The sequence below is a fragment of the Actinomadura barringtoniae genome, assembly GCF_017573505.1.
GTDB classification, from domain to species: Bacteria; Actinomycetota; Actinomycetes; order Streptosporangiales; family Streptosporangiaceae; genus Spirillospora; species Spirillospora barringtoniae.
In genome coordinates this window covers 1-56,413 of sequence record NZ_JAGEOJ010000015.1, presented here as the reverse complement: position 1 = coordinate 56,413, position 56,413 = coordinate 1, and the positions used below count along the sequence as shown (strand labels likewise).

Here is a 56,413-nt window from a genome sequence, read left to right as displayed (position 1 = left end):
CTGCACATCGGCACGTTCACCCCTGAGGGCACCTTCGACTCCGCGATAGAACGCCTCGACCACCTGGTCTCTCTGGGCATCGACATGGTCGAGGTCATGCCGGTGGCGAGTTTCCCCGGCCGGCAGGGCTGGGGTTATGACGGCGTACACCTGTGGGCACCGCACGAACCGTACGGCGGGCCGGACGGCCTGAAGCGCTTCGTGGACGCCGCGCACGCACGAGGGCTGGCGGTCGTCCTGGACGTCGTCTACAACCACCTCGGGCCGAGCGGCAACCGCCTCAAGAGCTTCGGCCCGTACTTCACCTCCACCTACGCCACCCCCTGGGGCGAGGCGGTCAACTACGACCAGGAAGGCGCGGACGAGGTCCGCGCCTTCGTCGTGGACAACGCGCTGATGTGGATGCGCGACTTCCACATCGACGGGCTGCGGCTGGACGCCGTTCACGCGATCAACGACGGCCAGGCCGTGCACATCCTGGAGCACATGGAAGTGGCCGTCGACGGGCTCCAGACGCGGCTCGGCCGGACGCTCTTCCTGATCGCCGAGTCGGGCCTGAACGACCCCCGGCTGGTCACCGCGCGCGAGGCGGGCGGGTACGGCCTGGACGCGCAGTGGAACGACGACTTCCACCACGCCCTGCACTCGGCCCTCACCGGGGAGCGGCAGGGCTATTACTGCGACTTCGGGTCGCTGGAGACGCTCGCCAAGTCGCTGACCAGGGTCTTCGTTCACGACGGGACGTGGTCGGCCTATCGGGAGCGGCGCCACGGCCGCCCGGTCGACCTGCTCACAACGCCCGGCTACCGCTTCCTGGGCTTCCTCCAGAACCACGACCAGGTCGGGAACCGGGCCGCAGGGGACCGCCTGTCGGGGACCTTGGGGACGGGGATGCTCAAGGTCGGCGCGGCGCTGGTGATGACGGCGCCGTTCACGCCAATGCTGTTCATGGGCGAGGAGTGGGGCGCCACGACGCCGTTCTGCTACTTCACCGACCACGCCGAGCCCGAGCTGGCCCAGGCCATCCGCGAGGGGCGGCGGCGGGAGTTCTCGAGCCACGAGTGGCCGGGCGAGGTTCCCGATCCACAGGCTGTGGATACTTTCCGGCGTTCGGTCCTGGACTGGGCCGAGCCGGACAAGGTCCAGAACCGTGAGCTGCTGGAATGGCATCGCGCCCTGATCTCGCTCCGCCGCGCCTGGCCCGAGCTGACCGACCCGCGCCTGACCGAGGTGAGCGCCGACTACGACGAGCAGGGGCGATGGCTCGTACTGCGGCGCGGCCGGCTGAGCGTCGCGGCCAACCTCGGGCCGACCTCGGTGCGGCTGCCGATCCCCGGACGGCTCGTGCTGGCCTCCAACCCGGGCGTGCGGGCCGGAACGACCGCGCCGCCCGCCGTCACTCTGCCGGGTGCTTCGCTCGCGGTGGTGGCGCGAGACGACGCTGGAACGCCGAAGTGATCGGGAAATAGCGGTTCCGGCGCCGAAGGCGGCGCGAGATCAGAATCCACCCGGCCAGCGCCGCGAGCAGGAATCCGAAGAACGCCAGAGCCATTCCGGTGGCGCGGAACCAGCCCCCGGAGACACCTTGCCCCGAAGTGAGCGGAAGGCCCTGAACCCGGGACAGAACGTAACCGAATCCGTTGAGAAGACCCTCGGCGAGCGCGTACCACCAGACCCGATCACGGTCCTCGACGAGCAGGGCTCCTGCACCGAAGAGGGCCATCATCAGCGCGATGATGAGCGACACGCCGATATAGGGCTCGATGTGAAATCCGTCCGGGAGCGTCAGGAAGTGAACCATGGCGATTCCCAGGAAGAACATGGCCCCAACTGGGCGCGCGACGTGTGGCTCGGGCGTCGCCACGTGCGGTTACCTCCGGGTCGGCAGGGAAATGTCCGTATTCGAGGATGTACTACGAGTGGCAAACCGCAGGTCAAGAGCGCGGCGGTAGCCAGGAAACGTTCATGAATGGCCATACGATCGGTTCATGACCTCAGTACTGCTCGCCGAGGACGACACGTCCATCTCTGAGCCACTCGCCCGCGCACTGCGGCGCGAGGGCTACACCGTCGAAGTGAGCCCGGACGGGCCGCAGGCCCTTGAGCGGGCGCTCGGCGGTGGTGTGGACCTGATCGTCCTCGACCTTGGACTGCCCGAGCTTGACGGGCTCGAGGTGGCGCGCCGGGTCCGCTCCGAGGGGCACGGGGTGCCGATCCTGATCCTGACCGCCCGTGCCGACGAGGTGGACACGGTGGTCGGGCTCGACGCGGGCGCCGACGACTACGTCACCAAGCCGTTCCGGCTGGCCGAACTGCTGGCCCGCGTCCGCGCCCTGCTGCGCCGGGGCAGCACCGAGACCCCGATCGTGCAGGGCGTGCGGATCGACGCCGAGTCGCGCCGCGCCTGGATGGGCGACCAGGAGCTCCAGCTGACCACCAAGGAGTTCGACCTGCTGCGCGTCCTCGTGCGCGACGCGGGAAAGGTGGTGACTCGCGAACAGATCATGCGGGAGGTCTGGGACACCAACTGGTGGGGCTCGACCAAGACCCTCGACATGCACATTTCCTGGCTGCGCCGCAAGCTCGGCGACGACGCCGGAAGTCCCCGCTACATCACCACGGTGCGGGGCGTCGGTTTCCGGTTCGAGCGCGGCGACTGACTCGGCTTTCGCGGCCTCGGCCCAGAGCCTGGCGGCTCGGGGCCGAACCGCGAAAGCGTGCGAGCGTGACATCGCTTCGCGATCTGAGCCTGGGGGCTCGCCTCCGGCTTCGCCCCCAGGCTCAGGTAGCGCGCTCGCGTGCGCGGGCCGAGCATGATCATGGCTTCATTACCTAAGGAGCGCTGATGAGGCGCCGACTGCTGCTGTCGACGCTCGCGGTGGCGATCGTCGCGATCCTGCTGCTCGGCATCCCCCTGGCCTACGCCACGCACAAGCTGATCTACGAAGAGGCGCAGCAGTCGCTGGAGCGGGAGACCTCGGCGGTGCTGGGCGGCGTGCTGTTCAGCCTCGAGTCCGACCAGTCGATCAACGGCCAGAAGATCGCGCAGGAGTACCCGCACCGGTACATCGTGATCACCCTGCCCGACAACAAGGTCGTGACCGCGGGGAGCAAGCCGCCCGGCGGGGCCGCGCTGATCACCGACTCGCGCACCCAGTCAGGCGTGCACGTGCAGGTCTCGCAGGAGGCCTCGGAGGTCCAGGACGAGGCGTTGCGCCAGATGCTGCTGATCGGCAGCCTGGCCGCGCTGGGCGTGGCCGTCACGGTGGGCCTGGCGATGTTCCAGGCGCGCAAGCTCACGCTGCCGCTGGTGGACCTCGCCGAGACCGCCGACCGGCTGGGCAGCGGCAACGCCCGCCCGCGCCGGCGCCGGTACGGGATCCCCGAGGTGGACCGGGTGGCCGAGGTGCTGGACCGCAGCGCCGTACGGATCGCCGACCTGCTGGCCGCCAGCCGCGAGTTCGCCTCCGACGCCAGCCACCAGCTGCGCACGCCGCTGACCGCGCTGTCGATGCGGCTGGAGGAGATGATCGAGGCCGCCGAGTATCCCGACGTCGTACGGGAGGAGGGCGCGGCCGCGGTGGCCCAGACCGAACGCCTGGTCGCGGTCGTCGAACAGCTGCTGGCCAGGGCCCGGCACGACCGTACGGGCGCCGCGGTGGCCGCGCGCATCGACGAGATCATCGCCCAGCAGGTCGAGGAGTGGCAGCCGATCTTCCGCCGGGACGGCCGGGACATCAAGATCTCGGGCGAACGCGGCCTGATCGGCATGACCAGCCCCGAGGGGCTCTCCCAGATCCTCGCCACGCTGCTGGACAACTCGCTCGTGCACGGCCGCGGCACCGTCACCATCACCACCAAGCCGGGCGTCGGCTCGGTCGTGGTGGAGGTCGGCGACCAGGGCGCCGGGATCCCGCCGGACCTGGAGCCGCGGATCTTCGAACGCAGCGTGAGCAGCGGCAAGGGCACGGGCCTCGGGCTCTACCTGGCCCGTTCGCTGGCGGTGGTGGACGGCGGGCGGCTCGAGCTGATCTCGGCCCGCCCCGCGGTCTTCGGCGTGTTCCTGCGCCAGGCCTCCGACGCCAAGCTCGCCGAGGAACGCGTCGTCATCGGCCCCACGTAGGCGTCATCGGCCTCACATGGGAGCTCGGCCACCGCGCGAGCGCGTCCGAAGGTCTGGCCGAGGAACGAGGCCAGATCGCGAAGCGATGCAGCCCTCGCCGAAGCACGGGTAGGGCCGAGCCGCCAGGCGAGGGCCGTAGGCCGGGCTTCAAAACTATGGCGTCTGCGTGTACTCGGCGAGGCCCTCGGCCTGGGGGCGCGAGTCGATCGGGCGGCTGAGCTTGTGGGACGGGAGCGGGTGGCCGCCGGTGTCGCGGGCGGGCGCCTCGTCGGCCGGAGCGTGCTCGGGCTCCGGGGCCGCCTCGGGAAGGCCGGAGGCGGGGTCGACCTGCGGCGCCTCGGCCGGCAGGAACACCCACTTCTTGTACGACCAGAAGCGGAAGAGCGTGGCGACGCCGGTACCGACGATCAGCGCGGCGTTGTAGGCGAGCGCGCCGTGCAGGCCGAGCACGTAGTGGGTGAAGCCGATGAAGATCTCGGTGATCACCAGGCCCACGCCGTTCAGCGCGAAGAACAGCACGTACTCGCGGCCGAGGCCGGTCCGGTCGCGATGCCGGAACGTCCAGTAGCGGTTGGCCACATAGGCGAACGTGGTCGCCACGACGGTCGCGATGCCGTTGGAGGACAGCGGGCCCATGCCGAGGCCGGTGTGCAGCCCGTTCCCGAGTCCGAAGGTGATCACGAACGCGATCGCGCCGACGCTGCCGAACTTCGCGAGCTCGTGCACGAGGTGCGCGAAACGGCGGTAGAGGTTGGCGACCAGGCTCACAAAGAGGTCCTTCCGGACTGCGACGACGACGCGACTATTTGGGAAGCGGCGCCCGTTGATACCGCTGTGGAGGGCACAAAGAGAATAGACGCACGGTGCCCCCGCGGCGCCAGAACATGAACGTTTCACATTACCTGCGTTGTTCCCTGCCCCACGATCGAGAACGCCACACCCATTCCGACGTCCGGGAGCGCGCGTTCGTTCACACGTCCGCTGCCGATAACCTTTCGCACGTGAAGGATCCAGCTCAGGGGCCCCGAGATCCGCAGCGGAGCGAGGAATCTTGGGGAGACGGGGGTCTGGGGGGCGTCCCCCAGCGGACACAGCCCGTCGTCGGGATGGTCGGCGGCGGTCAGCTGGCCCGCATGACCCAGCAGGCGGCGATCGCGCTCGGTGTGCCGCTGCGGGTCCTGGCGGGCTCCCCGCAGGACTCGGCGGCCAAGGTCGTCGCGGACGTCCAGGTCGGCGACGACCGTTCGCTGGACGATCTGCGGGCGTTCGCCAAGGGATGCGACGTGATCACCTTCGATCACGAGCATGTTCCCGGCGACCACATCCGGGCCGTCGAGGAGGCCCGGATCCCGTGCAGGCCGGGGTCTGAGGCCCTGCTGCACGCCCAGGACAAGATGGTGATGCGCGAGCGGCTGAGCGCCCTCGGGGCGCCGTGCCCGCGCTTCGCCAAGATCGACGCGGACGACGCGGTGGCGGCCGTCGAGGCGTTCGGCGCCGAGGCAGGCTGGCCGGTCGTGCTGAAGGCCACCCGCGGCGGCTACGACGGCAAGGGCGTGTGGGTCCTGGACCGCCTCGACGAGGCCGGGACGGACCTGGTGCGCCGACTGGTGGCCGAGGGCGTGGACCTGATGGCCGAGGAGCACGTCTCGTTCCGCCGCGAGCTGGCCGCCCTGGTGGCGCGTTCGCCGTACGGGCAGGGCGCCGCCTACCCGATCGTGGAGACCGTCCAGGAGAGCGGCATCTGCGTCGAGGTGATCGCGCCCGCGCCCGGCCTGGACGAGGAGACCGCCGAGGAGGCCCAGCGGCTCGCGCTCGACATCGCCGACAAGCTCGGCGTCACCGGGCTGCTGGCGGTGGAGCTGTTCGAGACCGGCCGCGGGCTGATGGTGAACGAGCTGGCCATGCGCCCGCACAACTCCGGGCACTGGACGATCGAGGGCTCCCGTACCTCCCAGTTCGAGCAGCACCTGCGCGCCGTGCTGGACCTGCCGCTCGGCGACACCCGCCCGACCGCGCCGTACGTGGTGATGGCGAACGTGCTGGGCGGCGACGACCCCGACCTGTACGCCCGCTACATCCACGTGATGGCGCACGACCCGGCGGTCAAGATCAACATGTACGGCAAGGACGTCCGGCCCGGCCGCAAGATCGGCCACGTGACGGCCCTCGGCGACGACCTCGACGAGGTCCGCGAGCGCGCCCGGCACGCCGCCGACTACCTGCGCTACGGCCCTCAGACGAAGGAAACGCGATGACGACGCCGCAGGTCGGCCTGGTGATGGGCAGCGACTCGGACTGGCCGGTGATGAAGGCCGCCGCCGAGGCGCTCGAGGAGTTCGAGGTGCCGTTCGAGGCCGACGTGGTCTCCGCGCACCGCATGCCGCACGACATGATCGCCTACGGCGAGAACGCCGCCGGCCGCGGCCTCCGCGTGATCATCGCGGGCGCGGGCGGCGCCGCCCACCTGCCCGGCATGCTCGCCTCGGTGACCCCGCTCCCGGTGATCGGCGTCCCGGTGCCCCTGAAGTACCTGGACGGCATGGACTCGCTGCTGTCGATCGTCCAGATGCCCGCCGGCGTCCCGGTCGCCACCGTCGCCGTGGGCGCCGCCCGCAACGCCGGCCTGCTGGCCGTACGGATCCTGGCCGCGTCCGACACAGAGCTCCAGACCCGAATGAAGGACTTCCAGCAAGACCTCTACGAGCAGGCCAAAGCCAAGGGCGCCCGCCTCCGCAAGACTCTCTAGCCTGACGGCAGGCCCCCTTCCTGCGGGGCTTAGTCCTGCGCGGGGGCCTACTTCCTGCGCAGGGCCCATTCGACGGCGGGGCAGCGGTCCATGACCACGTCCAGGCCGGCGTCCTGGGCCCGCTTGGCGGCGGCCTCGTCGATCACCTCGAGCGGCAGCCAGACGGCCTTGGCGCCCGCGGCGATCGCCTCGTCCACCACGGACCCGGCGTGCTCGGCCCGCCGGTAGACGCCGACGACGTCGATGGTGCCCGCCTCGGCGGGGATGTCGGCCAGCGACGCGTAGCCCGGCTCGTCCAGCACGCGCTGGGCCTTCGGATGCACCGGAATGATCCGCTTGCCACGCTCCTGCAGCAGCCGCGCCTGGTTGTAGACCTCGCGGTCGGGATTGTCGCCCAGCCCGACGAAGGCCCAGGTCGTGGAGTCGTTCAGGAGGTGCCGGATCACGCCCAGCTCTGCGTACGCGTCAGCCATGCTCACAACAACAGCAGGCCCCGCTCGATCGTTCCCCCGTTCAACGACCTCAGCACGCACGCGAGCGCGCTACCCGTCGCCGGGCCCGAAGCCGAAGGCCAGGGCCCGGCGACGGATCGCGAAGCGATGTCGCGCTCGCCGCTTTCGCGGTTCGGCGGCCGAGCCGCCAGGCGAGGGCGCCGAGGCCGCCAAAGCAATGAATTCAGCGGGGGCCGGGGCGGCCCAGGGCGCGGTAGTGCCAGCCCGCGGCGCGCCAGTGGTCGGGGTCCAGGGCGTTGCGGCCGTCGACGATGTTGCGTTCGGCGACGACGTCGCCCAGCTCGCCCGGGTCCATCTCGCGGAACTCGTTCCACTCGGTCAGCAGCAGCACGACGTGGGCGCCGGTGGCGGCCTCCAGGGCCGATCCGGCGAATTCCAGGTCCGGCTGGGCGCGGCGGGCGTTGCCCATCGCCTGCGGGTCGTACACCGTGACGCGGGCGCCCTGGGCGCGGATGGTCGCGGCCACGTCGAGGGCGGGCGAGTCGCGGATGTCGTCGGAGTTGGGCTTGAACGCGGCGCCGAGCACGCCGACCGTACGGCCGATGAACGAGCCGCCCAGCAGGTGCCGGGCCAGGTCCACCATGCGGGTCCGGCGGCGGATGTTGATCTCGTCCACCTCGCGCAGGAAGGTCAGCGCCTGGTCGGCGCCGAGCTCGCCCGCGCGGGCCATGAACGCCCGGATGTCCTTGGGCAGGCAGCCGCCGCCGAAGCCGAGGCCCGGGCCGAGGAACTTGCCGCCGATCCGGTCGTCGTAGGACAGCGCCTCCGAGAGCTTGGTCACGTCGGCGTGGGCCGCCTCGCACACCTCGGCCATCGCGTTGATGAACGAGATCTTGGTGGCGAGGAAGGCGTTCGCGGAGACCTTGACCAGCTCGGCGGTCGGGTAGTCGGCCACGATGAACGGCGTGCCCTCCGACAGCATCGGCGCGTAGATCTCCCGCAGCGTCTTCTCGGCCCGTTCGGCGGCGGCCTGGTCGCCCGGCACGCCCACCACGATCCGGTCGGGGTGCAGGGTGTCCTGGACCGCGAAGCCCTCCCGCAGGAACTCCGGATTCCAGGCCAGCACGGCGTCACCGTCGGCGGGGGACAGACGCGCGATCGCCTGCTCCAGGCGCGCCGCGGTGCCCACCGGTACGGTCGACTTGCCGACGATCACGCAGGGCCGCCGCAGCCGCGAGGCCAGCGCCGAGACCGCCTCGTCCACATAGGTCATGTCGGCCGCGTACTCGCCGGACTTCTGCGGGGTGCCGACGCAGACGAAGTGCACGTCGCCGAACTCGGCGGCCTCGTCGTAGGAGGTGGTGAACCGCAGCCGCCCGTTCTCCAGGTTCCGCCGCAGCACGGGCTCCAGGCCCGGCTCGTAGAACGGGACCTCGCCGCCGGCCAGCCGGTCGATCTTGTTCTTGTCCACGTCGAGGCCGAGCACCTCGTAACCGAGGTCGGCCATGCACGCGGCATGGGTGGCACCCAGGTAACCGGTGCCGATCACCGTCAGGCGGTGAGTCAAGGCGAGTCCTCCCGACTTCATCGTCGCGACCAGGCATGACTGGCGCAGTGTACCGGCCGGTAGCATGCGGGTATGAGTCCCGAATTTCCCGCGTACGCCCCGTCTGAGGAGCACGATCTCCTCCGTCAGACGGTCCGCGAGCTAGCCGACGCCAAGATCGCCCCGTTCGCCGCGGAGGTCGACGAGGAGTCCCGCTTCCCTCAGGAGGCCCTGGACGCGCTGGTGCAGAACGAGCTGCAGGCCGTCCACGTTCCGGAGTCGTACGGGGGAGCAGGGGCCGACGCCCTCGCCACCGTGATCGTGATCGAGGAGGTCGCCCGCGCGTGCGCCTCGTCGTCCCTGATCCCGGCGGTGAACAAGCTCGGCTCCGTACCGGTACTGCTCTCCGGTTCTGAAGAGCTGAAGAAAAAGTATCTGACTCCGATGGCCCGGGGCGAGGCCATGTTCTCCTACGCCCTCTCCGAGGCCGAGGCGGGCTCGGACGCGGCGGGCATGAAGACCCGCGCGGTACGCGATGGCGACCACTACGTGCTGAACGGCGCCAAGATGTGGATCACCAACGCGGGCGTGTCGGACTACTACACGGTGATGGCCGTCACCGATCCCGAGGCTGGGGCTCGCGGGATCTCGGCCTTCGTCGTGGAGAAGGCCGACGAGGGCGTCTCCTTCGGCCCGAAGGAGAAGAAGCTGGGCATCAAGGGCTCGCCCACCCGCCAGGTCATCCTGGAGAACGTCCGCATCCCCGCGGACCGCATCATCGGCGCCGAGGGGACGGGCTTCAAGACCGCCCTCGCCACCCTCGACCACACCCGCATCACCATCGCCGCGCAGGCCCTCGGCATCGCCCAGGGCGCCCTCGACTACGCCGTCGGCTACGTCAAGGAGCGCAAGCAGTTCGGCACCGCGATCGGCGACTTCCAGGGCGTCCAGTTCATGCTGGCCGACATGGCGATGCGCCTGGAGGGCGCTCGCCAGCTGACCTACCACGCCGCCATCAAGTCCGAGCGCGCCATGCTCGGCGAGAAGATCCCCGACCTGACCTTCGTCTCCTCGGCCTGCAAGTGCCTGGCCTCCGACGTGGCGATGGACGTCACCACCGACGCCGTCCAGCTCCTCGGCGGCTACGGCTACACCCGCGAGTTCCCCGTCGAGCGCATGATGCGCGACGCCAAGATCACCCAGATCTACGAGGGCACCAACCAGATCCAGCGCATGGTCATGGCTCGCCAGCTCCTCAAGTAGGCCGTTCACCTGCGAAAACGCGGCCTCCCCTGCACCCGGGCGAGGCCGCGTTCGCGTTCTGGTGATGGGTCAGGCCATGGTCTTCGGCGGCCGGCTGCGCGCTCAGTTGTTCTCGTTGAAGGCGCTGGACTTCTTGCAGATGGGCGGGTTGACCGAGAGGTTCCAGCAGATCTTCATGAAGTACAGCCCGGTCTTGCCGACGTCGTAGGGATGGTTGTCGCAGCCGCTGTCGCCGCCGTCCTGCTCGGCCCAGAGCTGGTGGTAGCTCGTGCCCGAGTTCGGCGTGTACCAGAGGCTCGCGGTGACCCCCTCACCGTCGGCGCGGGTGTCGCAGACGGTGAACACGTCCACGCTGTCGTCGTAGAAGACCGAGCCGTAGCCGAAGGAGAGCTTGATGTCGTCGGCGTGGGCCGCGGTGGCGGTCCCGGCGAAGACGGTGCCGACCACGGTGCATGCCGCGGCCGTACGGGTGAGCCAGTTCATGGGGGGACGCTCCTTGAGAGTGATCATGAAATTAAGGCAGCCCCCGGGCGCCCCGTCAACCCTTGATCAACAATCTTTTCGCTGGTCAGCCGGTGCGGTCGGTCGGGGTGTCGAAGGAGATGCCTACCTGGCCCAAGTAGGTGCCGTCGTGGTCGAAGAGGGGAGAGGCGTGGGTCTCGAAGCGCTGGTACTGGCCGTCGTGGCGGCGGAACCTGGCGTGGCTGTGCCAGGCGTGGCGTTCGGCGGTGCCGGTGCGGAGGGCGGCCATGCAGGCGTCGGCGTCGTCGGGGTGGAGGACGTTCTGCCAGGCGGCCTCAAGTGGCAGGCCGGTGTAGTCGAGGTAGCGCCGGTTGGCGTAGCTGATGGAGTCGTGGGCGTCGATGTGCCAGATGAGCGCGGGGGCGGCGTCGGCCAGGGCGCGGAAGCGTTCCTGGGACTCCCGTAGCTCCTGCTCGGCCCTCGCGCGGTGCACGAAGGCCCAGGTGCGGGCGGCCGTCTCCTCCACCAGGGCGATCTCGTCGGGGGTCCACGTGCGGGGGTGGCTCTGCAGAACGGCGAGGTGCCCCACCCGGCGGCCGTCGCTGATCAGCGGCGCCTCGACGACGGCGTGGGCGCCCGCCGACAGCCAGCGGGCCCGGGCCTCGTCGTCCAGGTCGGCCGCCATGACGTCATGGATGATCAGCGTCTCGCCGTTGCCGAGCGTCTCCTGGAGGAGGTCGCCGCCCCAGCCGGCCAGGGGGTAGGTGCCGTGCAGCGGGGGAGTGCCGGGGCTGTAGTCGCCGCACACGTGGATGAGCCCGGTGGCGGGGTCGACCTCGGCGTAGTGGGCGTTCTGCACCCCGAGCCGGCGGCCGAGGATCTCCACGGCGCGCTGCTGGATCACGTTGGGGTCCTCCAGGGAACGCAGCGCGTCGGTGAGCGTGAGCCGGTAGGCGTCGGTGGCCGCGACACGGCGGCGCATCCCGGCGAGCTGCAGCTGGGCCTCGACCCTCGCCGTGAGCTCGCGGGCGGAGAACGGCTTGACGATGTAGTCGTCGGCCCCGGCCAGCAGCCCCTCGATCGCGGTCTCCTCGCCGGCGCGCGCGGTCACCAGGACGACCGGGACGGTGGCCAGCTTCTCGTCGCCGCGAATCCGCCGCAGCAGGGTGAAACCGTCCATGCGCGGCATCATCACGTCGGCCAGGACCAGGTCGGGAGGGTCGCCGCCGGCCAGCCGGAGCGCCTCCTCGCCGTCGCCCGCCACGGTGACGGTCCAGGTGGCGGCCAGCAGCCGTTCGAGGTAGTCGCGCATGTCGGCGTTGTCGTCGACGACCAGGACGTGCCCCAGGTCCGCCGACGGCCGGCCGCCGGCCGGGATCTCGCCGTCCAGGCCGGACGCGGCGAGGGTCTGCTCGCGGCCGGCGTCCCAGTGCCTGGCCTCCTCGGCCATCGCGGCGGCGACCGACCCCGTGCGCGGCGGGGCGGCCCGTTCGGCGCCGGCCTCGAGTCGCCGGCTGAGCGGCAGCCACACGGTGACGGTGGTGCCCCGGCCCGGTTCGCTGGTCACCCGTACGCGGCCGTAGTGCCGCTGGACCAGCTCGTTCACCAGCGCCAGGCCGATCCCGGCGCCCTCGTGGGTGCGGCCGCGGGTCTCCATGGCCCGGTGGAACCGCTTGAAGACGTGCGGCAGCTCGTCGGCGGGGATGCCGACGCCGGTGTCGCGCACCACCAGCTCGGCGTGCCGGGGCAGGGCGTTCAGCATGACCTGCACCGAGCCGGACCAGGTGAACTTCAGCGCGTTCGAGACCAGGTTGGAGACGATCTTCTCCCACATCTCCGGATCGACCCAGACCGGCTCGGGCAGCGGCGCGGCCCGTACGGTCAGCTCCAGCCCGGCGATCTCGGCGGCGCTGCGGAACATCGAGGCGATCTCCTCGGTCAACGCCGCCAGATCGGTCGGCTCGAACCGGGCCCGCAGCCGTCCGGCCCCGATGGCGGAGAAGTCCAGCAGCGTGCCGACCAGCCGCAGCAGCCGCCGGGTGTTGCGGTGCACGAGCTCGATCTCGGTCGCCATCCCCTCGGGCAGCAGGTCGGCCCGGCCGAGCATGTCCTCCAGCGGCGCCAGCATCAGCGTCAGCGGCGTACGGAACTCGTGGGAGACGTTGGAGAAGAACTCGGTCTTGACCCGGTCCAGCTCGGCCAGCCGCTCCAGCCGCTGCTGCTCGCGCCGGCGGGCGCGCGCCTGCGCGACGGCGGCGGTGATCTGCCCGGTGAGCAGGTCGAGGAAGCCCCGGTAGCCGTCGTCGAACGGCCGGTGCGGGTTCATCCCGACGACCAGGACGCCCGGGACGTCGCCCTCGGCGTCACCGTGCATGGGCAGCAGGAACGCCGAGTGCGGCGGCACCGCCCCTGGGGGCGTGAGGGGCGGCGGGAGCAGCCCCTTGAACCGTTCGTCCAGGTCGTCGATCATCATTCCGCCGCGGTCGCCGGGCGCGGTGACGGCGGGCTCGGCGAGCAGGCGCGGCAGCGGCCAGACGGCGCCGCCGAGGGACAGGTCGATCAGGCGCGGCGCGGGGAACGAGCCGGGTTCGAGGCCCGCCGTGCCCGCGAGCTGCGCCTGCTTGCGCACGTGGTCAAGCAGGTAGATCAGCGCGAACGGCACGTCGGCGGGCTCGGCCGCCAGCGCCGCCGCCGCCAGCGCGCAGGCGCGCTCGGGCGTCTCGGCCCCGGTCGTCTCCGTCGCCACCGCCCGCAGGGTCCGCATCCGCCGCTCGCTCACCATCGTGGCGGTGGTGTCCAGCGCGGTGTTGTGGATGCCGACGACCGCGCCGCGGTCATCGGTGATCGGCGAGTAGGTGAAGGTGGCGTACACCTCCTCCAGCAACCCGTCGCGGTCCATCAGCATCGGCATGTTCTCGCCGCCGGTGGCCCGCCCCTCCGACATGACGTACTCGGTCATGGGGCCGACGAACCACCACAGCTCCGGCCACGTCTCCTCGGCTCGGCCCACCAGCGCCCGCGGGTGCTTGACGGTGCCGAGGAACTGCCGCCACAGCTCGTTGTAGATCTGGATGAGCCGCGGACCCCACCAGACCGCCATCGGATAACCCGAGTCCAGCGTCGTGCGCACCATCGCCCGCAGCACCGGCGGCCACGCGGTCACCGGCCCCAGCGGAGAGGCGAACCAGTCCTTGGCCCGCAGCAGCCGCTCGATCTCCCCGTCCCCGGGGAACAGCCGTTCGGCGGCCTCGACCTCCGAACGCGGCCGCGGCAGCGGCCGGCCGGTCACCGCGTCGGCGATCACCGGGCCGATCTCACCCAGCGGCAGCACCAGATGCGCGCTCGCCGCCGCGGCGGCGGGCATCGACTGGTGCTCGGCCGTCTCGGAGCTCTGCGCGATGACGAACCCGCCCGCCTCCCGTACCGCCGCGGCGCCGATCGCGCCGTCGCGGCCCATCCCGGTCAGCACGACCGCCATCGCCCGGGTGCTGAACGATTCGGCCAGCGATCGCAGCAACGAGTCGTGCGGGGAGTCCCGTATACCGCCGTGCCTGTCGATCAGCGTGCACGTGCCGTCGGGGAGCACCTCCATCCGCGTGTTCGGCGGGCTCACCATCACCCGTCCCGCGATCAGCGGCTCCCCGTCGACGGCCCACGCCACGCTGCGGCCGGTGCGCTGTCGCAGGACCTGCGCCAGGGCGCTGCCCTGGCCGCTCAGATGCTGCTGGATCACCACCGCCACCGGCAGCTCCCCGGGCAGGTCCCGCAGGACGCTGAGCAGCGCCCCGAGCCCGCCGGCCGACGCGACCATCGCCACGACGTCGACGGCACCCTGACCCATCCGGACCCGGGCGTCGTCGTGTCCGTCCGGTGCCATCGCCAAGCACCTCCCACCGAGGTGAGGTCGCCCTCGGACCGCGGTCCCGCCTCACGCGAAACCGCCGACCCGCTTGCGCCGGGCGGCACCCGACCCAAGCACCCCGGCACGACCAGTCTCCCCCTTCCACAGCCAATGGAGCCTCCCCACCGCCGACCAATCCCCCGCAACGCAGACCAACATCCACGGGCGCAGGGCACTTGCCGCCGGTGATCAGGTGGGGGCGCGCGTGCCTTCGCCCGCCTGGATTCCGTACGGGACCCGGGCGCCCTCGCGCAGCCGGATTCGGCGCGGGCGCTGATGCCTCCCTCGCCCGGACTCGGCCCGAGGCGTGGTGCTTTCCCCTGCCCGGATTCGGTACGGGCGCAAGACGCTTGTCGGCGATGGTCAGCTGTGGGCGCGGGTGGTCAGACTCCGGTTCGGAGGGCTTGGACGGCTGCGGTGATGCCCTTCTTGTCGTAGCCGGCGGTGGGCATGGTGGCGCCGTGGGCGTGGCGGACGATGCCCTGGGCGTCGATCAGGATGCTGCCCGACTGCTGCATCGAGCCGAAGACCTTCCTGGCCAGGCCGACCTCGTCGTGCGGGCGGCCCACGAGGACGGTGAACGGGACCCGCCGCTTGGCCTTCCACCGCGCCGCCTCTTGGCGGTCGGCGGGGACCGCGATGAGGACGCGAACGCCGTCGAGCTCGGATCGGACGAGGTCCTGGACGTGCCTGTTGCAGACCGGGCAGGTGGCCGACCGCATGAAGTAGATCAGCACGGGTCCTTGGCCCTGGTAGCCGGACAGGCGGACGGTCTTGCCTTCGGTGTCCTCGAGCGTGATGTCGGGCGCGGACGAGCCGATTTCGAGCATGACGAACTTCCCCTTTCACTCGGGTGATGGTTCGGGCCTGGTGGTCAGGCTTTGGGGGGCTGGGCGTTCAGGTTGGTGCGGAGGGTGTTGCGGGCGCGGTGCAGGTTGGACTTCATGGCGGCGGTGCTCAGGCCGAGCGCCTCCGCCGTCGTACGGCCCGGGTAGCCCAGGACGTCCCGCATGATCAGCACCCGGCGCTGCACCTCCGGGAGGTCCTGGATGGCGTGCGCGACCAGGTCGGCCTCCAGGCGGCGGATCGCCTCGTCCTCGGCGGAGGACGCCAGGGGCTCGGTCTCGTGGCGTTCGACCAGCACTCGGGCGCGGCGCAGGCACTCGTTCCGGACGATGCGGAACATCCACGAGGCCAGCGCCCCGGTCGCGCGCAGCGTGCCGATCTTCCGGTAGAGGATGATCAGCGCCTCCTGCGCGGCGTCCTCGGCGTCCTGCGGGGACGCGCACAGATGCTCGGCGAAGCGCCGTACATGCACGTGAGCACCGTCGAGCACGGCGGCGATCGAATCGCGATCACCGGCCTGCGCGGACCTGATGAGCTGCGCGCTGGCCCATGAACGGTCAGCCACGTCCCACCTCCTTCCCTCACCTCATAAGAGGGCCTGGAGTGGCCAAAGGATTCACACGAATTGTGAGGGACTGAGTGGATCTTGACTGACCATTGATGCCAGTATCTGGTGGCACGATCATCTCTGTCGAGGGAGAACGTGTCATGCACCCTTCCAGACGCCAGGTACTGGCGGTCGGCCTCGGAGCCGGAGCCGCCGCGATCATCGGAGGCGGCACCGCACGGGCCGCCTCGCCCTCGGGGACGTGGCAGGACGTGCCCGTTCCCGACGGCACCCCGCCTCATCTGTGGGCGGTCGCCGCGCCGACGCCGCGGACCGCGTTCGTGTTCGGCCAGTACTCCTGGAACCAGAAGGACGTCACGTCGGTGCTCCACTGGAACGGTGCGAGATGGCGGCAGGAGCCCGCGCCGGCGATGCAGTGGAACTGGTTCAGCAAGATGGCCGCCGCGTCGCCCGCCGCGGCCTGGGTCACCGGCATGGCGCTGACCACGGGAGCGCCGCAGTCGCTGTACTGGAACGGCCGGTCGTGGAGATCGGTGGCCTTCCCGTCCAGCGATCAGGGCGGCATCCCCGCCCTGGGCGCCGTGCCCGGCGGCACGGCCTGGTCGTCGGTCTTCCAGAACGACGCGGCGGTCGTGATGCGGTTCGAGCGAGGGGCCTGGGTGCCCAAGAACGTGCCGGTCCCCGCCACATCAGCCGTGAACGCCATCGCCGCGCGGTCGGCCGCCGACATCTGGATCGCAGGGAAGGACCGTTCGGCGGGCGACTACGGCCCGGTGTTCACGCTGCGGTGGAACGGGCGCACCTGGCAGCGGTACGACATGCCCTCCGACCTCGTCCCCAGCTACATCGAGGGGTTCGACATCCTTCCGCTGTCGTCCACGGACGTCTGGGCCTACGTCGGCGCGGGCGGCGGCTCCCAGTACCTCTGGCACTGGGACGGCACGGCCTGGACGCGCGTCGCCCAGGTGCCGCGCACCGGCTTCCTGCCCAACGCGTACTACGGCTCGCTGGCGCCGGACGGGCACGGCGGCGTGTGGATCCCGCAGCTCGGCGACACCACGGGCAATACGCCCAAGGGCCGTGCCTCCTACCTCAACTGGGACGGCTCGGCGTGGTCCACGGTGAGCGGCCGGCCGCGGGCCGGCGCCGACTCGTGGGTCGAGGCGTACGACCTCGCCCCGCTCGGCCGCACCGGGCAGGTCCTGGCCGTCGGCACCGCCGACCAGGGCACCATCCCCTTCATCGAACGCTTCGCCTGACCCATCACTAGAGCCGCAGCGCCTGACCGCCGGGGATCGTGATGCGAGGTGGTCAGGCGTCGCGGTCCGGCGGTCAGGCGTCGCGGTGGCGTAGGAGGTACGTGGCGAGGGCGGCTGCGGCGGTCGCCCAGCCGACCATGATCAGGAGGCCGATCGTGGGCGGGTAGGGGGTCGCGTCGCCGGACATGAAGTGGCGTCCTGCGGTGGACGGGAGGGCGTCCGCGATGTGCTTGAGGAGGCCCATCTTGCTGTTGGCCAGCAGCATCGGGAGGGCCATCAGGAACAGGAACGCGGTGGTGAGGGTCCCGGCCGTACTGCGGAGCATGGCGCCGACGCTCAGGATGAAGACGCTGATCAGGGCCAGGTAGACGCCGATCGCGGCGACGTCGGCGGTGGCCTGGGCGGGGGAGAAGCGGCCCCAGTGGGCGAGGAGGGGGTCGGACACGGCGGTGCCGATCGTTCCGAGGATCAGTCCGGCGGGCAGGATCACGGCGGTCGCGACGGTGGCCTTGGCGGCCAGCATGCGGGCGCGGACGGGCACCCACTGGAGGGTGGTCCGGATGCTCCCGGTCGCGTACTCGCTCGTGATCATCAGGATCGCCAGGGTGATCAGCACGAACTGGACCAGGTCGATCGCGCCGATCGCCATGTCGCTGTCCTGGACGACGCCCTGATGGAGGGCGGGGTCGCCGCTGTCGTTGTTGGCGGCCGTCGAGGTCGCCAGGACGGCGCTCATCAGGCCCATCAGGCCGAGCGCGGCCAGGAGCGTCCACCAGGTCGATCGGAGCGACCAGATCTTCGTCCACTCGGAGGCGATCGCGTTCCTCATCGGACTCCCGCCTCGTACTCGACGCTCGCTCCGGTCAACTCCATGTAGGCCTCTTCCAGGGACGCCTGCTGCGGGCTCAGTTCGTAGAGGGGGATGCCGTGCTCGAAGCACAGCGACCCGATGCGTTCGATCGGCAGGCCGGAGATCATCAGCTCGTCCTGGCCGGTGGGGGTCAGGTGGGGTGGTCCCGCCTCGGCGGACAGGTGCTTGATCAGGGCATCCGGCTGCGGGGTGCGTACGCGTACGGCGTTGCGTGAGCTGGACGAGATGACCTCGGCGACGGGCGCGTCGGCCAGCAGGCGGCCCTTGCCGATGACGACGAGGCGGTCGGCGGTCAGCTGCATCTCGCTCATCAGGTGGCTGGACACGAAGACGGTGCGGCCCTCGGCGGCGAGCGACCTCATGAGGCGGCGCACCCAGAGAACGCCGTCGGGGTCCAGGCCGTTCACCGGCTCGTCGAACATCAGCACCTGCGGATCGCCCAGCAGCGCGCCCGCGATGCCCAGCCGCTGCCCCATGCCGAGGGAGAACGAGCCTGCTCGCTTGCGGGCCACCTGGGTCAGGCCGACGGTCTCCAGGACGTCGTCCACGCGGGTCGTCGGGATGCCGTTGCTGCGAGCCATGGCCAGCAGGTGGGCGCGGGCCGGGCGGCCTGGGTGAACGGCCTTGGCGTCCAGGAGCGCGCCGACCTCGCGGAGCGGATGCCGGAGGGACGCGTAGGCGCGGCCGCCTATGAGCGCGGTCCCGGCGGTCGGGCGGTCCAGGCCCAGGATCATGCGCATCGTGGTCGATTTGCCGGCCCCGTTCGGCCCCAGGAATCCCGTCACCTTGCCCGGCGCGATCTCCAGGGTGAGGCCGTCGACCGCGACCTTGTCCCCGTAACGCTTCGTCAGTCCCCGCAATGTGATCATCAGCGTCTCTCCGGCCCTTCTCCTGGTGTCGATCTCGACGCTAGGAAGCGAGGGCCCCGCGACACAGTGTGCGAACGCCAGGTCCTACCCCTGACGAAAGTCGATGGCGGGAGCTGCCATGCGAAGGCGGGCGTCGCGGGAATCGCGGGCGCTGCGCGCGAAGGCGGGCGTCGCCAGGCGACGGCGGGGGGTCCCGGGGCTCGCGCGTGATGGCGGGTGATTTCGCCGATTCGCGGACGCGGGGGCCGATCGACACTGAGCCTCCCTGACTCCCGTTCATGGAGGTGACCGTGCGTTCGTTCGTCCGATTGCGGGCCGGTGCCGTAGCGCTGGCCGTCGGTGCGCTCGCCGGGTTCATGACCGTCGCTCCCGTTCACGCCGCCGCAGCGACCACCGCTCCCGCCGCAGCCGACCCGGTGATCACGACTCCCTCGGCCGGTGGCCATGGGTTCCCGTTCCTTGCGGCGGCCGAGGATCTGAAGTCGCTGGGATACAGCGAGAACGAGTACTTCATCGGCGGCACCGCGACCGCCTACGCCAAGCTCGGCCTCTGGGGATCGGACGGCCGCTGGCCCGTCATCCCCACCGTTCGGGCGCCCTACAAGACCCGCATCCTCGTACGGCGGCCCAGCGATCCGGCCAAGTTCAACGGGACCGTCGTCGTGGAGTGGCTCAACGTCAGCGGACAGATCGAACTGTCGCCCGACTACTGGTTCCAGCGCGAGGAACTGCTGCGCAAGGGCTACGCGTGGGTCGGCGTCTCAGCGCAGGCGGTCGGGGTGAACGGCGGGCTCGGCCAGATCCACGGGCTGAAGGGCTGGGATCCGGCCCGGTACGGGAGCCTGCTGCATCCCGGCGACGCGTTCGCCTACGACATCTTCACCCAGGCCGGGCGAGCGCTGCGGAGCCCGAACGGGCCGGACCCGCTGGCCGGGCTGCAGGTCAAGACCGTGCTCGCGGACGGGGAGTCGCAGTCGGCGGGCTTCATGACCACCTACGCCAACGCCGTCCAGCCCGTCGCGAAGGTCTACGACGGCCTCATGATCCACAGCAACAGTGCGGTCGGGGCGCCGATCAGCGGAAGCCTGATCGACACGGCGTTCATGCCCAACCCCTCCAAGATCCGGACCGACCTGCCCGTGCCGACGTTCGTCGTGCTGACCGAGACCGACGTTCCGCTCGCGTCCGCCGCCCGGCAGCCCGACACCGACTCGGTCGTGCACTGGGAGCTCACCGGGACCTCGCACGGCGACCAGTGGGCGTACGACATCGGCGACCCGACCGTGCAGAAGTCGGCGGGTGACGCCGCGCCCGCGCCGGACTGTGCGGCCGGGTCCGCCCCGTTCAACGACGGCCCGGGCCACTATTCGATGAACGCAGCGCTGCGCCATCTGACCACGTGGGCGCAGGGCGGTGCGCGCCCGGCGGGCGGCGGCGCGATCGACACCAGCAAGCGCGACGCGGCCACGGGCCTCGCCGCCGGGGGCATCCGGCTCCCGGACGTCGCCGTTCCGACCCGCACGCTCACCGGCCTGCGCGACACCAGTGGCAGCGGCATCTTCTGCGGCCTGTACGGCGCCCGTGACCCGTGGAACGCCGACGCCGACGCGTGGGACCGGCACGACGCGGGCGACCCGTCCGACCCGGCCTCCCCGCGCGACGCCGAGCCCGTTCTCAGCAAGCTCTACCCGACGCACGACGACTACGTGGCCAAGGTGAAGACCGCCGCGCAGACCTCGGTCGACGGCGGCTACCTGCTGCCGGAGGACGCCGCGGCGATCGTCACTGCGGCGCAGGACTCCGGCATCGGCGGCTGACCGAGCCCTTCGCCCATGCCCGACCCCCGCCTGCTCCGCCCCGCCTGCTCAGAACGCGTCGAGCAGGCGGGGCGGGGTGATGGGCAGGTCGCGTACGCGGATCCCGGTGGCGTGGTGAACGGCGTTGGCGATCGAGGCGGCGGCCCCGACGATGCCGATCTCACCGATGCCTTTGGATCCCATCGGGTTGAGGTGCGGGTCGTCCTCCTCGATCCACACGGCGTCGATGTCGCGGACGTCGGCGCACGCGGGCACGTGGTACTGCGCGAGGTCGTGGTTGAGGAAGTCGCCGAACTCCTCGTCGAGGACGGTCTCCTCCATCAGAGCCATGCCGAGCCCCATGGTCATGCCGCCGATGAACTGCGAACGCGCCGTCTTGGGGTTGATGATGCGGCCCGCCGCGAAGACGCCGAGCATGCGGGTGACGCGGACCTCGCCGGTGTCGACGTCGACCTCGACCTCGGAGAACTGCGCGCCGAACGCGTGCCGCGACAGCTTCTGCTGCGACTTCACCTCATCGGTGGTGTCGGCCGAGGCCTCGTCGGCGGGCGACGAGCGCAGCGCCTCGCAGGCACGGTGAACGGCCGTACCCCAGCCCGCCGTGCCCGACGAACCGCCCGCCAGCGAAGCCTTGGGCAGTTCGCTGTCGCCGATCTCGACCGAGACCTTCGACGGGTCGGTCCCCAGCGCCTCGGCGGCGATCAGCGTGAGCGTGGTGCGGGCGCCGGTGCCGATGTCGGCGGCGGCGATCTCGACGCTGAAGCGGCCGTCCGGATGGCGGCGGGCGATGGCCTTGTTGGGCGAACGGTAGGCCGGGTAGGTGGCCGACGCGACGCCGGTGCCGATCAGCTTGCGGCCCCGCCGCCGGACACCGGGCGCCGGATCGCGGCCGGCCCAGCCGAAACGCGCCGCGCCCTCGCGCAGGCAGGCGACCAGGTTGCGTGAGCTGAACGGGATGTCGCGCTCGGGATCCTGCTCAGGCTCGTTCAGGATGCGCAGCTCGACCGGATCGACCCCGGTGGCGACGGCCAGCTCGTCCAGCGCCGACTCCAGGCCCCACATGCCCGGCGTCTCACCCGGAGCCCGCATCCACGACGGCGACGGAACGTTCAGCCGCAACAGGCGGTGCGCCGTCCGGCGGTTCGGGGCCTGGTACATCACCCGGGTCGGCGTCGCGGTCTGCTCGGCGAACTCGCGGACCATCGACGTCTGCTCGACGACGTCGTGCGAGATCGAGGTGAGCCGGCCGGTGGCGTCCGCCCCGAGCCGCAGCCGCTGGATCGTCGGCGTGCGGTAGCCGGTCAGCGCGAACATCTGCTGGCGGGTGAGCGCCAGCTTGACCGGGCGTCCGGCGGCGCGCGCCAGCATCGCGGTGAGGACGGCGTTCGGGCGCGGCGTCCCCTTGGAGCCGAAGCCGCCGCCGACGTGCGGCGAGATGACGCGCACGTTCGACGCGTCCAGGTCGAAGATCTTCGCGAGGGTGTCGCGGACGGCCGAGACGCCCTGGTTGGAGTCGTGGAGGGTGAGCACGTCGCCCTGCCAGGACGCGATCGTGGCGTGCGGCTCCATCGGGTTGTTGTGCTCGGCGGGCGTCGTGTAGGTCTCGTCGATCTGCACGCCCGCCTGGCCGAACGCGGTGTCCGGGTCGCCGCGCCCGGTGTCGGACGGGAAGGCCGGGTTGACCTTGCCGGGGTCGTACAGGCCCGGGTGGTCGGCCGTCATGCGCAGGTCGGGCGGCTCGGCCCGGTAGCGGATCTCCAGCCGGGCGGCGGCCTCGCGCGCGATGTCCAGCGTCTCGGCCACCACGGCGGCGACCAGCTGGCCCCGGTAGGAGACCGTACGAGACTGGAAGACGGCCAGCTCACCGTCGGGGACAGGCGTGAGCTTGGGCGCGTTCTCGCACGACAGAACGGCGAGGACGCCGGGCATGGCCAGGACCTCGTCGGCGCCGATGGACTCGACCTCGCCGCGGGCGACGGTCGCCTGCACGGCCATGGCGTACGCGGCGCCCTCGACCGGATACTCGACGGCGTAGCGGGCCTTGCCGGTGACCTTGTCGCGGCCCTCGACCCGGTTCATCGACCTCATGATCCCTCCCCGAGATCGGTCAGCGCGGCCACGATCAGGTTGGTCGCCAGCGGGATCTTGAAGCCGTTGTCGCGCAGCGGGCGGGCGGCCTCCAGCTCGGCCTGGGCGGCGCGGCGGAAGTTCTCTCCGGTCGCGGGGAGGCCGCGCAGCAGGTCTTCGGCGCGGCTCGCACGCCAGGGCATGTGCGCGACGCCGCCGAGCGCCAGGCGGCAGTCCCGTACGACCCCGTCGGCGACGTCCAGCGCGGCGGCGATCGACACCAGCGCGAACGCGAACGACGCCCGCTCCCGCACCTTGCGGTAGCTGGACGGCATGCCGAGCGCGGGCACCTCGACCGCCGTGATGAGCTCGCCCGGCTCCAGCGTCGTGTCGCGGGCCGGATCGTTCCCGGGCAGCCGGTAGAAGTCCTGAAGCGGCACGACGCGTTCACCCGAGCGGCCGCGGATGCGGACCGCCGCGTCCAGGGCGGCCAGCGCCACGGCCATGTCGGACGGGTGGGTGGCGACGCACGCCTCGGTGTGGCCGAGGATCGCGAGGTTGTGGTGCTCGCCCTCGACCGCCGGGCAGCCGCTCCCCGGCTCGCGCTTGTTGCACGGCTTGGCGACGTTCTGGAAGTAGGAGCAGCGCGTGCGCTGCAGCAGGTTGCCGCCGACCGTCGCCTGGTTGCGCACCTGCCCGGACGCGCCCGCCAGCACGGCCTGCGCGAGGACCGGCCAGCGCTCCCGTACGACCGGCTCGGCGGCGAGGTCGCTGTTGCGCACCGCCGCGCCGATGACCAGCCCGCCGCGCCCGTCGTCCTCGATCCGGTCGTACGGCAGCCGCGTGACGTCGATCAGCCGCGCGGGCCGCTCCACGCCGAGCCGCAGCAGGTCGACCAGGTTGGTGCCGCCGCCCAGATAGGCCGCCTCGCCATGGTGCAGCGCCAGCGCCTCGTCCGCGGTCACCGCGCTCTCATACGCGAACGGCCTCATCCCGCCACCCCCCGAACGCCTGCGGCGTCCCCGACGCCCGCCTCGCGAACCCCCGTGGAGTCTTGGGCGCCCGCCCCTCGGATGCCCGCCGCCTCCCTGATGGCGGCGACGATGTTGACGTAGGCGCCGCAGCGGCACAGGTTGCCGCTCATGCGTTCGCGGATCTCGTCGTCGCTCAGCTCGGGTGCGGCGGCCACATCGGGCGTGACCGCGCTGGGCCGGCCCTCGGCCGCCTCCCGCAGCATGCCCGTGGCCGAGCAGAGCTGGCCGGGCGTGCAGTAGCCGCATTGAAAGGCGTCCTGCTCGATGAACGACTCCTGCAGCGGGCTCAGCTCCTCCTCGTCCGCGAGCCCTTCGACGGTCGTCACGTCGGCGGCGTCGTGGGCGACGGCGAGCGCGAGGCACGCGTTGGCCCGGCGGCCGTCCAGCAGAACCGTGCACGCACCGCACTGCCCGTGGTCACAGCCCTTCTTGGTCCCGGTCAGCCCCAGGTTCTCGCGCAGCACGTCCAGCAGCGACGCGCGGGTGTCGACGGTGATCCGGTGCTTGCCGCCGTTGACGGTCATCGTGACCTCGGCGAGGACCGGAGGTTCGGCCGGGTTTGTGGCGCTCTCCATGAGCTGCCCCTACCCCCCTCGCGAGCAGCTGAGTCGTACGGCCGGACGCGGGGAGAGGACTGTCCCAAAATCATGCGTTTCTTTGCCAATGGCGCCTTTTCGCGAGGTCAAGCCCTCGTCATCCGAGTTTTCCGCCCGGCCGCGCGGGGATGGCCCGCCTGACGGGGACGGGGACGGGGACGGGGAAGGATGTGAGCATGCCGGGCCGGACGGCCGACCGATCGAGCTGGCGGGCGCTGAGCGTCTGCCTGCTCGCGGCCTTCATGACCCTGCTGGACGTCAGCATCGTGAACGTCGCGCTGCCCTCGATCAAGAACGCGCTGCACGCCTCCGAGGGGGAGCTGCAGTGGATCCTGTCGGGCTACGCGCTCACGTTCGGGCTGACCCTGGTCCCGGCCGGGCGGCTCGGCGACGCCCGCAGCCGGCGCGCGGTGTTCATGGCGGGACTCGTGCTGTTCACGGCGTCCAGTGCCGCGGCCGGGCTCGCGCCGACCATCCTCTGGCTGGTGATCGCCCGCCTGGTGCAGGGGATGGCGGGCGGCGTGCTCAACCCGCAGATCGCGGGGCTGATCCAGCAGCTCTTCCAGGGTGGTGAACGCGGCCGTGCCTTCGGCGCGCTCGGCGCCACGATCGGCATCGCCACCGCCGCGGGTCCGCTGGCGGGCGGCGCGCTGATCGCCCTGGCCGGACCGGCGGAGGGCTGGCGCTGGATCTTCTACATCAACATCCCGGTCGGCCTGGTCGCGCTGGTCCTGGCGTGGCGGCTGCTGCCCGCGCCCGTACGCGGCGAACAGCAGGGGCTGGACCCGGTCGGCGTGACCCTGCTGGGCGTGGGCGTGCTCGCGATCATGCTGCCGTTCCTCCAGGAGCGGCAGTGGCACGGCCCCGGCAAGTGGCTGCTCATCCCGCTCGGCGCGGCGTTCCTCGCGGTGTTCGTCGCCTGGGAACGGCGGCACGCGTCGCCGCTGGTCGACCTCGCGCTGTTCCGGCACCGCTCGTACGCGAACGGTTCGCTGATCGCGCTGTGCTATTTCGCGGGCTTCACCGCGATCTTCTTCATCTTCACCCTCTACCTGCAGAACGGCCTGTCCTACAGCGCGCTCGGCGCGGGCCTGGCCGTCACGCCGTTCGCGCTCGGCTCGGGCACCGCGTCGGCGATCGGCGGCCGCGCCGTCTCGCGGTACGGCAGGCATCTGGTCGTGGCGGGTCTGTGCCTCGTGCTGGCCGGGCTCGGGGCGGCGTGGGCGGTCGTCGAGGTCCGCCCGGGCAGCGGCGTCGCCTGGCTGACCGCGCTGCCGCTGCTGGTCGCGGGGATAGGCAGCGGTCTGGTGATCGCCCCCAACCAGACCGTCACGCTCTCGGAGGTGCCCTACACCGAGGGCGGCGCGGCGGCGGGCGTGCTCCAGACCGGCCAGCGGATCGGCACCGCGGTCGGGATCGCCGCGGTCGGCGCCACCTTCTTCGCCACCGTCGCCGGCTCGGGCGGCGACTGGGCCGCCGCGTTCCGCCACGGCCTGACCGTCCTCCTCGCCTTCGTCGTCCTGGCCCTCGCCGTCGCCCTGTACGACCTCAGGAAGGACCGGCGCCTCCGGCCCGAACCCGCGCGGTGAATAAATACCGATAGGTATTCTTATTTGCAATTCCTGATGTGGCCATATTTTCCGACATTTGGCCACGGGTTGCTGTGCACCGCTGTAGTTTCAGGGCCTCTGGAGTTCGCTTCCTGGGGGAGGGAAAGGGTGCTCGGCATTGATGGTTGCCTGGCTCGGATGATGACTATTCCCGGTGCCCAGAGCGTGACGTTGGTGGACTGTGCGAGCGGTCTCGCCGTGGCGGCGGCGGGACGCGGCGACGTCGTTGATCAGCATGAGGACGCCGCCGGCTCGACCGACGTGGTCCGCGCGGTACTCGCCAGTTCCGCGCTGAGCGCGACCCGGACCGGTGACGACATCGAGGAGATCATTGTTTGCGGAACCTACGGATATCATCTACTGGCTCTGGTCGAAGAGGAATTCGACGGACCTTTGTTCGTCCATTTGTGGCTTGATCGCGACAAGGGCAACCTGGGCCTGGCGCGACTGAGGGTCCAGAACCTCGTTCACGAAATGGTGGGGCCGTGAGATGGCCGGGGCCGCAGCCACCGCCCCCGCCACCGACACGACCACCGCGGCGCGGCTGCGGACGCTGGCGCGCGAACGCAGCACGGGCGTCCTCCAGATCGGCACGGACGGGGCCTTCGAGCTGGTGAACGGGATCGTCACGGTCGCGGCGAGCCCGCACGCGCCCGGACCCGAACGCCTGGTGGCCGGCCCGACCGGCCTGGAGACGCTCGCGCTGATCTCGGTCTTCGACGCCGCCTACTTCCTGCTGGACGCCGCCGCCGAGCCCGAGTTCATCGACGGCCTGCGGCTGCACTCGGGACCGCACTGCAACCTGGCCGTGGCGACCCTGGTGCACGAGTACGAGCGCCGCCGCGCCCTGCTGGAGGCGCGCTGGCCGCACCCGCAGCTGTGCCGCGCGCCGGTCGTCCCCGTACGCAGGGTCCGCCGCCAGCGGGTCATCCTGACCGGCCTGGAGGCCGAGATCCTGATCAACGCCGACGGGCGCCGCACGCCCGTCGAGCTGGCCCACCACCTCGGCCGGTCGGCGTTCGCCTGCCTGCTGGCCGTGCACGAGCTGGCGGCCGCCTCCCTGGTGGAGGCGGACGCCGGCGCCCTCGACCCGCCCGCCGCCCCAGGCCCGTCCGACGACGGGCATGGAAGATCCGCCGAGCCCGGGCGCCCCGCCCTGCCGGGGATGCTCGCGGGCGGCGGTGCGACCGAGACCGGTCCGGCCACCGGTCTCGGCACGGCCGCCGTTCCCGGCTTGGTCGCCGGGGCCGGCGGGTCCGGCCCTTTCGCCGGAACCGGCGCGATCGCCACCCCTGGTGCGAACGCCGGAACCGGTGGGGCGGGCGGTGGGCCGGCGTTGCCCCGGCGGTCGTCCGCGCGCGGCGCGGCCGCGGAACCGGCCGCCGGGGCGGCGACGGTCCCCGCATGGGAGCCACCCGATCTCGACCTGCTCAAGAGGCTGCACGCGGCGCTCGAGGAGATGTCGTGACCGCGCAGCGGCGGCGGCTGGGGGAGCTGATCGAAAGGTTGACCAAGGTGACCGTCTCGGACCAACCCGAGGACGAGGGGGCGCACCCGCCCGACTCGGCGGTCGTGGCCGAGCTCGCGACGCTGCGCGAACGCGTCGCCGGGCTGGTCGGGAGCCTGGTCGCCTCGTCCGACGGCCTGCTCATCGCGCACGACCTGCCCGTCTCGATCGAACCGGCGGGCATGGCGGCCCTCACCGCGTCGGGGCTCGCCCTGTCGCACCGCATCACCAACACGGCCCACGGTGGCGCCTTCCACGAGGTGGTGATCCGGGGGGTGGACGGCTACGTGGTCATCTACTCCGCCGGCATCACCGCCTCTCTCACCGTGCTGGCGGCTCCCGACGTCAACGTCGGCCGGCTCCACCTGGAGTCGCGGCCGGTGGCCCGCAGAATCGCCGAGCGGCTGGCGTTCACCGCCGTCGCGCCCGGCGCGCGGGCCGATCACCGCAATGGAAAGGAGAAGGCATGAGCAATCTGGAGCTCGCGCTCAAGGACATGATGTCGATCGACGGGGCGATCGGCGTCGCCGTCGTCGACTACAACAGCGGCATGGCGCTGGGGCATCTGGGGAGTTCGAAAACCCTCGATCTCCAGGTCGCGGCGGCCGGCAACACCGAGGTCGTCCGGGCCAAGATGCGGACCATGGAGCAGCTCAACCTGAAGGACGAGATCGAGGACATCCTCATCACCCTCTCCGGCCAGTACCACGTCATCCGGCCGGTCACCGGGCGGAAGGGCAAGGGCCTGTTCCTCTACCTCGCCCTGGACCGCAACCGCGGCAACCTCGCGCTGGCCAGGCACCAGCTGAAGAGCATCGAGGAGAACCTGGAGGTCTGACCTCCGCGAGCCTTCGCGAGCGTCTGTGGCGTCGACCCTCTTCCCCGGGCCGGCGGCACAGGCATGTCCGGGGCACGGACGGCGCCGACGCCCGTTCCCGCGCCGCCGCGACGCCCGTTCCCGTTCCACGTTTGCGTCCCGGACGCACGTTCGCCCGCCGGTTTTTCGTCCCCAGACCCATGGCGCGCCCCTCCCGTCACGCGAAGAATCTTCCGTCGCGCCCGCATCCCGCGGCGCTCTGGCGACAGGGGAGAAACGGTGACCCGAAAGGCGACGGGGGCGGCCGTGGCCGTCCTCGCGGCGGCGACCACGCTGATGACGGCGGGCTGCGGTGCCCATGCGGACGGATCGCGGGTGTCCGCCCAGTCGGTGGCCGCCGCCTCCAAGCCGAAGCCCAAGCCGAGGTGCATCGCGGGCACCTGGCAGCTGACCAAGACCGCGGGCCGCGTGAAGGGCCCGGACTCGCTGGTCACGTTCGCCGGCGGCCAGGGCACCCGGCTGCACGTGTCCAAGGGCGTCTCGACCTACGACTTCCGCCGCTCGGGCCGCATGACCGAGAACGGCAAGAAGGGCAAGGCGCAGTTCGGCATGTGGCTGAAGTACGACAAGACCCTGCGCCTGAAGTCGGGCTACTCCGGCAACGCCAAGGGCACCCTCGGCCTGCAGACCAAGACCGCCTCCGGCACGGCCACGGTGAACGGCCGGATCGTGCGTCCCGCCCCGTTCCCCCTCAAGAAGCAGGCCCTCGCGCCGCTCATCAAGAAGGGCAAGACCGACCAGGCGCTCCTGCCGCTGGCGGTCTCCTACACCTGCACGCCCAAGGCGCTTCACCTCCACCAGGCCAAGAAGGCCAAGGGCGGCTACACCACCGTCGCCGACTGGTGGTTCAAGCGCGTAGGCCGCTGACCAGTGCCCGACGCCCCGGACCGCGCGCGCCGCGGCCCGGGGCGTCGCGCGTTCACCCGATCCCGTAGGCCCGGACGACCGTCTGGTCGACGACCCCTGGCACCTGCGTGCGCAGCGACACATAGCCCGACCCCGGGTTGGTGAACGTTGCCACCCCGTCAGCGCCGGCCGGGACCCGCGTCCACGTCCCGCCGTCGTCGTACGACACCGACAACACAGGCTGGGCGCCCGCCGGAAGCTTCTCGGGAACGAGGGTCACCATCTGGCGTGACCCCGGCCGGGCACGGTTGCGGGCGTCCAGCGCCGTCCGGTACCGAACGTCGGGGAGGTTCACCACCTCGCTGCCCTTGATGTCGAGGTCCCACACGACGTGCTGCCGCGTGGCCAGGTCGGACCATGGCACCGAACGTTCGGCGTCGACCGTGAGCGTGTGCCTGCCCGGAGCGGGACTCGGCCACGGCCCGCCCGAGCCAGGGATGCCGCTGGTCCCGACCACCGAGCCGCCGGCGTCCCGCAACGTCGAGGTTCCCCGCAGCGTGCCGGACGAGGCGCTCACGTCGGCGGCGGCCAGCATCTGGGCGTCGAACCAGACGTCATTCGTGCCGCTGAGATCAAGCACGCCCCCGGCCGGCCCGAAGGGAGCGCCGTTCCACTGGCGGGTGTAGGAGCCCGCGCGCGGGAACCGCTCCTCGCGGGCACTGACGTCGACGTCCTCGAACGCGCAGTCCGCCGAGGTGACGCCCTCGTCGAGCTGCCAGGGGAGCCCGGGCGAGTAGTACTCGGTGCGCGTGGTGGGCAGGGCGCCCACCTCCGAGTACAGGCCGATCGCGGCACTGGTCCCGAAGTCCGGGGCCGCGTGCGTCCCGGCACAGCCCGGTCCGCCCTCGCCGTCGTAGCGGGTCCGGACCGCGGCCAGGTCGCGGGTCCGGGCGCTCAGACCCGGATCGGACGGGATTCCCTCGGCCGAGCCCGCCAGGTTGTACACGTACGGGCTGCCGCTCGCGGCGCCCGACCGGGTGACGATGGACTGCACGTGGAACGTGACGCCGAGCCCCTTGGCGACCGGCGTGACGTAAAGGTCCGTGCCGCTCAGGTTGAGCGAGGTCACCTGGTCGCGGCCGCCGAGCTCCTGGCTGATGAGAACGGCGGTGTCGTTCGCACGGGCGTCGGCGCGGTCCACGTTCACCCGGATCGGCTTGGCCGTGCGAGCGTCCATGACCAAGGAAGTCGGCCCGCCCACGTGGACCTTGGGCAGATAGACCAGCGTGCTGGACGTCCTACCGTCCGGCTCAGGAGTGGACACGTAGGCGTACATCGCATAGTCGCCGTCCGGGATCGTCTCCTCGCCGTGGCCGTTCTGGATGTCGGCGCCGAGCGGCTGGTCGCCGTTCAGCGGCCACATGTACACGCGGGCGGCCCGCTCGGTCGTGGGCGCCCGCCCCGCACGGTCGATCAGGTCGAGCTTCACCGGCTGGTCGGCGCCCGCCCGCCGTGGCTTCGCGAGCGGCCTCGTCCGCTCGCCATGGATCATGGGGCCGCGTTCGAAGGCAGGGCGGCGGTACGGCGCGGGCTCGGCCGCCGCGGGCGACAGGGACAGCGGCATGAACAGGGGCAGGAACAGTCCGGTGGCGCCGAGCGAGGCCACGGCTTTCTTGATCTCCACGAGGGGCTCCTCAGGGCATGCGGGTATGCGGACATGCGGGTATGCGGACATGCGGGTACGCGGGTATGCGTGACGAAGGCCGCCGCCCGCTCGTCGGACGGCGGCCTGCTGATGAGCGGGACCTACTTGGGGAGCACGTCGGTCCACTGGCTGACGAGCTTGAACGAGCCGGGGGTCATGTAGGTGCCGCCGTCGGGCGGGATCTGCCAGTTGGTCTCGACCACCTTCGAGGTCGCCGGGTCCACGACGAGCCAGATGTCGTCGCCCTGCGGGCTGCGCATCTCCAGCCGCTGGCCGCCCGGTGTCCTGCCGCTGTTCTTGACGCCCGGGTACGCGGCGATCGCCCGGAAGGCGGCGGCGCGGGTCTTGGACGTGGTCGGCAGGGTGCAGATCAGCGAGTAGAGCCCCTCGAAGGTCATGGACCTGCGCATGGCCGCGTCCGGGCGGCCGGCGCCCGTCCGGACGTCGCTGTGCTTGATGTTGTCGGCGATCCAGGCCTTCAGCCGGTCCGGGTCGACCGGCAGGTGCTGGAGCTGGGCGAAGGTCACGTCGGGACCGCCGAGCGACCAGCGCCGGTCGAGCGTGAGCTTCTCCACCTTGCCCTCGGTCTTCAGGCCCCGGACCCAGACCTTGCCGTCACGCGCGGTCCAGTGCTCGGTCGTGACCGGTGCGGCCCCGGGGCCATCGATGTCCAGCTCCTTGACGTACCAGTAGGCGCCCTTGTCTGGGACCTTCTCGGCGGCGGTCGCGGCCGAGAGCAGGACCTGGCGGGCGGTCATGGGTGCGGCTTGCGGGGGGCTGTTGGGGTTGTGGGCGGGGGACGTGCCGCTCGACGTGATCGCTATGGCCGCGGCCGCCGCGGCGGCGGTCGCGGTGAGGCCGAGGCCGCCCGCCAGCCAGCCGGTACGGCGCGTTCGGGGCTTGGCGGGGTCGAGCATGGCGTTGTGCAGGCGGTGACGGCCCTCGTCCACCGTCTCCTGGGACGGGCCGGGCTTGGCGAGCAGCGTGGCGATGCCGGTGAACTCGTCGTACTCATCCATGGAATGCCTCCTTGTCGATGGCGGGCCTGAGCTTCTTGCGGGCGCGGCTGAGCCGGGAGCCGACCGTTCCGTACGAGATGCCGAGCGCCTCGGCGATCTCCTCGTGCGTCAGCTGCGCGAGGGCCATGAGCAGGACGACGTCGCGTTCGCCACGGGTGAGCCTGGTCAGGGCGAGTGCGAGCTGCGGCTGCATGCGCTGGGCGGCCACCGAGGTGACGACGCGGTTCTCGTGGCTGTCGATCTCCTGCTCGCGCGGGCGGCGGGCCAGCGCCCGGTAGTGCTGGGCCTCCTTGCGGCGGTGCCTGGCGACCAGGTTGGTGGCGATGCCGAACAGCCAGGGCCGCAGCTCGCCGCGCTCGGGGTCGAAGCGGTCGCGCCGCCCGAACGCGATGAGGAACGTCTCGGCGGCGAGGTCGTCGGCGGCCTGCACGTCCAGGCGCCCGGCCACGTACAGGTAGACCGCCCGGTGGTACCGGTCGTAGACGGCGTGGAACTCCTCGGGATCCCGCTTGAAGCGGCAGGCGAGCTCGGTGTCGGTCGCCCGCTCGTCCACACCGGCGCTCAAGGCCGTTTCTCCGTCATGCGGTCAGCCTCCTGGGGGTGGGGGAAATGATCGGCTTACACCGACACTTCGCACCAGCCCCGGAAGGCTTTCCCGCGACGGGTCGCTTACGGAGTCGCTTGCGGGGTCACGTGCGGAGTCACGTGCGGAGCTCCGTTACTTGCAGAGCTTCTGGGTGGCGGTACCGGTCTCGATCTTGCTGCCGGACGAACCGGAGCCCGAGTCGGAGCCGGCGGGCTTGTGGACCTTGACCTTCTTGGCGCCGTTCCAGTCGCTGCCGACCAGGACCTGGACGCGCGAGCCGAGGGAGTCGACCTCCTTCAGCTTGGCGCCGGGCAGGGCGGCGGCGAGGGTCTTGGCGGAGTCCTCGCGGCCCGGGCCGTACTGGATGGTGGTGGTCTTCAGCCCGCGGCGGGCCGTACCCGGGATCACCGAGGCGCGGAAGCCGGCGTCGCTGAGGTCGCCGGCGGCCTTGGCGGCCAGGCGGGGCGTGCCGACGGCGTTGCGGACCGAGACCGTGATGTCGGACGGGGCGACGGTCGGGGCGTTCTTGTCCGGCTGGGTCGGGCTGGCGCTCGGCTTGGGCGCGTCGGTGACGGACTGGTCGCGCCTGATCTTGCCGAAGAGGTCGTGCGCCTTGCTCTGGTCCCACAGAACGGTGGACTGCGGCGTCGAGCCGTTCCACAGCATCGCGTTGTAGCCGGGGTTGGAGAGCGGGACCTTGGCGAAGGTGACGTTGTCGGTCGACAGGTCCTTCATCTGGTCGGCCAGTTTGGGCAGGTCCTTGCCGAGCTTCTCGTCGACGGTCAGCGACTTCAGCGCGGCGTTCAGGAACTTGGTCGACTTCACCGGGTCGCTCAGCGTCTTGCTGCTGAGGGCCTGCTTCATCATCGCGGACATGAACTGCTGCTGCCGGTCGATGCGGCCGAGGTCGCTGCCGCCGGTGAGGGTGTAGCGGGCGCGGGCGAACGCCAGGGCCTTCAGACCGTCGAGGTGGGACTTGCCCGGCGGCAGCTTGAGGCCGCTCTTCGGGTCGTCGACGGGCTGCTCGGAGCAGACGTCCACGCCGCCGAGCGAGTCGACCATGTTGACGAAGCCGTAGAAGTTGACCTCGATCAGGTGGTCGATGGACACGCCGGTGGCGCGCTTGATCGTGTCGACCATGAGGTCGCGGCCGCCGAACTGGTAGGCCCAGGTCAGCTTGCCGTAGCGGGACGGGATCGAGGCGCCCTTGCCGCCGGGCTCCGAGCCGTTGGACTTGTGAGCGGGGATCGTCACGTACGAGTCGCGGGGAAGGTTGACCACCGTGACCTTGTCGTGGTTGCGCGACACGTGCACCAGCATCATCGTGTCGGAGCGCTCGCCCGGGTCGTGGCCGAGCTTGGCGGCCTTCTGCTGGGCCCTGGTGAGCCCCTCGCGGCGGTCCACGCCAGCGACCAGGATGGTCATGGCGCCCTTCGGCGCCTCCTTGTCCTTGCCCAGGCCGCCGACCTTGACCTTGTCGATGGCGCCGGTCACGTAGTTCTGGAACGCCCAGGCGCCGCCGGAGGTCAGCAGCACGAACGCCGACACCGTTCCGGTGATCATGAGGAAGCGGCGCTGGCGCCGGGCGCTCATCGCCGCCCGCGGGCTGAGCTCGCGGCCGGGACGCCGGGGCCCGCGCGGCGTGTCGACCGTCACCCGCGGTGACGGGACGCCGTCGACGGTCACGCCCTCGATGTCGTCGTCGGCGCCGGAACCGCCCGAGCCCGAGCCCGAGCCGCCGGGACCGGCCGAGCCGGGCTCGCCGCCCGCCCCGCCGGGGCGCGGGCGGAAGTAACGCTCGAACGGATCGGCGTCCCCGCCGGTGCCGTGCCCGTCGTCAGCCATCCTGGCGGTCGCCCCTCCCGAGTCCCGTCGATCGCGCGGCGTCCGGCGCGCATTCCCACCACCATAAAGTGGGGGACACCCGTCTGTTCGCTACCTCGGACTCGTGTCCTTGGAGTAACGTGGCGCCGTCTTGACCTCCTCCCCGGCGGGCACGCCCTCTCCGGGCGTGGTGAGCTGCGTCACAGACTTGGCGGCGAGAGGAAGGAAGTGGCAGGTCGGCGACGGTCCGGCCGGTCCGCGAGCACCGGAATGAAATCGTCTCCCCATGCGCAGAGCCCGATGACAGGCGCCCAGCAGCCCGAGTCCGACCGCACCTGGCCCGCGGTCTCCGTCGTGATGCCCGTCCTCAACGAGGAACGGCATCTGACCGACGCCGTGCGGCGCATCCTGAGCCAGGACTATCCGGGCGAGATGGAGCTGGTGCTGGCCCTCGGCCCGTCCCGCGACCACACCGACGAGATCGCCCAGAAGATGGCCGCCGACGATCCGCGCATCGTCGTGGTGGCCAACCCGACGGGCCGTACCCCGCAGGGCCTCAACATCGCGATCAAGTCCTCGCAGTACTCGATCATCGTGCGGGTGGACGGCCACTCGCTGCTGCCCGCCGACTATGTCCGGGCCGCGGTCGAGACGATGGAGGAGACCGGCGCCGACAACGTCGGCGGGATCATGGCCGCCGAGGGGATCACCCCGTTCGAGCAGGCCGTGGCGCGCGCGATGACCTCCAAGCTCGGCGTCGGCAACGCCCGCTTCCACACCGGCGGCGAGGCGGGCGAGGTCGAGACCGTCTACCTCGGCACGTTCCGGCGCAGCGCGCTGGAACGGGTCGGCGGCTACGACGAGACGTTCGTGCGCGCCCAGGACTGGGAGATGAACCACCGGATCCGCCAGAGCGGCGGCAAGGTGTTCTTCACGCCCCGGATGCGGGTCACCTACCGGCCCCGCCCGACGCTGCGCGCCCTCGCCAAGCAGTACTTCCACACCGGCCGCTGGCGCCGGGTCGTCGGCCGCGAGCACCAGGGCACGCTCAACCTGCGCTACCTGGCGCCGCCGCTGGCGGTGCTGGCGATGGCCGCCGGGATCGTGGCCGGGGCGTTCGGCTTCTGGCCGGGGTGGATCCTGCCGGGCGGCTACCTGCTGGCCATGGTGGGCGGCGCGGCCATGGAGGGCCGCGGTCTGCCGGTGTCGGCCTGGATCCGGCTGCCGTTCGTTTTCGCGACCATGCACGTCTCCTGGGGTGTCGGGTTCCTGACCAGCCCGCCCGGGCTCGGCCAGCCGACACCGGCCAAATCCTGAACAATCCTCTTGAACCCTGCTGGTCCTGGGCACGTCTCAGGATGAGGTCGGTGGATCATGCCGCCGGCCAGGGTAGGAGGTGGTCATGTCCAACGGTGCACGTCACGGCCTCGGCGTGGTCGTCGGGCTGATCGCGACGGCGGTGATCTACGCCGGGTTGCTCTTCGGGACCGAACGGGTGCTGAGGAACCGGCAGATCACGCTGGTCCAGTTCCGCGACAAGATCGGGTCCGAGGGGATCGTCGCGATCGTGGTCTTCTTCGTGGTGGCCGCGGTGATCGCGATCCTGGTGGGCTCGCGGATCTCGCCGGTCGCCTCGCTGATCCCGGGCCTGGCGCTCACGCTGTACGGGCTGCCCTGGCTGATCAAGCCGGTGTGGACCGCGGACAAGATGCCCGACCTGCCGGACAAGTACGACCTGGCCAACCTGACCCTGTCGCCGATGGGGATCCCGCTGCTGATCGGGCTGATCCTCCTGCTGGCCTCGGTGATCCCGTCGCGCTGGCGCCCCTCGGGCGCGCCCGTGGCGGCACAGGCCGCGCGCTACGGCGTCTCCGCGTCGCCGCCGCCCGCGCCCGCCGGTCCGCCCGCGCCCGCGCCGATGTACGGCCGGGACCAGATGCCGCAGCCGCCCTACGCGGCCGGCCAAGGCGCTCCGCCCCGTTCGTACGGCAACGCGCCGGGCTCGGCGGCGCCGCCTCCTTACGGGCCGTCCCAGCCCTACGAGCCGCCCAGGCCGTACGAGTCTCCGGGCGGTTCGCCGGGGCAGCCGGGTGGCTCGCAGCAGCCGCGTTCGGGCGCCGTCCCGTTCAGCGACGGCAGCCCGTCGGACTCGCCGCCGCCGGCCGGTGGCGCCAAGCCGAAGCCCTCTCAGAGCGACGCCGGCGAGCCCGGAGAGTGGACCCAGATGTACGGCGGGGACGACCTCAAGGGAGATCGCTGAGGGCGCCTGGGCGAGCGCCGGACGCGCTCAGGAGAGGTCGCTGAGCGCGCTCACGACGCCGGGGACGTCGTTGACGACCATGGCGTCCACGCCCGCCGCCACGTAGTCCGGGGCGGCCTCGGGCGTCGGGCACCAGGCGACGAACTCCAGTCCGGCCTTGTGGGCGACGTCCACGCACTGCTCCAGGGGCCGGAGCCGCGTGTCGGGGTGGTCGAAGCCGCATGAGCCCGTGTGCACGGCGATCACCTGGAAGCCCATGCCCGCGGCCGCGGGAACTCCGTGCCACAGCGGGAAGCGCAGCCAGGTCAGCAGCCCGAGCGGCACGCCCGGCAGCTCGTCCTGAAGCCCGAGCAGCAGCGACGGGTCGAACGAGGTGACCAGCAGCCGGCGGCGTTCGGCCTCGCGGCGCAGGATCGGCGCCAGCAGCGCCCCCGTACGCCGGGACGGGTCGTCGACCGCGTCCTCCAGGATCGTCTTCACGTCCACGTCCACCGCGACCTCGGGCGGCAGCACCTCGAAGACCTCCTCCAGCCGGTGCAGGCCGGTGCCCCCGGCGGGCCGGTCGATGAGGAACGCGCCGTCGGGGGTGGTCGGGTCGTGCCGCAGCACCAGCGCGTCGTCGGCCGTACGGGTCACGTCGATCTCGACCCAGGACGCGCCCGCCGCGACGGCCGCGAGCATCGAGTCGACGGTGTTCTCGGTGACCGTCCGAGGGTCCTCCTCGGTGGAGCCGGGGAGGGCGATCTCGCCCGATCCCGAGCCGCGGTGGCCGATGACGGCGGGCCTGTCGTCGAAGATCACATGTTCTCCGCAGTGTCGGGGGCGCCGGCCGCCAGGTGCTCGGCGACGACGATGTCCAGGGGGTGGGTGACCTTGAGGTTGCGCTCGCTGCCCTCCACGACCCGGATGGGCACGTCCGGCAGGTAGCGGTGCACGATCCCGCAGTCGTCGGTGGCGGTCAGCGCCGGGTCGGCGAGGGCCAGTTCGTACGCCTTGCGGAGCGTGCCGAGCCGGAAGCCCTGCGGGGTCTGGAAGCGGAAGAGCGTCGCCCGCGGCGGCATCGAGGCGACCAGGCCGTCCGCGACCGCGACGACCGTGTCGGAGGTGGGCAGGCCCACCGCGACCGCCTCGTGCGCCGTCAGCCCGTTCAGCACCCGGTCGATCACCCCGGCGTCCACGAACGGGCGGGCCGCGTCGTGGAAGAGCACGCGCGTGTCGTCGGGACGTTCCGCCATCGCGGTGAGCGCGGCGACCGTCGACGCGGTGCGCGTCACGCCGCCCTCGACCACGCCGGAGACCTTGCGGAACGGCGCCGTGATCGCCGCCGCCGTGCGCAGGTGCGCCCCGGCCATGACGACCAGCACCTCGTCGATCGCCGGATGCGCGTCGAACGCGGCGACCGCGTGCGCCAGGATCGGCCGGCCCCCCACCTCGATCAGCTGTTTGGGCAGTTCCGAGCCCATCCGCGTCCCGACGCCGCCCGCCAGTACCACCGCGACCGTCCGCATCGTCGTGGTCCCTTTCCCCTTCATAACGTGTTCAAGCCGCTACGCTGAGCAACGATCCGCACGTTCCGCACGCGTGCGCACCCTTGTCCCGCATGTCCCGAGCGACCGGAGGCGCCGATGACCGTAGCGATCATCATCGCGACCGGGCGGACCGAGGAGGCCCTCGATCCGGGCCCGACGGCCGGTCTGTCCTACGGTGACGACCCGGAGGCGCCCACGCTCCTGTCGCGCCTGTGCGACCAGCTGGCCACGCTCAACGTACCGGACCACCGCGTCGTCACCCGGCCCGATCTCGCGCCCCTGCTGCGCAAGGACGACCACGACGTGATCGAGACCGAGGACGCGGCCGGCGACCTGAACGAGATCGCCTGGCTGGTGCGGGGGCTGCGCGAGCCCGTCGTGGTCCTGCACGGCGACCTGGTCGTCAGCACCGAGCTCCTGGCCCGGCTGATCCTGGACGCGCGCGGGCCCGCCACGGGCTTCCCCGGCGCCCTGCGCGTCCCGGCCGCCCGCGTCGGCGCGCTCGCCGACACCGCCGGACGGCTCGTCCTGGAGCTCGGCCCCGACGACGACGTGGTCGCGCGCCTCGGCTCGGACCTCGGAACGCCGGTCGCCGACTGCTTGGACCCGCGCCTGGCGTGCCTGCGCGCCGACGGCGGCCCGGCAGCGCACGCGGCGCGCACGGCCGTCGAGGCGGTCGACGAGGACAAGGTCCGGCTGCACAACGCGGTCAAGGGCGACGACGGCTTCTTCACGACGTTCGCGGTCAGCACGTACTCCCGCTACATCGCCCGCTGGGCGGCGGGCCGCGGCCTCACGCCCAACATGGTCACCTCGATCTCGATGGGCATCGCCCTGGTCGCGGCCGTGTGGTTCGCGGCGGGGACCCGCACCGGGATGATCATCGGCGCGGTGCTGTTCTACCTGTCGTTCGTCTTCGACTGCGTGGACGGCCAGCTGGCCCGCTACACCCGGCAGTTCAGCACGCTCGGGGCCTGGCTGGACGCGGTGTTCGACCGGGGCAAGGAGTACGTGGTCTTCGCCGGGCTGGCGATCGGGTCCTCGGTCGCCGCGTTCGACAGCTCGGTCCACGCGGGCAACGTCTGGGCGCTGGCGGTCGCCGCGCTCGCCCTGCAGACCGTCCGCCACATGATCGACTTCTCGTTCGGCACCAGCCGGCGCTGCCGGACCCTCGCGCGAGCCCTCGCCAGGGACGAGGCGGAAGCAGCGGGAGCCGCCGAGGTCGCCGAGGTCGAGCCCGTCGCGGCCAAGGAGCCTGAACGGGTCGCCGCCGCCCACGACGGGCTGGTCTCCGAGGGCGCCGTGGTCTTCGCGCCCCCGGCGCGGGACGAGGCGGCCGACGGTGTCGCCCCGGCGGCCCGGAAGGCCGAGCCCGAGGCGGTGTCCGAGAAGAAGGCGAGCGACCGGGGAAGCCTGGTCGCGCGCCTCTCGCGGTCGACGTCGCAGGTACGGGCCCTGCATTGGGCCAAGAAGATCATCGTGCTGCCCATCGGCGAGCGGTTCGCGCTGATCGCGATCACCGCCGCGCTGTTCAACGCCCGGGTGACGTTCGCCGCACTGCTGCTGTGGGGATGGGTCGCCGCCATGTACACGCTGACCGGACGAGTGATGAGGTCGATCGCCCGATGACCGCCCTGACCGCGGACGCGACGGCCGAGGAGCGCCGCGACGCGATCGCCTACGCCACCGACCAGCTCCGCGCGTTCCGCGACGACGGGCCGATCTGCACGGCGCTCGGGACGCTGGCGCGCGGCATGCTGCCGCCGCTGCCGGGCGCGGTCGTCGCGCTGGTGATCACCGGCGTGCTGCTGGTCGCCGGGCTCGGCGAGCAGAACACCCCGGCGCTGTTCGCGCCGGTCGTCGCGCTGCTGCTGACCGGGCCCGCCGCCACGCATCCCCATAACGGCAGGCTTGACTGGCTTGTCCCGCCCATCATCCGCGGGATCGAGTATGGTTACCTGGCCGTACTGGGGTTCGCACAGGGCGTGTCGGCACCGTTGATCTACGTGCTGATCGGTGTCCTGGCCTACCACCACTACGACACCGTCTACCGCACCCGCCAGCGGCTCTGGCCACAGGACTGGGTCTTCCGGGCCGGCCTCGGCTGGGAGGGCCGCATGCTGATCGTCGCGTTCGTCGGCCTCTCCGGGCTTCTGCCGTTCGCGTACGCGGCGCTGGCCGCCTACCTTGGCGTGTTGTTCGGCTGCGAGAGCGTCACGACGTGGGCGCGGACCGGACGCGGTAGTGGCGTGATCGTCGACCTGGAGGAAGAGGAAGCATGATCGGGATGGTGCTCGCCGCGGGCGCAGGCAGAAGGCTCCGGCCCTACACCGACACCCTGCCCAAGGCCCTGGTGCCGGTCGACGGTGAGACGACCATCCTCGACATCGCCCTGCGCAATCTCGCCGCGGTCGGGCTGACCGACGTCGTGATCGTCGTCGGCTACTGCGCGGGCGCGGTCGAGGAGCGCAAGGCCGCCCTCGAGTCCGAGTACGGCGTGTCGATCACCCTCGTCCACAACGACAAGGCCGAGGAGTGGAACAACGCCTACTCCATGTGGCTGGCGCGCGAGCACTTCTCCAAGGGCGTCCTCATGGTGAACGGTGACACCGTGCATCCGGTGAGCGTGGAGAAGACGCTACTCAGCAACCGCGGCGCCGACATCCTGCTGGCCGTGGACAACGTGAAAACTCTGGCCGACGAGGAGATGAAGGTCACCCTCGACGAGGGCGGCGCCATCGCCACGATCACCAAGCTCATGGACCCCGCGACCGCGGCGGGCGAGTACATCGGCGCCACCCTGATCGAGCCGGCCGCGGCCGAGCCGCTCGCCGACGCGCTGAAGGCGACCTGGGAGCGCGACCCCGACCTCTACTACGAGGACGGCTACCAGGAGCTGGTGAACCGCGGCGGCCGCATCGCCGTGGCACCCATCGGCGCCGTCGACTGGGTGGAGGTCGACAACCACGACGATCTGGAGAAGGCCCGCCGGATCGCCAAGACGTACTGAGCCGGTCGCCCGCGGCGCGCTCGGGCCCGCCACGGCGGCGCTCGGGGCCGCCGCCCGCGGCGGCCCGCGCCACGGCCCGGCCGCCCGGCACCCCCTCCCGGACGGCGACCGATAAGGAAGGCACATGCCCCTGCTGACGCGGATGCTGAACGCACCGCTGTCCATCGACGTACGCCGCGGCGCCATCGCGGCGCTCGGCGAGCTGCTGGCCGACAAGCGGATCGCCACCGAGGGCCGGGTGGCCATCGCGGTCGGCCCGGGCCAGGGCGACCAGATCGCCGAGCACGTCCGGCCGTCGCTCACCGCCTGCGAGGTGTTCCAGGTGGACGGCGGCACGGTCGACGCGGCGGTGAGCCTCGGCTCCAAACTGCGCGCCGGATCGTACGAGGCCGTCGTCGGCATCGGCGGCGGCCGCACGATCGACGCGACCAAGTACGCGGCCACGCTGTCGGGCATCCCGATGGTCTCGGTCGCCACCAACCTGTCCCACGACGGGATCTGCTCCCCGGTCGCCTCCCTCACCCACGACAAGGGCAAGGGCTCGTTCGGCGTCGTGATGCCGCTGGCGATGGTGGTCGACCTGGACTACGTCCGGGCCGCGCCCGAACGCCTCGTGCGCGCCGGGATCGGCGACGTGGTGAGCAACTTCTCCGCGGTCGACGACTGGCTGCTGGCCTCCGAGGAGACCGGCGAGAAGGTCGACCGGATGGCGCTGACGGTCGCCCGTACGGCCGCCGAGGCGCTGCTGCACCAGCCCGAGTCGATCGAGTCCGACCGCTTCCTCACCGTGCTGGCCGAGAGCCTGGTGCTGTCGGGGATGGCGATGTCGTTCGCCGGTGACTCCCGGCCCGCCAGCGGCGGCGACCACGAGATCCTGCACGCCGTCGACCAGCTGTTCCCCGGCACGGCCAACCACGGGGAACTCGCCGGCATCGGCGCGGCGTTCTGCTATCACCTGCGCGCGACCCACCTGGGCATCGGCGCGGAACGGCTCACAGAGATCGTTTCCTGCCTGCGCCGGCACGGTCTGCCGGTCGTTCCCGGGGACGTGGGGCTGACCGGCGGGCAGTTCGCCGAGGCTGTCGCGTTCGCCCCGCGGACCAGGCCGGGCCGCTATACGATCTTGGAGCATCTCGGCCTGGAACAGGGCGCGACCCTCAAGGCGGTGGATGAGTTTGTCGAAGCCCATGGAGGCTGAGGTGCCGACGGCCCCGGTGGAGGATGACGCCCGGCCGCCGCGCCGCAAGGCCAGGATCGCCGATATCCGGCGCTACGGGCAGCCGCCCGGACTGAAGGACCGCCGCAACGAGGAGCATTGGGCCGGTCGCCTCTACATGCGCGACCTGTCCCCGTACTTCGACTGGTTCTTCCTGCGCCTGGGCCTCAGCCCCAACCAGCTCACCTACCTGATGATGCTGAGCGGGGTCGTGGCGGGCGTCGTGGTGTCGCTGCCGGTCAACTCCCTCTGGACGGCCCTCGGCGGCGCCGTCCTCATCCAGCTCTACCTGCTGCTCGACTGCGTGGACGGCGAGGTGGCCCGCTACCTGCGGCAGACCTCGGTGGCCGGGGTCTACCTCGACCGCATCGGCCACTACCTGTCGGAGGTCTCGCTGCTGGTCGGGCTGGGCTTCATGGCCCAGGGCGGCTGGCAGAACGGCGGCTACGTCGAACTCGGCCTGCTCGCCGCGCTCGGCGCCGCGCTCATCAAGGCCGAGACCGACAACGTGGTCGTGGCCCGCGCCAAGTCCGGCCTGACCGCCGACCCGGCGGGCGGCGACCGCGCGCTGCGGCCCCGTTCCACCGGCATCGCGCTGGCCCGCCAGGCGGCCTCCATGCTGCGCCTGCACCGCATCATCGGCGCCGTCGAGCTGTCGCTGCTGATCCTGGTCGCCGCGGGCCTGGACACCGTCCTCGGCAACGACGACCCGATCGCGGTCCGTGTACTCACCGTGGCCGTCGCGGCCGTCGCCGTCCTGCAGACCCTGCTCCACCTGGTGAGCATCCTGGCTTCGCGGAGGCTCAAGTGATGGTGAACAACGGGGAGATCACCCGCCGACGACGGCGATCTTGCACAAAGGTGTCGTGAAGGTGACAGACTTGTGCAAGATCAATGGTTGGGAGTCGGCTCGGTGAAACTGTCGGTCGTCGTGCTGACGATGGGTAACCGGCCCGAGGAGCTGGCCCGCGCGGTGCGCAGCGCCCTCGAGCAGGAGCACGTGGACGTCGAGGTGGTCCTGGTGGGCAACGGCGTCGACCCGGTCGGCGGCGTCACGGCGGCGCCCTTCGACGATGAGCGCGTGAAGACCCTCCAGCTCCCCAAGAACGTCGGCATCCCCGCGGGCCGCAACCGCGGCGTCGAGGCCTCCTGCGGCGACGTCATCCTCTTCCTGGACGACGACGGCTGGTACCGCTCGAACCGCCTCGGCGTGCACCTGCGGGACCGCTTCGCCGCCGACCCCACGCTCGGCGTCATCTCGTTCCGCGTGCGCGACCCCGAGGGCGGCCGCGGCGAGCGCCGCCACGTGCCCCGGCTGCGCGCGGGCGACCCGGAGCGCTCCTCCGAGGTCACCACGTTCCTCGGCGGCGCCTGCGCGATCCGCCGGGCCGCCTGGGACGCCGCGGGCGGTCTCCCCGAGGACTTCTTCTACGCCCACGAGGAGACCGATCTGGCCTGGCAGGCGCTCAACGCCGGCTACCGGATCGTCTACGACGCCTCGGCGGTCATGTTCCACCCGGCGGTGCTGCCGACCCGGCACGCGATGTTCTACCGCTACAACGCGCGCAACCGCGTGTGGCTGGCCCGCCGCAACCTCCCCTGGCTGCTGGCGCTGCCGTACCTGCTGATCTGGATCGGCATGACCGTCCTGCGCGAGCGCAAGCCGAGCGCGCTGGGCCCCTGGTTCAAGGGCTTCTTCGAAGGCTGGCGGAAGCCCGCCGGCCCCCGCCGCCCCATCTCCTGGGGAACGGCCTGGCGCATGACGCGCACAGGCCGCCCTCCGATCATCTAGAACGTTCAGCTCATCCGGAACGCTCAGGTGACGGCGTCGGCGAGGCGATCGACCTGGCCGACGTCGTCGCCGTGGCAGTACAGCATGACCTCGTCGGCGCCGAGCTCGGCGAACTGGGCGATGGTGTCGCGGATCGCCTCGGGCGTGGTGAGGATGCCGTCGACCATGAAGTCGGCGCGTCCGGAGAACTCGTAGTAGGCCCGGCAGGCATTCCGGGCTTTGTCCACGACGTAGTCCGGGCCGAGCGCCACGTTCGCCTGGGCGACGATGCGCGGCTCACCGTCGCGGCCGTGCTCCTTCCAGAACGTGCGGACCTGGTCGACGAGACCGGCGCCCCATGACGGGGCCGCGGCCATCAGGAAGCCGTCACCCCACCGCGCGACGCGTTCGAGAGCCCGCGGGTGGAAGCCGCCGAAGAGCACCTCGGGGCCGCCAGAAGTGGCGGGTGCGGGCCCGATGGGCCCGGCTTCGTCGCTGAACGGCTCGCCCGCCCACAGACGGCGCATGACGTCCATCTGCTCGTCGAGACGACGGCCACGAGTGCGGATGTCGGTGCCGGACGCGGCATGGTCGTCATCGCGACCGCCGACGCCGAGGCCGAGCACGAAGCGACCACCGGTCAGCCGATCGAGCGTCGCGGCCTGCTTGGCCAGCAAGGCGGTGTCGCGCAGCGGCGCGAGCAGCACCTCGGTCTGAACGCGGATGCCCTCGGTGGCACCGGCGATCATCGCGAGGGTGACGAGGGGCTCGGGATTGCCGTACACGAGCCGGTCGAGCAGGCCGAGCGTGGAGAACGGCCCGGCGTCGGCGCGCCGAGCCCAGTCCAGCAGCGATTCGGGGTCGGTGACGGGCAGGCCGATACCGATGTCCATGAGAGAGACCTCCGTGAAGGGACGCGTGAAGACGTTGCCGCCCCTCCTGCACCTCGATCGAGGTGGGGCGCTCCCATCTGCGGCGTACTTCCGGGGAGGGCCTCGTTCAGAGTGATCCCCACGCTACAACGAACGCCGTTCGTCATGCAACCGGTGTTCGTTGTAGCTGCGGCCGGAGATATGTGTCATCTGTGGCCGCCGGCCTACACGCGCGAGACCCCCGCCGGCCCGCCCGTCCCGTCCGGCCCGTCCTGGGAGGACGCGGCAGGGGACGGCGAGTGGACCGAGGCCTACGGCAAGGAGGAGCCGGACGGGGGCGAGCCCCGGCACAACGCCCGTCCGCTCAACGCCCGTCCGCTCAACGGACGGCTGCTGAACGGTCTGGCGCGCACGCGGCACGACCATCACCACGACTCCGGCCACGGAGCCACTGAAGTGCACGGGACCCCTGAGGCCCACGGAGCCCCGGAGGTCACCCGCCAGGAAGGCGGGGACGACCGGGGCACCGAGGAGGAGCAGAAGGAATAGAAGAGCTTGGAGATTCCCTGGAGGTAGTCCTGGAGGATTTTCGGGACGGAGGGGTCCAGGGCCATTGAGGTGTAGGTCTTGGTGGTGCAGCCCTGCTGGGCGGGCTTGCCGCTCAGGCGGTCCTGCATCCAGGCGAGCTCCAGCGGGGCGCCGGTGGCCACGAGGGTGATGTGCTCGCTCAGTTGGTCGCGGTTGTAGGAGACCGAGGCGCCGTTCGCGCAGTAGGTCTTCACCAGGTCGTCGACGGGCTTCACGGGGAGGAGTTCGTCGTTGACCGAGTGGAAGATGAACATCGGCGCGGTGGGGGTCTGGTGGCCCATCTTGTTGAGGGCCATCACCTTGCGGGGGATCGGGTCGTCGAACGGGTTCGGCTTGGTGCTGAGCTTGTTGATGTCCTTGAAGAGGCCCTGCAGCACGATCATCGAGTTGCAGGAGTCGCCGAGGCGCTTGGCCAGGTCCTTGCCCTCGTCGTTCAGGATCGAGTCGATGTAGTTGCCGAGCTCGGGGTGGGCGCGGCCGACGCCGAGGGCGCCGCCGAGCGCGTAGCCGCCGAACGGGCCGCCGTTGATGTTGCGGACGGCGGCGTCCAGGTCGGCGCCGACGCCCCCTTCGGCGACCGCCTTGATGTTCAGGTCGGGCGCGTAGGAGGGCTGGAGCTCGGCGGCCCAGCCGGTGGCGATGGAGCCGCCGGAGTAGCCCATCATGCCGACCGGAGCGTTCTTGGTGAGGCCTGCTTCGGGGAGGCTTTCGGCCGCACGGATGGAGTCGAGCGTCGCGTGGCCGGCGAGGATCCCTGCCGCGTAGGCGGATTTGGGGCCTTCGTGGTCGGGGACCACGACGGCCCAGCCGTTCTTCAGCAGGCCGTTCACGAGGAGGACCTCGGCCTGGACGACGGGGTTGTCGGGGAAGACGCCGGACTGCATCTGGTAGGACGGGGCGCACTTGAGCGCGAGGCTGTCCTCGGCCACCTGGTAGGAGACCAGCGGGCGGTCCTTGGCGGGCGACGGGACGTTCTCCGGTACGAGGACGAGCGCGGCGGTGGCCATGGCGTCGCCCTGGGCGTCGGTGCTCCGGTAGAGCACCTGCCAGGCCTTCACCTTCTCCTTGAAGAGGCTGAAGAGGGCGAGCGAGCCGGGGCGGGAGCGCAGGACCGTGCCGGGCGCCTTGGTCTCGTAACCGGCCGGCGGTTGGTAGAAGGGGTCCTTGTCCGGCGTGGGAGCGGCGGCGGAGGCCTGCTGCGGGGAGGCCTGCTGCGGGGCGGTCTGCTGCGGGGCGGTCTGCTGCGGGGCGGCCTGGGCGGGCGCGGCGGCCGTGAGGCCGACGGCGGTGGTGAGGGCGAGTCCGGCGGCCAGGCTCCGCCACGTCCTTCTGATCATGAGTAAGCCCTTCGCGACTTGGGTTACCCGAAAGTAACGAGGCGCGGCCCAATTAGACAAGACCTCTGACCACTTTCGCCCCCAACTTCGCCGATCTTGCTCTGAGCGCCCTTCGCGGCACTTCCAAAGGGCGCTCAGAGCAAGATCGGCATGTTATTCGGGTGGGGTCGGGGTGACGGCGGCGAGGATCAGGTAGGTGAGCTCGGCGGTGACGGCGTCCAGCGGGATGTTCTCGCCGCGGGCGGACCAGTGGTGCACCAGGTTGTTGACCGCGCCGATGATGGCGATCGCGGTCAGCCGGTAGTCGCGCGGGGACGCCTCGCCGCGCGCGACGGCGTCCTCCGCCAGGCCGACGATCATTTCGGCCCAGCGTTCGCGCCACTCCAGGCGGAGCGCTTCCAGCTCGGGGCTGACGCCGATCACCTCGACGAAACTGATCCGGGCGAGCCGGGGGTCGGCGGCGGCGACCGAGACGTAGGCGCGGACGGCCTTCTCCACCCGGACGGGCAGGTCGTCGGCCACGGCCTCGGCGTACGCCTCGGCCATGGCGCCGGAGGCCCGCTCGTTCAGGCGCAGGTGCAGGGCCGCGAGCAGCTCCTCGCGGCCCTTGAACTCCTCGTAGAAGTTGCGGGTCGAGACCCCGGCCGTGGAGCACAGCCGTTCGATCGAGGTGGTCGCGTAGCCCTGGGTGCCGAACAGCTCCAGGCCGGCGTCCATCAGGCGTTCGCGACGCTCAGCGCGGCGTTCCTCCGCCGAACGGCCTCCGTAGCTGCGCCGGGGGGCGGGGTTTCGGCCGCTCATATATCTCCGTCTTCGCCTGACACAAAGCGGTAAGGACTCTTATCAGCCTAACCGCTCCGCTCCTGGCCGAGCAGGGTCTGGCGCCAGGCGGGATCGGCGGTCAGCACGGTCAGCCGCTGCGTCGCCCGCGAAACCGCCACGTACAGCACCCGCAGGCCGCGCGGCGACTGGGCCGCGACCGTCTCGGGCGCGACGATCACCGCGGCGTCGAACTCCAGCCCCTTGGCCTCCAGAACGTCCAGCACCTGCACCCGCTCCGGGAGGCCCTCGGCGAGCCGGACCCGGTCGATGGACGTCGGCTCCTCGGCGTCCAGCGACTGCTGGCCGAGGTGCATGGCGAGCGGGACGATGAGCCCGATCGTGCCCTCGACCTGCCCGAGCAACTCCTCCACCGCGTCGCGGGCGGCGGACTCCAGGTCCTTCTCCGGTACGACGTTCACGACGGGATCGATGCCGGACGTGCGCACGGCGCGGGCCGGGCGGGCGTCGGGCAGCGCGCGGGCCAGGACCCGGGCCGACACCGCCGCGATCTCGGTCGAGTTGCGGTAGTTGGTGGTCAGCTCGTACTCGTGCCGGGCGCGCGGGGTCGTCTTCTTGGGGCGGCGGCGCGAACGGCCTGAGGAGGAACGACCCGACGACGGGCGTTCGGCGCCGAGGGCGATGTCCATGGCCTCGCGGGCGGCGTCGAGGTCCTCCCAGGCGCTCTGCGCGGGGTCCTCCACGATCGTCCAGCTGGCCTGGCGGCCGCGCCGGCCGAGCATGCGCCACTGCATGGGCGACAGGTCCTGGGCCTCGTCCACCACGATGTGCGCGTACTCGGGCCGTTCCTCGACCACCCCGTCGTCGACGCGGCGCGACTGCTCGACGCGTTCCATCGAGGTCGTGAGCTCGCGCATCTCCGGCTCCCAGTCGTCGTCCGCGACCTCCTCGCCGGTGAGGATGTTGACGCCGTCCACCACGTACGGGTCGTCGTCGGAGGCCTTGGGGCGGCGGCGTGGGGGCCGCGGCGGCGAGCCGAGCAGCGAGTCGAGCTCGTCGAGCAGCGCCACGTCCTGGTAGGTCAGCGGGTTGCCCTCCTCCCACGAGACCGACAGCAGGGCGACCTCCTCGCGTTCCAGGTCACGGCCGGCCGCGTGCCGCAGGCGGGCCGGGTCGGAGAGCGACCGCAGCACCTCCATCGGCGTACGGATCGGCCACCACGCAACCAGGAAGCCGGTGAACTCGCGCTGCTCACGTACGCGCGCGATGAACTCCTCGCGCTTGCCCGCGGGCTTCGTACGGCCGCCGCCCTGACCGCCGCCCGCGCCGTCGCCACCCTCGTCGAGGTCGCCGAGACCGTCGGCGGCGAGCAGGTCGTTCCAGAGTTGGAGCTCGGCGCCGCCGGGTGCGGACGCGGCCGCCTCGGGCCCGCCGATGTCGGAGTACCGCGACCACAGCGCGTCCAGCAGCAGGTCGGCGGCGCGGGCGCGGGCGGCGTTGACGCTGCCGCGGCTGCGCCGGTGGACCTCGTTGCGAATCTTGTCGAGCCGCGCGCGATCCAGCCGTACGACCACGCCCTTGTGCACGACCCGCAGCTCCTCGGGCGCGCCGGGGACCTGGTCGGAGATCGCGCGGCGCAGGATCCGGACCATCGCCTCGGAGCCCTTCAGGCGGGCGGGCTCGGGCGCGTCGTGCACGACCGCCGTGGCGCCCTCCACCAGGTCGCCGAGCGAGCGCAGCGTCGCCGAGCCCTCGCCGAGGGACGGCAGGACGCGTTCGATGTAGGCGGTGAAGCGCCGGTTCGGCCCGACCACCAGCACGCCGCGCGAGCCGAACCGCCGCCGGTGCCGGAACAGCAGGTAGGCCACGCGGTGCAGGGCGACCGCCGTCTTGCCGGTGCCGGGGGCGCCGCGTACCAGCACGGTGCCGTCGGCGGGCGCGCGGATCACCTCGTCCTGCTCGCGCTGGATCGTCGCCACGATGTCGCGCATCGCGCCCTCGCGCGTACGGGCGAGCGAGGCCAGGAACGCGCCGTCGCCGACGATCGTGAGGCCGTCGGCGGCCTCGGGGTCCAGCAGGTCGTCCTCGAGATCCACGACCGCGTGGCCGCGCGAGTGCAGCACCCGGCGGCGTACGACGCCGCGCGGGTCCTCGGGGGTGGCGCGGTAGAAGTCCTCGGCGGCCGGCGCGCGCCAGTCGATCACCAGCGAGTCGTGCTCGCCGGTACGGACGCCGATCCGCCCGATGTAGCGGATCTCCTCGCTGGACAGGTCCAGGCGGCCGAACACCAGCCCGTCGTCGGCCACGTCGAGCGCCTGGGCGCGCAGGGACGCCTGGTGGACCATCGCGTCGCGGTCCACCAGCGACGCCTTGGTGCCCGCGAGGGACTGCCGGAAGCCCTCGCGCAGCATCGCCTGGGCGTCCTCGCGCATCTGCTCGAGGCGCTCGTACGCCAGGTCCACATACCGCTGCTCGGCGGCGATCTCTTGGTCCTTGACCGTGGTCTGCTGGTCCGACGGCCGGCCCTTGACCGGGGACGTCATTGCAGGCTGCTCCCTCGTCACGTGTTCCATCGGGGGACACCGAGGTGACCCCCGCGCCCCGCACGGGGGACGAAAGAGACAGCTTATTCGGTCGGGGCGAAGCCTCAGTGCCACCCCGAGGGGGGACGACCCCCACGCCCCCCGCCGACTTCGTCGGAATCAGTGCGGTGTGGTGGCCTTGGCGATGACCCGGCGCAGCAGGCCGGGCGCGTGGCGCTTCAGCCCGGCGGTGATCTGGGCCAGCGCGCCGGGGAAGACGTACAGGTCGTCGGCGGGCCGCGCCAGCGACCGGTCGACGGCGTCCAGCACGACGCCGGGCGGCATCCCCTTCATGCCGGCGGTCGAGGCGGGGTCGGCCTCGGCGGCCTTGCGGAAGCCGGGGGTGTCGACCTGGCGCGGGCAGACCACGCGGATCTTGACCCCCGATCCGCTGTGCTCGTTGACGAGCACCTCGGCGTAGGCGTTGATCGCCGCCTTGGACGCCGCGTACGCCGCCGTCTTGCGCGTGCAGACCCAGCTGGCCAGCGACGAGAACAGCACCAGCTCACCGCCGCCGCGTTCCAGCATGCCGGGCATCGTCGCCTTCACGACGTGGACGGTGCCCAGGTAGTTGATCCGCAAGATCCGTTCGACCTCGTCGATGGACTGCTCCAGCGCGGGCTCCATCGGGCCGATCCCGGCCGCGTGCACCACCCGGTGCGGCGCGCCGGTCTCGGCCACCACGGCCTCCAGCGCCTTCGGGTCGGTGATGTCGCAGACACGCGTGTGCATGTTGGGGGAGCGCAGCGCCGTACGGGCGAGCGCCACCTCGTCCAGGTCCAGCGCCACCACGTCCCACCCCGCGGCGGCCAGCCGCTGTGCGGCGAGCGCGCCCAGGCCGCTGCCCGCTCCGGTGACCAGGCCGGTACGCCTCACCAGACCTCCTCGGCTTCCGCGAATTCCATCGACAGATGGGCGACCGTGCTGCTGCTCAAAGCCCGCTTTCCGTCCATGCCCAGCCCCCGCAGCTCGTCGGCCACGCGATGATCGCCCAGCTTCAACCTGGCACCACCGGGCCGGGCGCGGACACCAGAAGGCGCCATCGTCCACGGGGTACGCCGCGTGACGCCGTCCAGACACGAATACGCGTCGACCTTGGGTGTTCCCCCACCCCCCGGCATCGGCACGCCTGGCCTGACCGCCAACTCCAGCGCCGTACGGCCGCCGAACCGGACCGCGCACCGCTGGATCCGGCTCGTGAGGTCCATGGGGATGTCGGCGATCTCCTTGGGGAACCCCCAGATCGACCGCCCGGCGTCCAAGGTGAACTCCTGGTTGACCGGGAGCCAGTGAATGAACGCCCCGACCTTCCCGCCCTTGACCGCAGGCCGGACCAGAAAGGCCACCGCGAACTCGTGATACGGCCCCAGGTCACCGTCGGCGTACCGGATGAACGCCAGCGAGCAGATCGCCCGCCCCGGCACCGGCGTCGCCACCTCGAGGCCCGAGTAGCCGATGACCGCCTGCGCCGCCCGCGCCGGAACCACGAACATCGCCGAGGCCACCGCCGCGTCCCGGATCCGCACGGGCATGGCGACCCGTTCACCCTGGATCAAATGAGTACCCACGGCCCACAAGTAGAACAGGTTCTACCTACCCTGTCACTACCGGTTCTCGACCCCGGTCTTGATGCGGTCCAGGGTCGCGCGCATGCCACGCCGGTTGAGCTCGGCCCGCTTCTCCGCCGGAACGCCCGTGAAGACCTTCCCGAGCAGCGAGACCAGCTTCGCGCCGCGGTTGTCGCGCCGCAGGTCCTCCCAGTATTCGGTGAGCCTCGTCACGTCCTCGCCGACGCCCTCGATCCGGTAGCCCCACAACGCGACCGGCATGCGGAAGCTCGACACCCGGAACGCGAAGACCTCACCGGGCACGGCCGCGCTCACCTCGCAGTTGGTGAACCACACCCGCCATCCCAGCCGGTTGAACCCGACGAACCTGGTCCCTGGCTTCACGGCCTTGCCCCGCACCCAGATGGAGAAGACCTCGGGGCTCCACTCGCCCATGCGGCGCAGATTGGCCACCGCCGCGTACACCTCGGTAGGAGTCGCCTTGATCGAGGCGCTCTCCTCCACCACCCACTCACGATCCATGGGCCCGATCATTTCAGCCTCTCGCGGATCGCGTTCCGCACGATCTGGAAGGTGACCACCGCGTCGATGACACCGAGCGCCGGGAGCAGCCAGCCCGCCGCGCTCCGGCGGTAGGAGGTGAGGACCAGCGCGACGACGCAGGCGAGGAGGAACTGCAGACCGAGGACGGAGCGGATCGCTCGGGCGAGGCGCGCTCCGGAGGAGGGCGCCGCGAGCGGCGGGGCTACGGGCCTGATCGGGATGTCGGGCCGGGTGTCGGGGCTCGGGGACATGGCGAGTCCTTAGGAGAGGGGGAGGCGGATCCCCTTGCTGGTGCCGTCTGTGTGGAGTTCTACGGCTTCGGGGGCGAAACCGGGGGAGACGTCCCAGAGGAGGGTGCCGGTGAAGGAGGTGGCGGTCGCGACGGACTGGACGTTCACCTTGGTCTTGGCGCTGGGGGCGCTGCCCTTGAAGAGCATGACGGCGCTCTCGTCGGCGTCGGCGGGGCCGCGCAGGCGCTGGTAGGCGGGGTCGAGCACGTGGGCGGCCAGGCCGGTGTTGGTGACCGTGAAGCGCACCTGGCAGAGCTTGCCCTGGCGGGAGGCGACGCCCTTGATCTTGCGGTCGCACTCGGGTGGGGAGGCCTCGAAGCTGAACTCGCCGTCCTTCACGGGCTTGCCGAAGGCGCCCGCGGAGGGTTTGTGCTTGTAGTCGTAGAACGCGATGCCGCCGGCGATCAGGCCGGCGATGACGGCGAGGGTGGCGGCGCGGCGGGCCCAGGTGTTGATCCGGGCGCGGCGGGCCGCCTTGGGGTCGATGGGCGGCGGCGGGGACACCGGCGGCAGCGGCTCGTTCGGCGGGGTCCAGAGGGGGAGGTTGTCCTCCTGCCAGCGCTGGTCGATGACCTGGCTGGCCGCCGCGAGGATGTCGGGCTCGGCCGGGACGCTCTGCCCTGCCGGAACGGCCTCCGTGCCGCCCACCAGGGCCAGCAGGAGCTGCTGGGCGGTGGGGCGCATGCGGGGGTCGGGGTGCAGGGCCTGAGCGAGCAGGCCGCGGAGGGGTTCGGCGATCGCGCTCACGTCGTACTGATGCTGCTGGGCGCGGAACGCCATCACCAGCGGGTCGCTCGCCGCGCGCGGGTCGACGCCGGCGAACGGGTGGCGGCCCATCCCGGCGAAGCCCACCAGGCAGCCCCACGCGAACACGTCGCTGGCGGGGGAGACCTCGCCGGTCTGGACTTGTTCGGGGGCGATCCAGCCCGGCGAGCCCACGACGAACCCGGCCTTGGTGTGGCCCGAACGTTCACCGGTCGCGCGGGCGATACCGAAGTCGATCACGCGCGGCCCCGAGATGGACAGCAGCACGTTGGCGGGCTTCAGGTCGCGGTGAACGAGGCCGGCCGCGTGGATCGCGGTGAGCGCCGCCGCGACGCCGACCGCCACGCCGTGCAGGGTCGCCGACGGCAGCGCGCCGTTCCGCTTGATGTGCTCCGACAGCGGGGCGCCGTCGACGTACTCGGTGACCAGGAACAGGCGGCCGCCGTCCTCGCCGTGGTCGAGCACCGCCGCCGTGCAGAACGAGGCGACCCGCCGCGCGTGCGCGACCTCGTCGCGGAACCGCGCTCGGTAGCCCTGGTCGGCCGCCAGCTCCGGCTGGATGACCTTGATCGCGACCTGGCGCCCGTCCGGCGCCTGGGCGAGGTAGACCGCCCCCATGCCGCCCTCGCCGAGCTTGCCGAGCAGGCCGTAGCGGCCCACGGCGACCGGATCGCCGGACCCGAGGGGCACCGCCCCTCGTGGCAGGGACCCGCTTCCGAACTGATCGTGCACGGGCCCTCCGGGGGTCGGCCGGTCGCTCCTGTGACTCGACGGGCTCAAGGTATCGGATGCCCGGAAGGGGGTGATGGTTCCGCTTTCGTCAGCGGAGATGGGCGAACTGCTCGCGCCACTCCGCGTACCACCGGGAGAAGAACGGGTCGGACGCGGCGAGCGGGAGGATGTAGGTCACGGTCTCGGCGTAGTAGCGGCGCTGGAAGTCGGGCGGCATCTGGTCGAGTCGTTGCACGTTGCTGGCCCTGTCGGCCAGTTTGACGGTGACGGCCTCGGGCGGCGCCTCGCCCAGGCGGCGCAGGTACGCCGACTTGGCCGCGCGCTTGGCCTGCCGTCCCTGGCCTCCGGCGGGCGGCTTGGTGACCCAGTCGACCAGCTCGGCCACAACCGGACCGAATTCGGCCTCGACGTCGGCCGTGGTGGCGGAGGTGTCCTCGACGACGTCGTGCAGCAGCACCGCCGCGAGGATCTCCGGGCCGGTGACCCCGGCGCCGCGCACGAGCACCTCGAGGGCTTCGAGCAGGTGCTCCACGTACGGCACCCCGGTCGGGCGCTGCTGGTCGCCGTGCCAGCGCTGGGCCGCGACGGCGGCCTTCTCCAGCGCGTCCAGGTCGACCGGAAGGCCGACCAGGTCCGCGCGTGCCTGGTCCCACGTCCGCCAGGAGGTGTAGATCTCCATGTCGGCAGGTTATCCGCGGAGCTTCACCGAGGCCCCGGGCCTCAGGAAGTCTGGTCGGCGGCGTCCACGGTCTCCACAGCCTCCACGGCCTCGCGAAGCGGTCGTGACGGGGTACGCCCGGCCCAGTTCTCCAGCTGCTCGACGAACGGCTTGGCCTGGGTCGGCCAGTGGTAGCGGGCGCGTGCGGCCTCGTAGCCGCGCTTGCCCATGTCCGTGCGCATCTCGGTGTCGCGGCGCAGCTTGCGGATCGCGTCCGCCGCGGCTCCCGGGTCGTTGAACGGCACGACGATCCCGGACCCGGCCGGGGTGACCAGGTCGACCGCGGGCGGGTTCGGCGTGGTGACGACCGGGATGCCGTGGGCCATGTACTCCACGACCTTGGTCGGCATCGAGTGCCGGTAGTTCGGCTCGTCGTGCAGCAGCGCCAGGCCCGCCATCGCGCCCTCGGCGATCCGCAGCGCCCGGTCGTTCGGCACGAAGCCGTACCAGCGCAGGATCCCCTCGCGCTGGGCGTCGCGCAGCGCCGGGCGGATGTCGGGGTCGGCGGAGCCGATGAGCTCGACCGTGATGCCCTCGGGCGCCAGCATCCGGGCCATCTCGATCATGTCGAGCGCGCCGCGCGCCTTGGACAGGTGCCCGACGTAGACCGCGCGCCGGTCGTCCGGCGGCCCGGGCGGCAGCTCGGCCACGTAGGTGGTGTTCGGCACGACCGGGTGCGGCTCGCTGAACCGGTCGCGGTAGCCCTCCTCGGCCAGCAGCAGCCGGTACTGCCGTTCGCTGCGCTTCTCCAGCCTGCGCACGAACGGGCGCAGCAGCGGCCGGATCGGCTTCGGCAGCCAGCCCTTGGAGATCAGCGCGGCGGCGGTGTCCTCGTGGACGTCCCACACGACCGTGCGGCGGCGGACCGAACGCGGCAGCGAGATCAGCAGCTCCGGGTCGTGCAGCAGCACGATGTCGGCGTAGACCGCGTGCTCGGCCAGCGCCTTGTGCGCGGCGCGCAGCGCCTGCAGCCGCTTGCGGCCGGTCGCGCGCGGCACGTCCACCGGGCTGATATCGCGCCAGGGCGTCACATTAGTGGCCCGGAACGGCGCTATATAAGTGATTTCATGGCCGGCGTCGAGCAGCGCGCGGATCTGCCGGTGCAAGATCCGAGCATCCTCGGGATGGTGCACAATCGTGCATACGCAGACCCGCATTCCACTCACTCCGGGATGGTGCCGATAATCGCCCACGGTTGAGTCTTTGCCAGCCGCGGAAATTGCAGGTGAATTCCGCGAGACCGGAAGGTGTCCTCGCTCCGTCGGGCTGTGGGGAGCATCGATCACAGGAGCTCGACGGTCTCGAGGGTGACGTCCCTGGTGGTGCCCCGCGTATCGAAGAGCAGGGACGCGTGCTCGGCCAGCGTCTCGGGGTCGTAGGCCGAGTGGTTCGCCAGCACGATCGCCAGGTCGGCGCCCTTCAGGGCCTCGGCCAGGTCGGCACCGGCGTTCGGGACCT

General features: G+C 71.5%; 52 protein-coding genes (1 of these 52 cut by a window edge). 22 read left to right on the top strand and 30 right to left on the bottom strand.

From position 1 onward, the window contains the following. On the top strand, positions 1-1,458 hold the 3' portion of the coding sequence (treZ, locus tag J4573_RS33425; protein WP_208259935.1) for a malto-oligosyltrehalose trehalohydrolase. It extends 342 nt beyond the left edge of the window; only the last 1,458 of its 1,800 coding nucleotides appear in the window; its start codon lies beyond the left edge, outside the window; it ends in the stop codon at positions 1,456-1,458. Here the strand turns inward: treZ and J4573_RS33420 are convergent. Further along, positions 1,397-1,822, bottom strand: coding sequence for a hypothetical protein (locus J4573_RS33420; protein WP_208259934.1), 426 nt, complete (start codon positions 1,820-1,822; stop codon positions 1,397-1,399). The genes treZ and J4573_RS33420 overlap by 62 nt on opposite strands. A gap of 166 nt (positions 1,823-1,988) precedes the next feature. Between J4573_RS33420 and J4573_RS33415 the strand changes: the two genes are divergently transcribed. Both J4573_RS33415 and J4573_RS33410 read left to right on the top strand, forming a co-directional pair. Continuing rightward, the gene (locus J4573_RS33415) at positions 1,989-2,660 is read left to right on the top strand and encodes a response regulator transcription factor (protein WP_151558558.1); all 672 of its coding nucleotides are present in this window, start codon (positions 1,989-1,991) and stop codon (positions 2,658-2,660) included. Between the two features lie 185 nt (positions 2,661-2,845). Then, entirely contained in the window at positions 2,846-4,123 is a 1,278-nt protein-coding gene (locus tag J4573_RS33410; RefSeq protein ID WP_208259933.1) for a sensor histidine kinase, read from the top strand. Positions 4,124-4,276: 153 nt separating this feature from the next. On the opposite strand, the gene J4573_RS33405 is transcribed toward J4573_RS33410, so the two are convergent. Then, positions 4,277-4,891 (bottom strand): GtrA family protein, encoded by a 615-nt coding sequence (locus J4573_RS33405; RefSeq protein WP_208259932.1) that lies wholly within the window; start codon positions 4,889-4,891, stop codon positions 4,277-4,279. A gap of 299 nt (positions 4,892-5,190) precedes the next feature. Here J4573_RS33405 and J4573_RS33400 point away from each other — a divergent pair, with 299 nt between their 5' ends. Together J4573_RS33400 and purE are read left to right on the top strand one after the other, a co-directional pair. Continuing rightward, positions 5,191-6,378 carry a 5-(carboxyamino)imidazole ribonucleotide synthase gene (locus J4573_RS33400; RefSeq protein WP_279575676.1) on the top strand — a complete coding sequence of 396 codons (1,188 nt, stop codon included), beginning with the start codon at positions 5,191-5,193 and terminating at the stop codon, positions 6,376-6,378. Then, positions 6,375-6,869, top strand: coding sequence for a 5-(carboxyamino)imidazole ribonucleotide mutase (gene purE / locus J4573_RS33395; RefSeq protein ID WP_208259930.1), 495 nt, complete (start codon positions 6,375-6,377; stop codon positions 6,867-6,869). Before J4573_RS33400 ends, purE begins: the two co-directional genes overlap by 4 nt. A gap of 47 nt (positions 6,870-6,916) precedes the next feature. Here the strand turns inward: purE and J4573_RS33390 are convergent, their stop codons facing one another. Both J4573_RS33390 and J4573_RS33385 read right to left on the bottom strand, forming a co-directional pair. Next, a complete protein-coding gene (locus J4573_RS33390) occupies positions 6,917-7,342 on the bottom strand; it encodes a CoA-binding protein (RefSeq protein ID WP_208259929.1) in 426 nt (141 codons plus the stop codon). Between the two features lie 202 nt (positions 7,343-7,544). Continuing rightward, entirely contained in the window at positions 7,545-8,828 is a 1,284-nt protein-coding gene (locus J4573_RS33385; protein WP_243774006.1) for a UDP-glucose dehydrogenase family protein, read from the bottom strand. A gap of 132 nt (positions 8,829-8,960) precedes the next feature. Between J4573_RS33385 and J4573_RS33380 the strand changes: the two genes are divergently transcribed. Then, complete coding sequence (locus tag J4573_RS33380; protein ID WP_208259927.1) at positions 8,961-10,130, top strand: acyl-CoA dehydrogenase; 1,170 nt, start codon at positions 8,961-8,963, stop codon at positions 10,128-10,130. Between the two features lie 102 nt (positions 10,131-10,232). On the opposite strand, the gene J4573_RS33375 is transcribed toward J4573_RS33380, so the two are convergent. The 4 genes from J4573_RS33375 to J4573_RS33360 form a co-directional block, all read right to left on the bottom strand. Further along, positions 10,233-10,613 (bottom strand): hypothetical protein, encoded by a 381-nt coding sequence (locus tag J4573_RS33375; RefSeq protein WP_208259926.1) that lies wholly within the window; start codon positions 10,611-10,613, stop codon positions 10,233-10,235. Positions 10,614-10,698: 85 nt separating this feature from the next. Next, on the bottom strand, positions 10,699-14,469 hold the full coding sequence (locus tag J4573_RS33370) for a chemotaxis protein CheB (RefSeq protein ID WP_208259925.1): 3,771 nt from the start codon (positions 14,467-14,469) through the stop codon (positions 10,699-10,701). Positions 14,470-14,876: 407 nt separating this feature from the next. After that, entirely contained in the window at positions 14,877-15,323 is a 447-nt protein-coding gene (locus J4573_RS33365; RefSeq protein ID WP_208259924.1) for a peroxiredoxin family protein, read from the bottom strand. Positions 15,324-15,367: 44 nt separating this feature from the next. Further along, positions 15,368-15,904 carry an RNA polymerase sigma factor gene (locus J4573_RS33360; RefSeq protein ID WP_208259923.1) on the bottom strand — a complete coding sequence of 179 codons (537 nt, stop codon included), beginning with the start codon at positions 15,902-15,904 and terminating at the stop codon, positions 15,368-15,370. A gap of 143 nt (positions 15,905-16,047) precedes the next feature. On the opposite strand from J4573_RS33360, the gene J4573_RS33355 reads away from it, so the two are divergent. Beyond that, positions 16,048-17,166, top strand: coding sequence for a hypothetical protein (locus J4573_RS33355; protein ID WP_208259922.1), 1,119 nt, complete (start codon positions 16,048-16,050; stop codon positions 17,164-17,166). 73 nt (positions 17,167-17,239) lie between these two features. Here J4573_RS33355 and J4573_RS33350 read toward each other — a convergent pair whose 3' ends face one another. Beyond that, entirely contained in the window at positions 17,240-17,995 is a 756-nt protein-coding gene (locus J4573_RS33350) for an ABC transporter permease (RefSeq protein ID WP_208259921.1), read from the bottom strand. Continuing rightward, complete coding sequence (locus tag J4573_RS33345; RefSeq protein WP_208259920.1) at positions 17,992-18,906, bottom strand: ABC transporter ATP-binding protein; 915 nt, start codon at positions 18,904-18,906, stop codon at positions 17,992-17,994. The genes J4573_RS33350 and J4573_RS33345 overlap by 4 nt, the downstream gene beginning before the upstream one ends. Positions 18,907-19,196: 290 nt before the next feature. Here J4573_RS33345 and J4573_RS33340 point away from each other — a divergent pair, with 290 nt between their 5' ends. Then, positions 19,197-20,723: an alpha/beta hydrolase domain-containing protein gene (locus J4573_RS33340; protein WP_208259919.1), complete on the top strand. Its 1,527-nt coding sequence runs from the start codon at positions 19,197-19,199 to the stop codon at positions 20,721-20,723. Between the two features lie 48 nt (positions 20,724-20,771). Here the strand turns inward: J4573_RS33340 and J4573_RS33335 are convergent, their stop codons facing one another. The 3 genes from J4573_RS33335 to J4573_RS33325 are packed head-to-tail and all read right to left on the bottom strand — an operon-like array spanning position 20,772 to position 24,399. Next, complete coding sequence (locus tag J4573_RS33335; protein WP_279575668.1) at positions 20,772-22,811, bottom strand: xanthine dehydrogenase family protein molybdopterin-binding subunit; 2,040 nt, start codon at positions 22,809-22,811, stop codon at positions 20,772-20,774. Further along, positions 22,808-23,782, bottom strand: a complete 975-nt coding sequence (locus tag J4573_RS33330; protein WP_208259918.1) for an FAD binding domain-containing protein — start codon at positions 23,780-23,782, stop codon at positions 22,808-22,810. The genes J4573_RS33335 and J4573_RS33330 overlap by 4 nt, the downstream gene beginning before the upstream one ends. Then, positions 23,779-24,399 (bottom strand): 2Fe-2S iron-sulfur cluster-binding protein, encoded by a 621-nt coding sequence (locus J4573_RS33325; protein ID WP_208259917.1) that lies wholly within the window; start codon positions 24,397-24,399, stop codon positions 23,779-23,781. Before J4573_RS33325 ends, J4573_RS33330 begins: the two co-directional genes overlap by 4 nt. A 197-nt stretch (positions 24,400-24,596) precedes the next feature. Between J4573_RS33325 and J4573_RS33320 the strand changes: the two genes are divergently transcribed. The 6 genes from J4573_RS33320 (at position 24,597) to J4573_RS33295 (ending at position 29,281) form a co-directional block, all read left to right on the top strand. Continuing rightward, entirely contained in the window at positions 24,597-26,009 is a 1,413-nt protein-coding gene (locus J4573_RS33320; RefSeq protein WP_208259916.1) for an MFS transporter, read from the top strand. Between the two features lie 129 nt (positions 26,010-26,138). Continuing rightward, positions 26,139-26,519, top strand: coding sequence for a hypothetical protein (locus tag J4573_RS33315; RefSeq protein ID WP_208259915.1), 381 nt, complete (start codon positions 26,139-26,141; stop codon positions 26,517-26,519). 1 nt (position 26,520) lies between these two features. Continuing rightward, positions 26,521-27,498: a hypothetical protein gene (locus J4573_RS33310; protein WP_208259914.1), complete on the top strand. Its 978-nt coding sequence runs from the start codon at positions 26,521-26,523 to the stop codon at positions 27,496-27,498. Beyond that, positions 27,495-28,007, top strand: a complete 513-nt coding sequence (locus J4573_RS33305; RefSeq protein ID WP_307797090.1) for a roadblock/LC7 domain-containing protein — start codon at positions 27,495-27,497, stop codon at positions 28,005-28,007. Before J4573_RS33310 ends, J4573_RS33305 begins: the two co-directional genes overlap by 4 nt. Next, positions 28,004-28,375 (top strand): hypothetical protein, encoded by a 372-nt coding sequence (locus J4573_RS33300; protein ID WP_208259912.1) that lies wholly within the window; start codon positions 28,004-28,006, stop codon positions 28,373-28,375. The genes J4573_RS33305 and J4573_RS33300 overlap by 4 nt, the downstream gene beginning before the upstream one ends. 258 nt (positions 28,376-28,633) lie before the next feature. Further along, positions 28,634-29,281 carry a hypothetical protein gene (locus J4573_RS33295; RefSeq protein WP_208259911.1) on the top strand — a complete coding sequence of 216 codons (648 nt, stop codon included), beginning with the start codon at positions 28,634-28,636 and terminating at the stop codon, positions 29,279-29,281. Positions 29,282-29,333: 52 nt separating this feature from the next. Here the strand turns inward: J4573_RS33295 and J4573_RS33290 are convergent, their stop codons facing one another. The 4 genes from J4573_RS33290 to J4573_RS33275 form a co-directional block, all read right to left on the bottom strand. After that, the gene (locus J4573_RS33290; protein ID WP_208259910.1) at positions 29,334-30,944 is read right to left on the bottom strand and encodes a hypothetical protein; all 1,611 of its coding nucleotides are present in this window, start codon (positions 30,942-30,944) and stop codon (positions 29,334-29,336) included. 122 nt (positions 30,945-31,066) lie between these two features. Continuing rightward, positions 31,067-31,984 carry a CU044_5270 family protein gene (locus J4573_RS33285; protein ID WP_208259909.1) on the bottom strand — a complete coding sequence of 306 codons (918 nt, stop codon included), beginning with the start codon at positions 31,982-31,984 and terminating at the stop codon, positions 31,067-31,069. Continuing rightward, positions 31,977-32,549 carry an RNA polymerase sigma factor gene (locus tag J4573_RS33280; protein ID WP_208259908.1) on the bottom strand — a complete coding sequence of 191 codons (573 nt, stop codon included), beginning with the start codon at positions 32,547-32,549 and terminating at the stop codon, positions 31,977-31,979. Before J4573_RS33280 ends, J4573_RS33285 begins: the two co-directional genes overlap by 8 nt. A 153-nt stretch (positions 32,550-32,702) precedes the next feature. Beyond that, positions 32,703-34,415, bottom strand: coding sequence for an LCP family protein (locus J4573_RS33275; protein ID WP_208259907.1), 1,713 nt, complete (start codon positions 34,413-34,415; stop codon positions 32,703-32,705). Between the two features lie 279 nt (positions 34,416-34,694). Between J4573_RS33275 and J4573_RS33270 the strand changes: the two genes are divergently transcribed. Both J4573_RS33270 and J4573_RS33265 read left to right on the top strand, forming a co-directional pair. Next, positions 34,695-35,711 carry a glycosyltransferase family 2 protein gene (locus J4573_RS33270; RefSeq protein WP_243773979.1) on the top strand — a complete coding sequence of 339 codons (1,017 nt, stop codon included), beginning with the start codon at positions 34,695-34,697 and terminating at the stop codon, positions 35,709-35,711. Positions 35,712-35,796: 85 nt separating this feature from the next. Next, positions 35,797-36,654: a hypothetical protein gene (locus J4573_RS33265; RefSeq protein ID WP_208259905.1), complete on the top strand. Its 858-nt coding sequence runs from the start codon at positions 35,797-35,799 to the stop codon at positions 36,652-36,654. Between the two features lie 27 nt (positions 36,655-36,681). On the opposite strand, the gene J4573_RS33260 is transcribed toward J4573_RS33265, so the two are convergent. Further along, the gene (locus J4573_RS33260) at positions 36,682-37,455 is read right to left on the bottom strand and encodes a glycerophosphodiester phosphodiesterase (RefSeq protein WP_208259904.1); all 774 of its coding nucleotides are present in this window, start codon (positions 37,453-37,455) and stop codon (positions 36,682-36,684) included. After that, positions 37,452-38,162: a 2-C-methyl-D-erythritol 4-phosphate cytidylyltransferase gene (gene ispD / locus J4573_RS33255; protein ID WP_208259903.1), complete on the bottom strand. Its 711-nt coding sequence runs from the start codon at positions 38,160-38,162 to the stop codon at positions 37,452-37,454. Before ispD ends, J4573_RS33260 begins: the two co-directional genes overlap by 4 nt. A 117-nt stretch (positions 38,163-38,279) precedes the next feature. Here ispD and J4573_RS55550 point away from each other — a divergent pair, with 117 nt between their 5' ends. The 6 genes from J4573_RS55550 (at position 38,280) to J4573_RS33225 (ending at position 44,201) form a co-directional block, all read left to right on the top strand. Continuing rightward, on the top strand, positions 38,280-39,812 hold the full coding sequence (locus tag J4573_RS55550; protein WP_279575667.1) for a CDP-alcohol phosphatidyltransferase family protein: 1,533 nt from the start codon (positions 38,280-38,282) through the stop codon (positions 39,810-39,812). Then, positions 39,809-40,465, top strand: coding sequence for a DUF5941 domain-containing protein (locus J4573_RS55545; RefSeq protein ID WP_279575666.1), 657 nt, complete (start codon positions 39,809-39,811; stop codon positions 40,463-40,465). Before J4573_RS55550 ends, J4573_RS55545 begins: the two co-directional genes overlap by 4 nt. Continuing rightward, the gene (locus tag J4573_RS33240; RefSeq protein ID WP_208259902.1) at positions 40,462-41,193 is read left to right on the top strand and encodes a phosphocholine cytidylyltransferase family protein; all 732 of its coding nucleotides are present in this window, start codon (positions 40,462-40,464) and stop codon (positions 41,191-41,193) included. The genes J4573_RS55545 and J4573_RS33240 overlap by 4 nt, the downstream gene beginning before the upstream one ends. A 142-nt stretch (positions 41,194-41,335) precedes the next feature. Further along, the gene (locus tag J4573_RS33235; protein WP_208260183.1) at positions 41,336-42,391 is read left to right on the top strand and encodes an iron-containing alcohol dehydrogenase family protein; all 1,056 of its coding nucleotides are present in this window, start codon (positions 41,336-41,338) and stop codon (positions 42,389-42,391) included. Further along, complete coding sequence (locus J4573_RS33230) at positions 42,381-43,220, top strand: CDP-alcohol phosphatidyltransferase family protein (protein ID WP_208260184.1); 840 nt, start codon at positions 42,381-42,383, stop codon at positions 43,218-43,220. Before J4573_RS33235 ends, J4573_RS33230 begins: the two co-directional genes overlap by 11 nt. A gap of 129 nt (positions 43,221-43,349) precedes the next feature. Next, positions 43,350-44,201, top strand: a complete 852-nt coding sequence (locus J4573_RS33225) for a glycosyltransferase family 2 protein (protein WP_208260182.1) — start codon at positions 43,350-43,352, stop codon at positions 44,199-44,201. A 23-nt stretch (positions 44,202-44,224) separates the two neighbouring features. Here J4573_RS33225 and J4573_RS33220 read toward each other — a convergent pair whose 3' ends face one another. From J4573_RS33220 to J4573_RS33170, 11 genes are all read right to left on the bottom strand, one after another. Then, positions 44,225-45,073, bottom strand: coding sequence for an LLM class flavin-dependent oxidoreductase (locus J4573_RS33220; protein WP_208259901.1), 849 nt, complete (start codon positions 45,071-45,073; stop codon positions 44,225-44,227). A gap of 404 nt (positions 45,074-45,477) precedes the next feature. Continuing rightward, positions 45,478-46,977, bottom strand: a complete 1,500-nt coding sequence (locus tag J4573_RS33215; protein ID WP_208259900.1) for a lipase family protein — start codon at positions 46,975-46,977, stop codon at positions 45,478-45,480. A gap of 153 nt (positions 46,978-47,130) precedes the next feature. Continuing rightward, entirely contained in the window at positions 47,131-47,778 is a 648-nt protein-coding gene (locus tag J4573_RS33210) for a TetR/AcrR family transcriptional regulator (protein ID WP_208259899.1), read from the bottom strand. A 47-nt stretch (positions 47,779-47,825) separates the two neighbouring features. Next, entirely contained in the window at positions 47,826-50,300 is a 2,475-nt protein-coding gene (locus tag J4573_RS33205; RefSeq protein ID WP_208259898.1) for a HelD family protein, read from the bottom strand. A 159-nt stretch (positions 50,301-50,459) separates the two neighbouring features. Further along, entirely contained in the window at positions 50,460-51,215 is a 756-nt protein-coding gene (locus J4573_RS33200; protein ID WP_208259897.1) for an SDR family NAD(P)-dependent oxidoreductase, read from the bottom strand. Further along, positions 51,212-51,907: an acetoacetate decarboxylase family protein gene (locus J4573_RS33195; RefSeq protein WP_208259896.1), complete on the bottom strand. Its 696-nt coding sequence runs from the start codon at positions 51,905-51,907 to the stop codon at positions 51,212-51,214. The genes J4573_RS33200 and J4573_RS33195 overlap by 4 nt, the downstream gene beginning before the upstream one ends. Positions 51,908-51,943: 36 nt before the next feature. After that, positions 51,944-52,429: an SRPBCC family protein gene (locus J4573_RS33190; RefSeq protein ID WP_208259895.1), complete on the bottom strand. Its 486-nt coding sequence runs from the start codon at positions 52,427-52,429 to the stop codon at positions 51,944-51,946. An 8-nt stretch (positions 52,430-52,437) separates the two neighbouring features. Beyond that, positions 52,438-52,701, bottom strand: coding sequence for a hypothetical protein (locus tag J4573_RS33185; RefSeq protein ID WP_208259894.1), 264 nt, complete (start codon positions 52,699-52,701; stop codon positions 52,438-52,440). A gap of 9 nt (positions 52,702-52,710) precedes the next feature. Further along, entirely contained in the window at positions 52,711-54,195 is a 1,485-nt protein-coding gene (locus J4573_RS33180; protein ID WP_208259893.1) for a serine/threonine-protein kinase, read from the bottom strand. Positions 54,196-54,325: 130 nt separating this feature from the next. Then, the gene (locus J4573_RS33175; protein ID WP_208259892.1) at positions 54,326-54,916 is read right to left on the bottom strand and encodes an HD domain-containing protein; all 591 of its coding nucleotides are present in this window, start codon (positions 54,914-54,916) and stop codon (positions 54,326-54,328) included. A 41-nt stretch (positions 54,917-54,957) separates the two neighbouring features. Beyond that, positions 54,958-56,112 carry a glycosyltransferase family 4 protein gene (locus J4573_RS33170; protein ID WP_208260181.1) on the bottom strand — a complete coding sequence of 385 codons (1,155 nt, stop codon included), beginning with the start codon at positions 56,110-56,112 and terminating at the stop codon, positions 54,958-54,960. Positions 56,113-56,413: the final 301 nt, after the last annotated feature.

Bases quoted from the DNA above. Each gene is read 5' to 3' on its own strand.
- J4573_RS33420 (WP_208259934.1), bottom strand. From the start codon at position 1,822: ATGTTCTTCCTGGGAATCGCCATGGTTCACTTCCTGACGCTCCCGGAC.
- J4573_RS33415 (WP_151558558.1), top strand. From the start codon at position 1,989: ATGACCTCAGTACTGCTCGCCGAGGACGACACGTCCATCTCTGAGCCA.
- J4573_RS33410 (WP_208259933.1), top strand. From the start codon at position 2,846: ATGAGGCGCCGACTGCTGCTGTCGACGCTCGCGGTGGCGATCGTCGCG.
- purE (WP_208259930.1), top strand. From the start codon at position 6,375: ATGACGACGCCGCAGGTCGGCCTGGTGATGGGCAGCGACTCGGACTGG.
- J4573_RS33390 (WP_208259929.1), bottom strand. From the start codon at position 7,342: ATGGCTGACGCGTACGCAGAGCTGGGCGTGATCCGGCACCTCCTGAAC.
- J4573_RS33385 (WP_243774006.1), bottom strand. From the start codon at position 8,828: ATGGCCGACCTCGGTTACGAGGTGCTCGGCCTCGACGTGGACAAGAAC.
- J4573_RS33380 (WP_208259927.1), top strand. From the start codon at position 8,961: ATGAGTCCCGAATTTCCCGCGTACGCCCCGTCTGAGGAGCACGATCTC.
- J4573_RS33375 (WP_208259926.1), bottom strand. From the start codon at position 10,613: ATGAACTGGCTCACCCGTACGGCCGCGGCATGCACCGTGGTCGGCACC.
- J4573_RS33370 (WP_208259925.1), bottom strand. From the start codon at position 14,469: ATGGCACCGGACGGACACGACGACGCCCGGGTCCGGATGGGTCAGGGT.
- J4573_RS33365 (WP_208259924.1), bottom strand. From the start codon at position 15,323: ATGCTCGAAATCGGCTCGTCCGCGCCCGACATCACGCTCGAGGACACC.
- J4573_RS33355 (WP_208259922.1), top strand. From the start codon at position 16,048: ATGCACCCTTCCAGACGCCAGGTACTGGCGGTCGGCCTCGGAGCCGGA.
- J4573_RS33350 (WP_208259921.1), bottom strand. From the start codon at position 17,995: ATGAGGAACGCGATCGCCTCCGAGTGGACGAAGATCTGGTCGCTCCGA.
- J4573_RS33345 (WP_208259920.1), bottom strand. From the start codon at position 18,906: ATGATCACATTGCGGGGACTGACGAAGCGTTACGGGGACAAGGTCGCG.
- J4573_RS33335 (WP_279575668.1), bottom strand. From the start codon at position 22,811: ATGAGGTCGATGAACCGGGTCGAGGGCCGCGACAAGGTCACCGGCAAG.
- J4573_RS33330 (WP_208259918.1), bottom strand. From the start codon at position 23,782: ATGAGGCCGTTCGCGTATGAGAGCGCGGTGACCGCGGACGAGGCGCTG.
- J4573_RS33325 (WP_208259917.1), bottom strand. From the start codon at position 24,399: ATGGAGAGCGCCACAAACCCGGCCGAACCTCCGGTCCTCGCCGAGGTC.
- J4573_RS33320 (WP_208259916.1), top strand. From the start codon at position 24,597: ATGCCGGGCCGGACGGCCGACCGATCGAGCTGGCGGGCGCTGAGCGTC.
- J4573_RS33310 (WP_208259914.1), top strand. From the start codon at position 26,521: ATGGCCGGGGCCGCAGCCACCGCCCCCGCCACCGACACGACCACCGCG.
- J4573_RS33300 (WP_208259912.1), top strand. From the start codon at position 28,004: ATGAGCAATCTGGAGCTCGCGCTCAAGGACATGATGTCGATCGACGGG.
- J4573_RS33285 (WP_208259909.1), bottom strand. From the start codon at position 31,984: ATGGATGAGTACGACGAGTTCACCGGCATCGCCACGCTGCTCGCCAAG.
- J4573_RS33275 (WP_208259907.1), bottom strand. From the start codon at position 34,415: ATGGCTGACGACGGGCACGGCACCGGCGGGGACGCCGATCCGTTCGAG.
- J4573_RS33270 (WP_243773979.1), top strand. From the start codon at position 34,695: ATGACAGGCGCCCAGCAGCCCGAGTCCGACCGCACCTGGCCCGCGGTC.
- J4573_RS33265 (WP_208259905.1), top strand. From the start codon at position 35,797: ATGTCCAACGGTGCACGTCACGGCCTCGGCGTGGTCGTCGGGCTGATC.
- ispD (WP_208259903.1), bottom strand. From the start codon at position 38,162: ATGCGGACGGTCGCGGTGGTACTGGCGGGCGGCGTCGGGACGCGGATG.
- J4573_RS55550 (WP_279575667.1), top strand. From the start codon at position 38,280: ATGACCGTAGCGATCATCATCGCGACCGGGCGGACCGAGGAGGCCCTC.
- J4573_RS55545 (WP_279575666.1), top strand. From the start codon at position 39,809: ATGACCGCCCTGACCGCGGACGCGACGGCCGAGGAGCGCCGCGACGCG.
- J4573_RS33240 (WP_208259902.1), top strand. From the start codon at position 40,462: ATGATCGGGATGGTGCTCGCCGCGGGCGCAGGCAGAAGGCTCCGGCCC.
- J4573_RS33235 (WP_208260183.1), top strand. From the start codon at position 41,336: ATGCTGAACGCACCGCTGTCCATCGACGTACGCCGCGGCGCCATCGCG.
- J4573_RS33230 (WP_208260184.1), top strand. From the start codon at position 42,381: ATGGAGGCTGAGGTGCCGACGGCCCCGGTGGAGGATGACGCCCGGCCG.
- J4573_RS33225 (WP_208260182.1), top strand. From the start codon at position 43,350: ATGGGTAACCGGCCCGAGGAGCTGGCCCGCGCGGTGCGCAGCGCCCTC.
- J4573_RS33220 (WP_208259901.1), bottom strand. From the start codon at position 45,073: ATGGACATCGGTATCGGCCTGCCCGTCACCGACCCCGAATCGCTGCTG.
- J4573_RS33215 (WP_208259900.1), bottom strand. From the start codon at position 46,977: ATGATCAGAAGGACGTGGCGGAGCCTGGCCGCCGGACTCGCCCTCACC.
- J4573_RS33210 (WP_208259899.1), bottom strand. From the start codon at position 47,778: ATGAGCGGCCGAAACCCCGCCCCCCGGCGCAGCTACGGAGGCCGTTCG.
- J4573_RS33205 (WP_208259898.1), bottom strand. From the start codon at position 50,300: ATGACGTCCCCGGTCAAGGGCCGGCCGTCGGACCAGCAGACCACGGTC.
- J4573_RS33190 (WP_208259895.1), bottom strand. From the start codon at position 52,429: ATGGATCGTGAGTGGGTGGTGGAGGAGAGCGCCTCGATCAAGGCGACT.
- J4573_RS33185 (WP_208259894.1), bottom strand. From the start codon at position 52,701: ATGTCCCCGAGCCCCGACACCCGGCCCGACATCCCGATCAGGCCCGTA.
- J4573_RS33175 (WP_208259892.1), bottom strand. From the start codon at position 54,916: ATGGAGATCTACACCTCCTGGCGGACGTGGGACCAGGCACGCGCGGAC.
- J4573_RS33170 (WP_208260181.1), bottom strand. From the start codon at position 56,112: ATGCGGGTCTGCGTATGCACGATTGTGCACCATCCCGAGGATGCTCGG.